The sequence below is a fragment of the Helicobacter sp. 'house sparrow 1' genome, assembly GCF_900199585.1.
Taxonomy (GTDB): domain Bacteria; phylum Campylobacterota; class Campylobacteria; order Campylobacterales; family Helicobacteraceae; genus Helicobacter_H.
Genome location: NZ_FZQY01000013.1, coordinates 1 through 57,671, shown reverse-complemented (window position 1 = coordinate 57,671; position 57,671 = coordinate 1). Strand labels below are relative to the sequence as shown.

Annotated in this window: 54 protein-coding genes (1 of these 54 running past the window's edge); 12 read left to right on the top strand and 42 right to left on the bottom strand. The window is 32.3% G+C overall.

Annotated features, from left to right (window positions below; genetic code table 11):
* The 11 genes in view from C6H31_RS06925 to C6H31_RS06875 are tightly spaced (at most 37 nt apart) and all read right to left on the bottom strand, a layout consistent with a single transcriptional unit that may run on beyond the window.
* Window positions 1–363, bottom strand: partial view of an extracellular solute-binding protein gene (locus C6H31_RS06925; protein ID WP_104698090.1) — the 5' portion only. Its footprint begins 1,428 nt before the window's first position; only the first 363 of its 1,791 coding nucleotides appear in the window; its start codon is at window positions 361–363; its stop codon lies off the left edge, out of view.
* Entirely contained in the window at window positions 348–1,130 is a 783-nt protein-coding gene (gene surE / locus C6H31_RS06920; RefSeq protein WP_104698089.1) for a 5'/3'-nucleotidase SurE, read from the bottom strand. The genes C6H31_RS06925 and surE overlap by 16 nt, the downstream gene beginning before the upstream one ends.
* The gene (locus tag C6H31_RS06915) at window positions 1,130–1,981 is read right to left on the bottom strand and encodes a polyprenyl synthetase family protein (RefSeq protein ID WP_104698088.1); all 852 of its coding nucleotides are present in this window, start codon (window positions 1,979–1,981) and stop codon (window positions 1,130–1,132) included. Before C6H31_RS06915 ends, surE begins: the two co-directional genes overlap by 1 nt.
* 7 nt (window positions 1,982–1,988) lie before the next feature.
* Complete coding sequence (locus tag C6H31_RS06910; RefSeq protein WP_104698087.1) at window positions 1,989–3,032, bottom strand: DUF7488 domain-containing protein; 1,044 nt, start codon at window positions 3,030–3,032, stop codon at window positions 1,989–1,991.
* Window positions 3,025–3,324, bottom strand: coding sequence for a YbaB/EbfC family nucleoid-associated protein (locus tag C6H31_RS06905; RefSeq protein WP_104698086.1), 300 nt, complete (start codon window positions 3,322–3,324; stop codon window positions 3,025–3,027). The genes C6H31_RS06910 and C6H31_RS06905 overlap by 8 nt, the downstream gene beginning before the upstream one ends.
* 3 nt (window positions 3,325–3,327) lie before the next feature.
* Entirely contained in the window at window positions 3,328–3,690 is a 363-nt protein-coding gene (gene panD, locus C6H31_RS06900; RefSeq protein ID WP_104698085.1) for an aspartate 1-decarboxylase, read from the bottom strand.
* A gap of 37 nt (window positions 3,691–3,727) precedes the next feature.
* Window positions 3,728–5,284, bottom strand: coding sequence for a hypothetical protein (locus C6H31_RS06895; protein ID WP_104698084.1), 1,557 nt, complete (start codon window positions 5,282–5,284; stop codon window positions 3,728–3,730).
* Window positions 5,274–5,819 (bottom strand): HyaD/HybD family hydrogenase maturation endopeptidase, encoded by a 546-nt coding sequence (locus C6H31_RS06890; protein WP_104698083.1) that lies wholly within the window; start codon window positions 5,817–5,819, stop codon window positions 5,274–5,276. Before C6H31_RS06890 ends, C6H31_RS06895 begins: the two co-directional genes overlap by 11 nt.
* Before the next feature lie 5 nt (window positions 5,820–5,824).
* Window positions 5,825–6,496, bottom strand: coding sequence for a Ni/Fe-hydrogenase, b-type cytochrome subunit (gene cybH / locus C6H31_RS06885; protein ID WP_104698082.1), 672 nt, complete (start codon window positions 6,494–6,496; stop codon window positions 5,825–5,827).
* Between the two features lie 15 nt (window positions 6,497–6,511).
* Window positions 6,512–8,248, bottom strand: coding sequence for a nickel-dependent hydrogenase large subunit (locus tag C6H31_RS06880; RefSeq protein ID WP_104698081.1), 1,737 nt, complete (start codon window positions 8,246–8,248; stop codon window positions 6,512–6,514).
* Between the two features lie 21 nt (window positions 8,249–8,269).
* Window positions 8,270–9,412: a hydrogenase small subunit gene (locus tag C6H31_RS06875; protein WP_104698080.1), complete on the bottom strand. Its 1,143-nt coding sequence runs from the start codon at window positions 9,410–9,412 to the stop codon at window positions 8,270–8,272.
* A 411-nt stretch (window positions 9,413–9,823) separates the two neighbouring features.
* Between C6H31_RS06875 and C6H31_RS06870 the strand changes: the two genes are divergently transcribed.
* Entirely contained in the window at window positions 9,824–11,485 is a 1,662-nt protein-coding gene (locus C6H31_RS06870) for an OmpP1/FadL family transporter (RefSeq protein ID WP_104698079.1), read from the top strand.
* Window positions 11,486–11,499: 14 nt separating this feature from the next.
* A complete protein-coding gene (gene pseB, locus C6H31_RS06865) occupies window positions 11,500–12,486 on the top strand; it encodes a UDP-N-acetylglucosamine 4,6-dehydratase (inverting) (protein ID WP_104698078.1) in 987 nt (328 codons plus the stop codon).
* A 515-nt stretch (window positions 12,487–13,001) separates the two neighbouring features.
* Here pseB and C6H31_RS06860 read toward each other — a convergent pair.
* The 30 genes from C6H31_RS06860 to tig all read right to left on the bottom strand — a co-directional run bounded on the left by C6H31_RS06860 (window position 13,002) and on the right by tig (window position 45,146).
* Window positions 13,002–13,268 carry a 4Fe-4S dicluster domain-containing protein gene (locus C6H31_RS06860; protein ID WP_104698077.1) on the bottom strand — a complete coding sequence of 89 codons (267 nt, stop codon included), beginning with the start codon at window positions 13,266–13,268 and terminating at the stop codon, window positions 13,002–13,004.
* Window positions 13,265–14,638: an oxygen-independent coproporphyrinogen III oxidase gene (hemN, locus tag C6H31_RS06855; RefSeq protein WP_104698076.1), complete on the bottom strand. Its 1,374-nt coding sequence runs from the start codon at window positions 14,636–14,638 to the stop codon at window positions 13,265–13,267. Before hemN ends, C6H31_RS06860 begins: the two co-directional genes overlap by 4 nt.
* An 8-nt stretch (window positions 14,639–14,646) precedes the next feature.
* Window positions 14,647–15,069: a DUF2603 domain-containing protein gene (locus tag C6H31_RS06850; protein ID WP_104698075.1), complete on the bottom strand. Its 423-nt coding sequence runs from the start codon at window positions 15,067–15,069 to the stop codon at window positions 14,647–14,649.
* The gene (gene argF, locus C6H31_RS06845; protein WP_104698101.1) at window positions 15,042–16,001 is read right to left on the bottom strand and encodes an ornithine carbamoyltransferase; all 960 of its coding nucleotides are present in this window, start codon (window positions 15,999–16,001) and stop codon (window positions 15,042–15,044) included. The genes C6H31_RS06850 and argF overlap by 28 nt, the downstream gene beginning before the upstream one ends.
* A 42-nt stretch (window positions 16,002–16,043) precedes the next feature.
* Entirely contained in the window at window positions 16,044–19,028 is a 2,985-nt protein-coding gene (gene mfd / locus C6H31_RS06840) for a transcription-repair coupling factor (protein ID WP_442778080.1), read from the bottom strand.
* Window positions 19,025–19,411: a bactofilin family protein gene (locus tag C6H31_RS06835; protein ID WP_104698074.1), complete on the bottom strand. Its 387-nt coding sequence runs from the start codon at window positions 19,409–19,411 to the stop codon at window positions 19,025–19,027. Before C6H31_RS06835 ends, mfd begins: the two co-directional genes overlap by 4 nt.
* The gene (locus C6H31_RS06830; RefSeq protein WP_104698099.1) at window positions 19,345–20,241 is read right to left on the bottom strand and encodes a M23 family metallopeptidase; all 897 of its coding nucleotides are present in this window, start codon (window positions 20,239–20,241) and stop codon (window positions 19,345–19,347) included. Before C6H31_RS06830 ends, C6H31_RS06835 begins: the two co-directional genes overlap by 67 nt.
* A 13-nt stretch (window positions 20,242–20,254) precedes the next feature.
* Window positions 20,255–21,181 (bottom strand): M23 family metallopeptidase, encoded by a 927-nt coding sequence (locus C6H31_RS06825; RefSeq protein ID WP_158654742.1) that lies wholly within the window; start codon window positions 21,179–21,181, stop codon window positions 20,255–20,257.
* Entirely contained in the window at window positions 21,171–22,298 is a 1,128-nt protein-coding gene (locus C6H31_RS06820) for a Mur ligase family protein (protein ID WP_104698072.1), read from the bottom strand. Before C6H31_RS06820 ends, C6H31_RS06825 begins: the two co-directional genes overlap by 11 nt.
* Window positions 22,289–23,683: a GGDEF domain-containing protein gene (locus C6H31_RS06815; protein WP_104698071.1), complete on the bottom strand. Its 1,395-nt coding sequence runs from the start codon at window positions 23,681–23,683 to the stop codon at window positions 22,289–22,291. The genes C6H31_RS06820 and C6H31_RS06815 overlap by 10 nt, the downstream gene beginning before the upstream one ends.
* A gap of 4 nt (window positions 23,684–23,687) precedes the next feature.
* Entirely contained in the window at window positions 23,688–24,182 is a 495-nt protein-coding gene (gene lptE, locus C6H31_RS06810) for an LPS assembly lipoprotein LptE (protein WP_104698070.1), read from the bottom strand.
* On the bottom strand, window positions 24,179–26,599 hold the full coding sequence (gene leuS / locus C6H31_RS06805) for a leucine--tRNA ligase (protein ID WP_104698069.1): 2,421 nt from the start codon (window positions 26,597–26,599) through the stop codon (window positions 24,179–24,181). Before leuS ends, lptE begins: the two co-directional genes overlap by 4 nt.
* A gap of 12 nt (window positions 26,600–26,611) precedes the next feature.
* On the bottom strand, window positions 26,612–27,583 hold the full coding sequence (gene secF, locus C6H31_RS06800) for a protein translocase subunit SecF (RefSeq protein WP_104698068.1): 972 nt from the start codon (window positions 27,581–27,583) through the stop codon (window positions 26,612–26,614).
* Window positions 27,584–27,585: 2 nt separating this feature from the next.
* The gene (secD, locus tag C6H31_RS06795) at window positions 27,586–29,169 is read right to left on the bottom strand and encodes a protein translocase subunit SecD (RefSeq protein ID WP_104698067.1); all 1,584 of its coding nucleotides are present in this window, start codon (window positions 29,167–29,169) and stop codon (window positions 27,586–27,588) included.
* Window positions 29,170–29,183: 14 nt separating this feature from the next.
* Window positions 29,184–29,462: a preprotein translocase subunit YajC gene (yajC, locus tag C6H31_RS06790; RefSeq protein ID WP_104698066.1), complete on the bottom strand. Its 279-nt coding sequence runs from the start codon at window positions 29,460–29,462 to the stop codon at window positions 29,184–29,186.
* Between the two features lie 43 nt (window positions 29,463–29,505).
* Complete coding sequence (nhaA, locus tag C6H31_RS06785) at window positions 29,506–30,819, bottom strand: sodium/proton antiporter NhaA (protein WP_104698065.1); 1,314 nt, start codon at window positions 30,817–30,819, stop codon at window positions 29,506–29,508.
* 9 nt (window positions 30,820–30,828) lie between these two features.
* Window positions 30,829–32,280: a Na+/H+ antiporter NhaA gene (gene nhaA / locus C6H31_RS06780; RefSeq protein WP_104698064.1), complete on the bottom strand. Its 1,452-nt coding sequence runs from the start codon at window positions 32,278–32,280 to the stop codon at window positions 30,829–30,831.
* Complete coding sequence (locus C6H31_RS06775) at window positions 32,280–32,822, bottom strand: DJ-1 family glyoxalase III (protein WP_104698063.1); 543 nt, start codon at window positions 32,820–32,822, stop codon at window positions 32,280–32,282. Before C6H31_RS06775 ends, nhaA (C6H31_RS06780) begins: the two co-directional genes overlap by 1 nt.
* Window positions 32,822–33,385, bottom strand: a complete 564-nt coding sequence (gene efp, locus C6H31_RS06770; protein WP_104698062.1) for an elongation factor P — start codon at window positions 33,383–33,385, stop codon at window positions 32,822–32,824. Before efp ends, C6H31_RS06775 begins: the two co-directional genes overlap by 1 nt.
* A gap of 9 nt (window positions 33,386–33,394) precedes the next feature.
* Window positions 33,395–34,318: a class II fructose-bisphosphate aldolase gene (locus C6H31_RS06765; protein WP_104698061.1), complete on the bottom strand. Its 924-nt coding sequence runs from the start codon at window positions 34,316–34,318 to the stop codon at window positions 33,395–33,397.
* Between the two features lie 24 nt (window positions 34,319–34,342).
* Window positions 34,343–35,176 (bottom strand): peptidylprolyl isomerase, encoded by an 834-nt coding sequence (locus C6H31_RS06760; RefSeq protein ID WP_158654741.1) that lies wholly within the window; start codon window positions 35,174–35,176, stop codon window positions 34,343–34,345.
* 151 nt (window positions 35,177–35,327) lie between these two features.
* Entirely contained in the window at window positions 35,328–36,005 is a 678-nt protein-coding gene (locus tag C6H31_RS06755; protein ID WP_104698059.1) for a uroporphyrinogen-III synthase, read from the bottom strand.
* Window positions 35,998–36,786 carry an undecaprenyl-diphosphate phosphatase gene (locus tag C6H31_RS06750; RefSeq protein WP_104698058.1) on the bottom strand — a complete coding sequence of 263 codons (789 nt, stop codon included), beginning with the start codon at window positions 36,784–36,786 and terminating at the stop codon, window positions 35,998–36,000. Before C6H31_RS06750 ends, C6H31_RS06755 begins: the two co-directional genes overlap by 8 nt.
* A 179-nt stretch (window positions 36,787–36,965) precedes the next feature.
* Window positions 36,966–37,928 carry a catalase gene (locus tag C6H31_RS06745; protein WP_104698057.1) on the bottom strand — a complete coding sequence of 321 codons (963 nt, stop codon included), beginning with the start codon at window positions 37,926–37,928 and terminating at the stop codon, window positions 36,966–36,968.
* Window positions 37,929–37,988: 60 nt separating this feature from the next.
* Complete coding sequence (locus C6H31_RS06740; protein WP_104698056.1) at window positions 37,989–39,992, bottom strand: heavy metal translocating P-type ATPase; 2,004 nt, start codon at window positions 39,990–39,992, stop codon at window positions 37,989–37,991.
* A gap of 35 nt (window positions 39,993–40,027) precedes the next feature.
* The gene (locus C6H31_RS06735) at window positions 40,028–41,539 is read right to left on the bottom strand and encodes a YifB family Mg chelatase-like AAA ATPase (RefSeq protein WP_104698055.1); all 1,512 of its coding nucleotides are present in this window, start codon (window positions 41,537–41,539) and stop codon (window positions 40,028–40,030) included.
* 3 nt (window positions 41,540–41,542) lie between these two features.
* Entirely contained in the window at window positions 41,543–42,055 is a 513-nt protein-coding gene (gene def, locus C6H31_RS06730) for a peptide deformylase (RefSeq protein WP_104698054.1), read from the bottom strand.
* On the bottom strand, window positions 42,055–43,137 hold the full coding sequence (locus C6H31_RS06725; RefSeq protein WP_104698053.1) for a GGDEF domain-containing protein: 1,083 nt from the start codon (window positions 43,135–43,137) through the stop codon (window positions 42,055–42,057). Before C6H31_RS06725 ends, def begins: the two co-directional genes overlap by 1 nt.
* A 27-nt stretch (window positions 43,138–43,164) precedes the next feature.
* Window positions 43,165–43,752 (bottom strand): ATP-dependent Clp endopeptidase proteolytic subunit ClpP, encoded by a 588-nt coding sequence (gene clpP, locus C6H31_RS06720; protein ID WP_104698052.1) that lies wholly within the window; start codon window positions 43,750–43,752, stop codon window positions 43,165–43,167.
* 5 nt (window positions 43,753–43,757) lie between these two features.
* A complete protein-coding gene (tig, locus tag C6H31_RS06715; protein ID WP_104698051.1) occupies window positions 43,758–45,146 on the bottom strand; it encodes a trigger factor in 1,389 nt (462 codons plus the stop codon).
* An 81-nt stretch (window positions 45,147–45,227) separates the two neighbouring features.
* On the opposite strand from tig, the gene fliI reads away from it, so the two are divergent.
* Window positions 45,228–46,532 carry a flagellar protein export ATPase FliI gene (fliI, locus tag C6H31_RS06710; protein ID WP_104698050.1) on the top strand — a complete coding sequence of 435 codons (1,305 nt, stop codon included), beginning with the start codon at window positions 45,228–45,230 and terminating at the stop codon, window positions 46,530–46,532.
* Here the strand turns inward: fliI and yaaA are convergent.
* Entirely contained in the window at window positions 46,522–47,274 is a 753-nt protein-coding gene (gene yaaA / locus C6H31_RS06705; protein ID WP_104698049.1) for a peroxide stress protein YaaA, read from the bottom strand. The genes fliI and yaaA overlap by 11 nt on opposite strands.
* Window positions 47,275–47,530: 256 nt before the next feature.
* Here yaaA and C6H31_RS06700 point away from each other — a divergent pair, with 256 nt between their 5' ends.
* The 9 genes from C6H31_RS06700 (at window position 47,531) to mnmH (ending at window position 57,279) form a co-directional block, all read left to right on the top strand.
* Window positions 47,531–48,043 (top strand): DUF4149 domain-containing protein, encoded by a 513-nt coding sequence (locus C6H31_RS06700; protein WP_233709961.1) that lies wholly within the window; start codon window positions 47,531–47,533, stop codon window positions 48,041–48,043.
* The gene (argC, locus tag C6H31_RS06695; protein ID WP_104698048.1) at window positions 48,040–49,044 is read left to right on the top strand and encodes an N-acetyl-gamma-glutamyl-phosphate reductase; all 1,005 of its coding nucleotides are present in this window, start codon (window positions 48,040–48,042) and stop codon (window positions 49,042–49,044) included. The genes C6H31_RS06700 and argC overlap by 4 nt, the downstream gene beginning before the upstream one ends.
* A 2-nt stretch (window positions 49,045–49,046) precedes the next feature.
* Entirely contained in the window at window positions 49,047–49,760 is a 714-nt protein-coding gene (locus tag C6H31_RS06690; protein ID WP_104698047.1) for a UDP-2,3-diacylglucosamine diphosphatase, read from the top strand.
* Window positions 49,761–49,821: 61 nt separating this feature from the next.
* Window positions 49,822–52,113 (top strand): hybrid sensor histidine kinase/response regulator, encoded by a 2,292-nt coding sequence (locus tag C6H31_RS06685; protein ID WP_104698046.1) that lies wholly within the window; start codon window positions 49,822–49,824, stop codon window positions 52,111–52,113.
* The gene (locus tag C6H31_RS06680) at window positions 52,106–52,606 is read left to right on the top strand and encodes a chemotaxis protein CheW (protein WP_442778079.1); all 501 of its coding nucleotides are present in this window, start codon (window positions 52,106–52,108) and stop codon (window positions 52,604–52,606) included. Before C6H31_RS06685 ends, C6H31_RS06680 begins: the two co-directional genes overlap by 8 nt.
* Window positions 52,607–52,610: 4 nt before the next feature.
* Window positions 52,611–53,762, top strand: coding sequence for a sialidase family protein (locus C6H31_RS06675; RefSeq protein ID WP_104698044.1), 1,152 nt, complete (start codon window positions 52,611–52,613; stop codon window positions 53,760–53,762).
* Window positions 53,759–54,316, top strand: a complete 558-nt coding sequence (locus C6H31_RS06670; RefSeq protein ID WP_104698043.1) for a hypothetical protein — start codon at window positions 53,759–53,761, stop codon at window positions 54,314–54,316. Before C6H31_RS06675 ends, C6H31_RS06670 begins: the two co-directional genes overlap by 4 nt.
* 1 nt (window position 54,317) lies before the next feature.
* Entirely contained in the window at window positions 54,318–56,270 is a 1,953-nt protein-coding gene (locus tag C6H31_RS06665; RefSeq protein WP_104698042.1) for an LTA synthase family protein, read from the top strand.
* Complete coding sequence (gene mnmH / locus C6H31_RS06660) at window positions 56,263–57,279, top strand: tRNA 2-selenouridine(34) synthase MnmH (RefSeq protein ID WP_104698041.1); 1,017 nt, start codon at window positions 56,263–56,265, stop codon at window positions 57,277–57,279. The genes C6H31_RS06665 and mnmH overlap by 8 nt, the downstream gene beginning before the upstream one ends.
* Window positions 57,280–57,671: the final 392 nt, after the last annotated feature.

Here is a 57,671-nt window from a genome sequence, read left to right as displayed (position 1 = left end):
AAATCTAGCTAAGGGATTAATGTGAAAAATTACTGAAAAATGATCATCAGCAACTTGGATATTATCAGCAATAAGTCCATATTGGCTATAAGGCTCATCAAGGCTTTGAACCATCAAAGTGTCATAAATTAACTCTAACCCTTGTGCTGGATTCCCTTTTAATATAAAGGGATTAAGACTATCAAAACTACCTATCTCATAATTCCTAAAAACTCCCCCTTGTTTTGCATTTATATTTACATAATCAAAATGTTTTAAATCCTTATATTTTACTTCTCCATCTAATGCAATAAAGGGCTTAGCAAAAACAATACAAAAGCAAAAAAAATAAAAATAGAAAAAAGGCTTTAATTTATCAACCATTTTTCTATTACATCCATATCTTCATAGCTTGTCATATTGATTGTAATAGGAGTAATTGAAACATAACCTTGCTTTGTAGCATTAAAATCAGAAACAATACCTTCTCTATCTTTCCAAGCAAGTGGCTGCAATCCAATCCAATAATACTCATTACCCCTGGGATCCCTGTTTAAATGTGCATTGTTTGCATAGAGACGGTAGCCTTTTTGAGTAACTTTATAACCCTTAAAATCTTTAATACTAATTTGTGGAACATTAATATTTAGGAATTTTCGATCACCTAGCGGGAACTTATTTTCAAAAATCTTTAAAACAATTTCCCTAATTACTTTTTTTGCAAGAGCAAAATCAAACTCTTGAGCTAAATTTTTATCTTTTAGTATTTGTGAAATTGCTAAAGATGGAATTCCTTGTATTACTCCCTCAATAGCTCCCGCAGCAGTTCCAGAGTATGTAACATCCTCTCCCATATTAGACCCTAAATTAATCCCTGAAATAATAAGATCAGGCTTTTGCCCATCTTTATAAATTGCATTCATTGCAAGATAAATACAGTCTGTGGGGCTTCCATCATCAAGCTTATAAAAATCATCATCTACCTTGACAAATTTTAAAGGCTTTGTGAGACAAAGACTATGGCCACAGGCAGATTTTTCGCTAGCAGGTGCCACAATTAAAACTTGTGCAATATCACTTAGCGCTTCTTTTAAACTTAATAAGCCCTTAGAATCAAAACCATCATCATTTGTTAATAAAATTTTTTTCATTATTTTTCCTCAAAATATTTACTCAACAAGATTAAAAGTTTTTCTTGCAACCTGATATCAAACTTTTCTAACATTGCCAAAATTTCTTCTTTAATTTTTTGAGCTTCTCTTCGCGCTCCATCAAGCCCTAGTAAATTCACATAGCTATTCTTATTACTATCATTTTGTGTAGTCTTACCCGCTTCTTGATCTGTAAGAGTGGAATCAATGATATCATCGCGTATCTGAAAATACACTCCCAATTTTAATCCAAAATCATAAAAATCTTGTATTTCCTTTTGGGATAAATCTGCAATAATTGCCCCCATTTTCAAACTTGTGGCAATGAGCTTTGCGGTTTTATTTAAGTGTATAAAACAAAGTTTATCTAATGAAAGTTGCTGATTTTCAAAGTAACAATCTAAAGCCTGTCCCAAAACCATGCCATTAATTCCACCATTATAAGCCAAAGCCTCTATCAAACAAATTTTTACTTTAGGATCTAATCTTGCTTGTGAGAGCAGATAAAAACTATAAGTATTTAATGCATCTCCTATTAAAATTGCTGTTGCTTCATCATAGCTTTTATGTAAAGTTGGATGCAACCTTCTTAAATCTGCATTATCCATACTAGGCAAATCATCATGAATTAAAGAATAAGTATGCAAACATTCTAAGGCCAAGGCAGGTAAAAAGGCATTTTTCATTAAAGTTGGAGTATATGCATCTACAACACTTAACAATAATGCTGGTCTAAATCTCTTACCTCCATTTAAAAGCATCTCCCAAAATGCTTTCTGTAGGTTAGGATGAAAACCCTCTAGCTTTGGTTCTTGTTGCCTTAAAAACTCCTCAAATTCTTGTAAAAACATTAAAACCTCAATTATTAGGATGAATTTTTAAACTAAATTGAAAGCCATTTCTACTGATAAGCATTTCAATAAAACCATATTCTGTATAAGTATCTGAAAGTACTTTTCTTAAATTTGAAAAAATTTCCCCTTCAAGCTTTCGTGGATCTTGTTTATGGATCCACAAGATCCTATCTCCTCTTTTGAGGTTTTCAAGTCCATTATTCAAATTTTTACTTAAACGCTTTATCACTAAATCTTTATCAATCTTTATTCCTTGACTTTCAAAAAAAGTATCTTGTAGTAAATAGCCACCAAAAAGCTTCTTTACAACTACTTTAAAAGTTTTTGTTACACTCTTCCCATTTTCCAGTCTTAAAACACTAACACTTGCTTTACTTTCATAGGCTAGGTTGGCAACAATCCATTCTACATTTGTTTTTTCTGTGATCTTATTATCATTGATTTGAATGATAATATCCCTAGGTTTAAAAGGATTGTTTTTAAAAAACGGATCAATCTCTCTAACCCTATTTTTATCTAACCTTATTCCTATATCCCCATAATAAGCCTCATCTTGAGATAAAAATCTTTCAAGATATTTTTTATCAATAAAACCATTATCTGCACCAATACCATAAATTTGATAGCATATATCTCCAAGTACTGCATTTGGCTCAATAATTTGATTTAGTTTTCCATATTTTAAAAAACCCTCTTGCATTTGCAAGACTTTAGCTTCTTTTGATCCCTTGCTTCCAATGATAGCAATCTGAATATCTTGAGGTTTTTTTTCTAAATCTCTTAGAACATAACCTTTGGGATTCTTTTTTGCATCAATTAGATAAAGTCCAATAAAAGGATCAGATCTTAATACATATTCACTAATCAAAGGTTTTTTAGAATAGGCAACATAATACACCTTATCCTGGTATAAAATTGGGACTGAATCTATGTCTTTTACTTTCCACACCACCTGCTGGTAGTGCTTCTGACAAAAAGAAAAATTCATCCCAAATAATAAAGAAAAAGGAAGAAAAATAATAAAAGAATAAAAAGGTATCTTAAGCAAAGGGTTTCATACCCCCTAAAAGATTCAGTGCCATATTTTTTTTATTTTCTTCAACACTTCTATAAGCATCATTTAAAGCACTCATCAATAAAATCTGCAAAGACTCTTTATCTTCTAGTAAACTATCATCTATACTCAAATCTATAAGCTCTCCAGCTCCATTGATGCTTACGCTAACTAAACCACCACCACTCTTTGCACTTAAAACTATACTCTTGGCCTTCTCTTGCAAATCTTCAACTTCTTTTTGCATTCCACCAAAAATATTTTTCAAACCCTCAACATCAAACATTATCTACACCTCATATTTTATTGCTTCAATTTTATTATCAGTATTTACTACCACAATTGTCGGCTTATAATCCTTTAATTCTTCTAAAGTATAGCTTGCATAAGCTGCTATAATCACAATATCATTGATTGCTACTTTTCTTGCCGCAGCACCATTGATACAAATTTCCCCCTCCTTATCACAAACAATTACATAAGTTGTGAAGCGCTCGCCATTATTAATGTTTAAAACATCTACTTTCATACCCTCTAAAAGTCCTGCTGACTTAGCCAAATCTCTACTAATTGTGATAGATCCAACATAATCAAGATTCGCATCTGTAACTCTTGCACGATGTATCTTACTATAAAGCATCTCTACTTGCATTTTAACCCCGTTTTTTTTCTGGATTGTATCAAAAATATTAATAATCCAAGAAACCTTTCTTTGGTAAAACCAAGTCAATATCTCTAGGCATATTGGACAAAATCTTATCTAATATTATTTTTTCTTCAAGTGCATTACCAAAAACCAAAACTTTTTTTAAGGAAAAATTAATATATAAGTCCTGTATAAAATTACAATAAAACTCACCCATAGAATCCAAAATACCATAACTCAAAGTTGCATCATCAACCCCAGCCAACCTAAAACTCATACAAGATCGTAAAATTCTTGGATAGTCCAATTTTATGATTCCATCATCAAGCTTTAAAAGTTTAAAATCAATACGCGGACCCTTATCTCTAAGATATTTTCTAGCATTCTGTAAAATGATTTGAGAATCTAGTGTATCAGCATAACCTAAAATAAATCCTATTACAGAAAACAATTCAAATATATTTTGCGTTTTTCTACTTCTATCATCAATTTTTTCTAATTTCTCATCCAAGAACAAAAAAGTCTTCTTGAAGTTTTCAATAAGTCTGTCTCCACTTTCATACTCTCGTATCATCATCAACAATAATCTTGGATTAAGCTCAAAATCTAGTTGAATTGTATTCTTATATCCATTCCTGTCTTTTATCCAAAAAAACAAAGGATTGTCTTTACTTATACAAACAATCAATCTTTGATTTTCTACACAATCTAATTCCTTACTATAAGTACTGATAAATTTAGGAAAACTCCCAACCTTTTTACCATCTCGAAATAAAATGGAACCATTTTTACTTACAGTAACTTGTTCCATTATAGGTACTTCTTGCTTGTATACAACACTTGTCTTAATATCAATATCTTCTTGAGCAAAACTAGTAAATACATAACTAATGTTATTTTGCAAGCATTTTTTACCCAAAACTCCTAAAAATAAATCATAGGGTAACATACACTCTAAAAACTCTGAATCAAACTCCTTGACAAAGACTTCTTTGGGGCAAAGCATCATACTTGGTTTTTCATAGCTTGCAAGTGCTTGTATCTGATAATCATCTACCCGTAAAAAAGTTTTTAGAGCATCAATATCCCAAAATATAGCTTGATTACTTATTTTTTCCAAAGAAATTAAAAGCTTGCCCCTAGAATTATTAATCAAAATTTTTTCTTTTTCTAAAAGTTTTTGAACAATAACTTCAAAAGATGAATCAAAGTCATCCAAAGCTCCTAGGTTATAAAATTTTGGGTCATGCAACCATTTTTTTACCTCATTAATATCTTGATTTTGAATAATGCTTCCAATCTTATAGGCATCAAGAATATCTCTTGAAGCTTCCAATGTCTCTTGAAATTCCTCTTCATCATCTTGAGATACTTCCAAACTTTTAAATTTAAAATTGATTGACAAGGGAATTTTTAGAGAAATTTTTTGTGCAAAGTCCTGCATCTCTTCTTCTGTAGCTTTAATAGAAAAAACATAAGAATTCTCTTCCTTAAATATTTTTTCTTTGAAGCAAATCTTAGAATCTATAGCTTGATATTTAAGAATATCCCTAAGAATGTTAAAATCATCAAGAAAAGAAAAGGTGAAATCAAAGATCATCTACACCTCTAAAAGAATGATTTGCCACAAATTGCAAATCAAGTTCTCTTACTTTTTTAGCCTCTATACCCCTATTTGCCAAAAATTCTAAAACAATCTTTTCCATAACCTTTGCACCTTCTAAAACAGATTGAGATAAATCAAAAGTGGTATCCTCTCCAATCACATAAGGAATCACACCAACGATACTCACAGGAGGCAAATCACCCATTGCTTGAATGAGTCGCAGTGTTTGTAACATTTCAACTTCATGAGCACTACCAGCCCAAGTGATAACATTTGGCACCTTATCAAATGGAAAAAAATAGACTGAGCCAACTTCAGCATCCTCTACATCTACACAATCTAATATTAAAACTTCATCATAAGAGGTAATAAGTGGAATAAGGGCTTGGGCTAATGTCCCACCATCAATAAAATCAACCTGATGAGAGGTTTCAAATTTGTAATTTATTTTTAAATAATTACAAAGATGAACACCAATACCCTCATCACCAAACAAAATATTCCCCACTCCTAAAACAAGTAACTTCATAAAAACTAATATTTTTGATAGCGAATACCGCTAACAATGCCATCTACACCACCATTTGGATACTTTATTGAATTCCAAACAGCTAAATAGATATGCACAGGGATAAAGATTATAAATGCCCAAGTTAATATGTGATGTATAACTCTAACATTTGCCAATCCACCACAAACAACTTCTACCCACTTAAAAAATGGCATCAACATCCCACCAAGGCCATCGTGATAAACATTTATATAAAGAGATATTCCTGTAATAGAAACAAGTAATACCAAAACTGCCAAAATAAAATATGTGGTAAATTGCAATGGATTATAAGCCCCTTTAATATGAGGATGCTTACTAATCCACAAATAAGAACCAATTACTGATAACCAGACTTTAGGCTCTTTTAGCTGAACAATAGAAGCCCTCTCAGGCGAACTCTTTTTGTCAAACAAAAAAAGATAAAGTCTAAAAAAAGAAACTCCAATCAACATAAAACCTACAATTAAGTGAATGCTTCTAATATAAGCTTGTAAAAAATTGGTAGGCTCTGGACTGACTTTAGGTTGCAAAAAAGGATAGGCAATATAAAACCCCGTTGCAATCAACGCAAAAATACAGAAAGCTCTAATCCAATGAAAAAGGCATACTAGAGTAGAAAACTCTCGCAATGCTCTATATTGCGTATTTTTCATTTTTTACCTCTTTTTTTATATTCTCGCAAAACTAGGTTCGACTTTATATTCACTCAACTTATTACCCTTAGTATCCATTACATGAACAGCACAAGCAATACAAGGATCAAAAGAATGTATGGTCCTAATGATTTCAAGTGGCTGTGTCAAATCTGCTATCTTAGTTCCAATAAGACTTGTTTCATAAGGACCTTTTTGTCCCCTATGATCTCTAGGTCCAGCATTCCAAGTAGATGGAACCACTGCTTGATAATTTTCCACAACACCATTTTTAATCTTTACCCAATGGCTGAGCATACCTCTAGGAACATTACCGATATATCTTCCTTGATATTCCTTATTTTTATCAATTACATAAGGTGCACAGACAGACTGATCAGTTTTTAAGTTCTCCACCAAAGCATCAAAGGCTTTTTTACCATGATCACAAATTACAACAGCTTCAATACATCTTGCAGCTGTTCTTCCCAATGTGCTAAATAATGCTTCAACAGGCAAACCACTATCTTTTAAAAATTTTGTAGCAACTGGGGTAATATATGGATTCTTTGCCGCCAGGCCTACAACTACTGATGCTAAAGGTCCAACTTCCATAGGCATACCATCATATCTTGGTGATTTTATCCAAGAATACTTACCATTGATATCAAGTAGCTTTGTATGTTCTTGCTTGCCACTTGCTCCGATACTTTCACCATCTATAAAACCTGTATACTCCGGATTTGTTTGCCCTTCATAAGGATGCAATGCTTTTTCTTGTGTATTTTCATACTTATACCAAGAATTTGTTACCTCCTCTTTAATTAAATTCTCATCAATTGGAAGAACTTTAGATAAATCGCCATTGACTACAATACCACTACTAAAGAGATACTCGTTTGCTCCTATTTGCATTTCAGCATGAGAAATGAAATTTTTAACACCACATCCCTTTAATACAGATGGTTCATTACCAAAAGCTTTTGCTGCCATCAAGACATCAGCATAATACGCACGATGGATAAAATCACTCACTAAATCAAATTTTGAAGACCACTCTCCAAGTCTTGAAGGATCTAAGATATCCATAATAGAAGTAACACCACCAACCGTAAGACTTTGAGGATGCGGTTGTTTGGCACCAAAAATTGCCATCATTTTTGCAATTTCTCTCTGAATCTCAAGAAGTTTTAGATAATGCGATAGAACAATTAGATTTTGTTCTGGGGTAAAACGATATGTTCTATGTCCCCAATATGCATTACTAAATGGCCCAAGAGCACCTTGTTTTACAAAATCAGCTACTCTTTTTTGAACTGCCTTAAGTTCATCTTCTCCAGCACAAATTGGGTATTGTGCATATTTAAACGCCTCTTTTGCAGCTTTTGCAGGATCTGCCTTAAGTGCTGATAATATATCACACCAATCAAGACCATGCAAAGTATAAAAATGCACAGCATGGTCGTGTAAAAACAATGAAATATTCATCAAACTTCTAACCATTTGTGCATTAAATGGAGGTACGATTCCCAATGCATTTTCTACTGCAAAAATCCCTGCCTTATAATGGCTATAAGTACACACACCACAAATCCTTTGGACAATAAAACCAACATCTCTAGGATCTCTACCTTTAACAATTGTCTCCAATCCTCTAAAAAGGGTGGATGAAGAAAATGCATCTGTAATTACATTATTTTCATCTACAATCACCTCTATCCTAAGATGTCCCTCAATTCTTGTAATAGGATCTACCACTATTCTCTTTGTCATTACTCTCTCCTTTTATTTTATTTACTCTTCTGTTTTATTTTTTGTGAAACTTGAAATTGTTGCATGTGCAGCTATACCAATTGCTGTAGCTGTTAGAATAACTCCACCTATTGTATCAGCAACTTTATCAGCACCCAATCCATTATAAGATGTAGCAAACAACCGATTTGCTAAAGGTTCCTCAAAAGGTTTCATTGTATCCCAAAAATTCGGCTCACTACAACCAATACATCCATGACCAGCTTGAATTGGCCAACTAGTATGGGAATTAAATCTAAGCTTTGAACAATTATTGAAGGTATATGGACCCTTACAACCTACCTTATAAAGACAATACCCTTTCTGTGCTCCCTCATCACCAAATTGTTGAACAAACTCTCCTGCATCAAATCTACCTCTTCTCTCACAGGTATCATGGATTCTAAGTCCATATGCCCATTTTGGTCTATCAAAAGCATCCAATGGAGGCAAACTACCAAACATTAAGAAATACAAAACATTGCCCACGATATTTTTTTCGCTTGGAGGGCAGCCTGGAACATTAATCACAGGTTTTTTGATTATTTTACTAAGCGAGGTTGCTGAAGTTGGATTGGGATATGCAGCTTGGACTCCTCCAAAAGAAGAACAAGTCCCAATGGCAAAAATTGCAGCAGCACCTTCGGCTGCTTCCCTGCATATTTGTGCTCCAGTTTTCCCATGCATCCCAATCGTGAGATAATGCTCAACTGTAGGAATACCACCCTCCACCATCAAAATATAATTCCCTTTATGTTTTTTTAGTGCATTCTCAAGATTCAACTCTGCCTGATATCCAGCAGCTGCCATAACAGTCTCATGATACTCAAGATTGATCATATCAAAGAGGATTGAATCAATACTAGGATCCTCTGTCCTCAAAAGACTCTCACTACATCCTGTACATTCGGCCATATGAAGCCAAATCACTGGTAAGCGATTAGCAACCTCGGCTGCTTTTGCAACAAGGGGTGTAAAGCTTGCAGGTAGAGAGAGAACACCTGCCATCATTCCCGCCCATTTAACAAAATCCCTCCTTTCAAAACCTTTCTTGCTCAATTCTTCTTGCAAACTTTCACTCTTCTTACAAGTAGGTAATTCCATCAAACTATCTAATCTCTTAGAAATTTTATCAAATAACTGCATTCGTTTTTTTATCCTCCCTCGCAATATTTCTGTAGATACTATGATTTCTTCAAGTCTTATCCAAAGGACACGACAAGACTATTCTAGCACTTTTTTCAAAAAAAAGATACAAAACCTATCTTCCCACACCCCCTTTTTTCATTTCTTAATACACAATTATTCTCACGCTTCCTATCCATTGAATCATCTCTGCTTTTATAACATTAAAGTAAAACTTATATTATTCCTTGGTTAAAACCATAGCCAAAAACTCAATGAACAATTCAACAAAAGAAAATAAAAAGTCCTCATTTCTAAAAAACACTAAAAATTAGATAAACTACACTGATTTGAATAATCAAAATGAATAAATTTAGAAATTGATTCCATGATTTTGTAGTCAATAAAAAGTTGGAAGTTAATATAGTTTTTATGAAGTCTTATATCAGTATTTTATTTTTTTCTTTATTTCCCTTAAGCATCTGTTATTCTGGGGGATTTAAGGTTCAAGAACAATCTCTTAATGGTACTGCCTTAAACTCTGCCTATGTAGCTGGTTCTAGAGGTGCTGATGCAAGTTATTATAATCCTGCCAATATGGGGTTTAGTAATGATTGGAATGAAAATAAAAGCGAGTTTGAGTTTGCAACTTCTCTTATACAGATTCCTGGGTTTAATTTTCAAGTACCTACCACAAATCAAGGATTAAGATCTCATACAACAATTGCATATGACAGTTTTTTGCAGTCTGTTGCTAATCTCTTACCCTCAGTCATTCCAGCAGATATTGATATTTTACACTCCCAAGCAGATTCTCAAATTATTAATGGTTCCACAGGGACGACAAATTTTATACTTCCTAAGTTTTTTTACAAAACAAGAACCAAAAATGGCTTTACCTTTGGAGCAAGCTTTGTGGCTTCTTCTGGTCTTGCAATGCAATGGAAAGACAAAGGTGGGGAATTTTTACAAGATGTATTTATTATGATGGTAGAACTCTCACCTTCTATCAGCTATACTTTCAATGATAGAATTTCATTTGGGTTTGGACCTAGAATCATGTATGCAATGGGAAGCTTCAATAATGTTGTTTATGTTCCTATGAAATGGAAGGATGGGCAAAATTTAGGGGGTCCTACTTGCATAGATCCTAATAACTCTTGTATCACACTCACAGGGGCAGACTTAGATGCAATCGGAATTGATAATATTCCAAATGAATTAATGAGTCAAAGTCAAAAAGATATGCTCAAACAACTCATTACCCCTGGAACATTTTTGCATACCATAACCCTTGGAAAATACAATAGCATCGCTGATATTGTAAAAACTTCTACTACTACAATGTATGGAACCACAAAGGTGTATCAAAAATCCGAAGGAAAGGATTTGTCTGCAGGATATCGCTTGAGTGCAAGTTTGAGGGTTTTTGATAATGGAATGTTTTCTGTAGTTTATAACTCTAGCGTACCCTTTCATATGAAAGGCAGTCTTGAAGCCACAAGCTATGTAGGTGGTGCAATGGGAAATGTTCTAACACAAACTAGTCTTGATATTGCAGTAAATATGCCTGAAATACTTACTCTAGCATATGCACACGAGTTTTTTGATAAAAAACTACGGATTGAAGGAGTTTATGAGAGAACTTTTTGGGCTAAGGGTCCTAATTTTTCTGTGACTCCTGATTTTGATAATGCTATCTATACTGGTTTAAGTGGTATGGTGACACACTTTTCTTCTGATAAGTTAAAAAGTATGGTAGGGCTTGCTGATTTTTCTCAAGTAAGCAACATGGGTGCTGGATGGAGAGATACCAATACTTTTAGACTTGGTATAACTTATAGTAATCATAAAAACTTAAGATTAATGGGAAGCATTGCTTATGATGAAGCCCCAAGCCCCCAAAATAAAATAGGAATTCCAGATTCTAATGGCTATATGTTCTCTTTAGGTGGAAAATATAAGTTTAGGGATTTTATTTTAGGAGTTGCATATTCTTTAACTCTCAAGGATAATAGAGAAAGTCTTTATCAACAACTCTTAAATCTAGGACAACTTAGAATCTTAACTGCAAGCTTGGAATATCATTGGTAGAGTAAGGAGCAAGGATGTTTAATCAAAAAAGTATATTAATTACTGGGGGAACAGGTAGCTTTGGTAAGAAGTTTGTTGAAATCATTTTACAAAGGTATCAGCCTAAAAAAATTATTGTATATAGTCGCGATGAACTGAAGCAATATGAAATGGCACAAATCTTTAATCACAAGTGTATGCGGTATTTTATTGGAGATATAAGAGATAAGGAACGCTTGAAATTTGCACTAAATGGAGTAGATATTTGCATTCATGCAGCAGCACTTAAACAGGTTCCTACTGCAGAATATAATCCAATGGAGTGTATCAAAACAAACATTCAAGGAGCGAGTAACCTTATTGATGCAGCACTTTTTAATAATGTAGAACATATCATTGCTCTTAGCACCGATAAAGCAGCAAATCCTATTAACCTTTATGGAGCAACTAAACTTTGTAGCGATAAGCTTTTTATCGCTGCAAATAATATGAAGGGAGGCCATCAATCCAAATTTAGTGTGGTTAGATATGGCAATGTTGTTGGGAGTCGTGGAAGTGTTGTTCCATTGTTTAAGAAATTGATTAAAGAAGGTGCAAAAGAACTTCCAATCACAGATGAAAAAATGACAAGATTTTGGATCACTTTAGAACAAGGAGTGGATTTTGTAATAAAAAGTCTTCAAAGAATGCATGGGGGAGAGATCTTTATCCCTAAAATACCTAGTATGAAAATCTTAGATATCGCAAAGACTTTAGCCCCCCACCTTCCCATCAAGATAATAGGAATTAGACCCGGAGAAAAACTCCATGAAATAATGATTCCAAGAGACGATAGCCATCTTTGTTTAGAATTTCAAGACTTTTTTATCCTAATGCCAACAATCCAATTTCAAACTCCAATTAACTACAAGCTCACCTTATTAAACGAAAAAGGGAAAAAAGTAGCAGAGGGATTTGAATACAGTAGCGATACTAATTCACAATGGCTTGATACACAATCTTTAAAAGAGATGATTGACTAATGTTTGTGTTTTAAACTATAGGTGGAAATAACCCACAGAATCCTATCTTCATAAGGTTTATTTGTAATCTATATATTACATTCTGCAAACATTGTAGATGGGCTTGATTAAAAAACATCAAGAATTTTTTAAATAAAGGAGTTGCTTTCTTGCATTCTTGATGTTTTAAATCACTAATCATTCAAAGTATTTTATTAAGTTAAAAATCTTTTTTATAATCTTTTACTGATATTGCTAAATATCTTTATACTTTTAGCCAAACTGGTATTCATATTAAATAAAGCCCTAACCAGTATTTTATATTTTCTAGATAATTATGGTTTTTAAAATAAAAAGAATGGCTCCTTTGTATCTAATTTTTATCTATTTTTAAATCAAAATCTCATAAAAACTAATTTTAAAAAAATTTGGGATTATAAAAAAGCAGTTTTTTAGAAAGGCATCAAAAAAATATATTTAAAAAATAAATTCTCCTAATTTTTTATGCTTTAAAAGAAACTTTTTAAAATGACTTTTTACCCTGCTCTCAATAATCTTATAGCTTCATCAATTGGAAGATCAATAGGACACTTTTTTACACAATCACCACATAAAGAACAGGAATTTAAGATAGCTTGCAGGTCTTGATTAAGCTCTAGGTTTCCTTGATAATACTGCCTAATTAACTCTAAAAACCCTCTTGGGGAGTGTATTTCATCTCTATAAACCTCATAGCTAGGACAAATTGGGATACACTTGGCACACTTTATACAAGCATTTGAGACTTCCTTAGATAGACTCATATCGTTTTACTGAAACGCCTTTGTTCTAGAGGTATTTTTTCTAAATATGCATCAAAGCACATTGCAATGTTCCTAATCAACATTCCACCAGTAGAATTGACAAAGATGCCATCCTTTCTTATCTCTAAAAGCAAATCTTTTTCAAAATTCCTAAGCACCTCTAATTCTTTGGAAAAATATTCTTTAAAATTTATATTATATTTTTTTTCAATCTTGTGAAATAATAATCTTGCATTATTCATTAATTGCATAATCACTTCTTTGCGCAATATATCATCAAAGCTAAGATCAATCCCTCTTTCAATAGGTAAAATTCCTCTATCAATAGCATCTTCATATTGTTGCATATCTTTAAAATTCTGAGCATAATAATCTATGCCTTCTCCAATTGAAGTTAATCCTATGCCTATGGTTTGAGAAAATCCTTTGGTAGTATAACCCTGAAAGTTTCTCCTGAGCTCTCCTTTTTGACTTGCAATATAGAGCTCATCATCCTCCTTTGCAAAATGATCCATTCCTATCATCTTATAACCACAAGATGATAAAAACTCGATTGTGTATTTTAAAATCTCTAGCTTTTCTTCAGGTGTTGGCAAATCTTTCTCATTAATATTTCCCATTGTTTTTTTTATCCAAGGAACATGTGCATAGTTAAAAATTGCAAATCTATCTGGCATTAAATCAACAGATTTTTTTAAGGTTTCTTTAAAACTTTGAAGTGTCTGAAGAGGGAGTCCATAAATTAAATCAAAATTTATTGAAAAAATATTATAGTCCCTTGCAATCTTAACTACTTGTTGCATCAATTCAATACTTTGAAAGCGATTGATCGCCTTTTGAACTCTTTCATCAAAATCCTGAACTCCAAAACTTATCCGATTAAAACCTCCATTTTTTAGAACCCTCATATGATCTTCATTAAAAAATCTTGGATCAATCTCACAACTTACCTCAGCATTTGATGCAAAATTATCAAAAGTATTATGAACCAACTTAATTACTCTATCCAACTGGTGAGCACTAAAATATGTGGGTGTTCCCCCTCCAAAATGCAACTGCACAACTTCACGATGTGTATTCATTGATTTTTTTAGCAATGAAAACTCTTTTTCTAAAAACTGGAGATAACGCTCCTTTTTATCTTCACTCTTTGTATAAATCACGCTACAAGCGCAAAAATAACAAGCACTGCTACAAAATGGTAGATGCACATAAAGAGAAAGAGGAGTGTTTTTATTTTCATCATTTCTTACCAAAGCTTGCTTAAATTTCTGATTATCAAATCCACTGTGAAACTCAACAGCCGTAGGATAGCTTGTATAGCGAGGTCCTGATTTAGAATATTCTGAGATTTTTTTAAAATCAATCATAAAAAACCCTAATAAATATGAAATTCCAAAAATAAGTTTGGATGTTCTTTTTTTATTTGTTTTATAAGCTGTATCGTATTAATATTTGGCAAACTACCATCCTGTTGTCTTAACTCTTCAATTTTTTTAACAGCAACACTCATTACATCATCAAAATCAATGGGTGTAAAACTAATGATATCTCTCTCAAGTTCAACTTTTAAGCGGTCTTCTTGTGCCTTTCTAATCAAGCTAATAATATTTTGCAAAACCTTTTGAGGCAATACTACATACTCTCTATTTTTATCATCTTTTAAAAAGCAAGGTTCAAGATTAGAAAATTCACCACTTTGTAACTGAATTTCTAATAAATCATCACTAATTTTTTGTATCTTCCCGTGGTTGTTTGCCTGTAATATTTCCATCATCTTTTGCTGTTTTGATAAAGCCATACCATTATCCCCTTTTGTGCATGCAACCTATTTTCTGCCTCTTGAAAGACTCTGCTTTGCTCTCCATCAATTACCTCGCTACTTACTTCTTGCCCTCTATATGCAGGCAAACAATGTAAAAAGATAGCTTGAGAATCTGCATATTGCATCATCTTATTATCAATCTTATATCTATGAAAAATTTCTTGTTTTTTTTCCTTTTGATCCTCTTGCCCCATAGAAACCCAAGTATCTGTTACCACTACATTACATTGACTAATTGCTTCTATTGGATCTTCACATAAAAATAAATTCGAGCCGCTCTTCTTGGCAATCTTTTGTGCTTCTTGTACAACCTCCTTGTTTGGTGCATATTCTCTAGGGGTTGCAATACTGATATCAAATCCCATCTTTGCTGCCAACATCATCCAAGAATGTGTCATATTATTACCATCTCCAATATAAGCAACTTTTGGTTTTGCCTTATAAGAATATTCTTTAAAATCATCCTCTATAAAAAAACCATTCTCAATCATGGTCAAATAATCTGCCATTACTTGGGTAGGATGATACAAATCACTTAATCCATTAATAACTGGAACCTTGCAGTGTTTTGCAAATTCTTCTAACCTGCTATGTTCAAAGGTTCTAATCATTACCATATCCACCATAGAACCAATCACCCTTGCTGTATCAGCAATGCTCTCTCCGCGACTAAGCTGTATCTCTTTATTTGATAGAAAAATTCCAGTTCCTCCAAGTTGATAGATCCCAGCTTCAAAGCTTACTCTTGTCCTTGTTGAGTTCTTTTCAAAAATCATACCTAAAATTTTTCTATGCATTAAGTTGCAATCTTTCTTGTTTAAAAAATCTTTCTTAATTTGAATTGCAACCTGCAACATTTCTACAATTTCTTCTTTGGAAAAATCTCCAAGTGTTAAAAAGTGCCTCATATCCATCCTAATTTTATTTCCTAGATTCTATAATAAAAACCTTTAAAACTCGTGCTTTTTGTGTAAAAAATTCAGAATATTTGTAAGGATTTCATCTTCATCTTTTGCTTTGATAAACTCCTTGGTTTGATCTACAAAAACTATAGTAATGTCTTCTTTGAAATTAGAAATGCTAACAATTTTTACCTCTCGTGCTAGAATTTTAATAAGAATTAGAGATAAAAATCTTTTTGTATAAACATCGAGTTTTCCAAATCTATCTTGAATTTCATTTTCAATTTCATATACCCCATTAATGTCAGTGCAAAGAGATAGCCTCCGATAAAGTTCTAATCTCAAAGTATCGCTATTAATTAAACTCGGATTTAAATAAGCAGAAACCTGTAACTTCAAATCTACATCATTTTCTATTTCATTATTTTGTTTTCCACTTAACTGATAAATTGCATCCTCTAGCATTTTAAGATAAAGACTATAGCCAATATTTTTTATATGCCCACTTTGAGCCTCTCCTAATAAATTTCCCCCACCCCTTATTTCTAAATCTTGATAAGCAATCATTGCCCCACTGCCAAGGAATGAATTTTTTTCTAATGCTAAAAGTCTCTTTGTTGCTTCTTGTGTAATCTTTTGTTTATCTTCAATTAAATAATAACAAAAGCCCTCTTTATCCCCTCTACCAACTCTTCCTCTTAATTGATGCAAGTCTGCCAATCCAAAATGATCTGCCCCATCAATGATAATTGTATTTGCATTTGGCAGATGGATTCCTGATTCTACAATTGAAGTGCATAGCAAAAGATGGTATTTATTTTGTGCAAAATCAAGCATTATCTCCTCTGCCTCTTTAGAATCCACTTGAGAGTGTAAAATTGCAATTTTAAGCTGTGGTAATAAAGAATTAATCTCATTTTTAATAATTGGAATACTTGCAATATTATTATGGATATAAAATACCTGTCCATTGCGTCTTAACTCTCTTAAAATCACTTCTTTGATTAAAGAATCGCTTTTTTCTTTTACAAAAGTCTTTGTACAAAGACGCTCACTTGGAGGAGTTAATAATTGACTCATCCCTTTAATGTGTGAAAGTGCCATATTTAAAGTTCTTGGTATTGGAGTAGCAGACATACTAAGTAAATGCACATCCTTACTTAATTCTTTTATCGCTTCCTTTTGTTTCACACCAAATTTATGTTCTTCATCAATAACAACAAGTCCAAGTTTTTTAAACTTTGCCTGCAATAGACTATGAGTGCCTATAACCACATCTATACTTCCATCCATCAAACCCTGTAAAATTCTCTTTTTATCTACGGGTTTTACAAAACGATCAAGCTTTTCAACCCTAAGATCTGTTAATCTTGATCTTAGAGTATTGAAATGTTGCATTGCTAGTAAAGTTGTTGGGACAATCATCAGTGCTTGAAGATTATTTTTACAAACTGCAAAAATAGCATTTAATGCAACTTCTGTTTTTCCAAATCCTACATCACCACTTAAAAGCCTGTCCATAACTCTACCACTAGCCAAATCAGCAAAAATTTCTTTGATAGATTTTTCCTGATCTTGGGTCAATTCAAAACCAGATTTTTTTTGAAAGATTTCTATTTCTGGTAAAGCAGTATCAATCTTGTATCCTTCTATAAGATTACGCTTAGCTGCAAGAGCAATAATAGAATCTGCGATTTCAAATAATTTGGTTTTGATCTTTTCTTTCAGTCGTAAAAAATTTCCCTTTCCTAATTTATCCACCAAAGGAAGGGTATTAGATCCTGCGATATAGCGATCAATGTAATTTAAGTTTTCAACAGGGAGCAATAAAGAATCCTCTCCTTGATAATCAATGCGTATAAAATCCCTCACAAATCCTAATATTTTTACTTGCTCTATACCCCTAAAAATACCTATACCATAGTCTTTATGAACAATATACTCACCTATATTTAGTTCATCAATTGCAATTTTAGGTTTTTGTCTTTGCCTTTGTTTAGGATAGGAATTCAAAGAAATGATAAAAGAATCTGGCAAAGAAATATTTACAACAAGATTTGAAACAATTGTATCTAAACCTTTTATTTTAAATTGCTCTTGCAATAATTCAGTTGGAACTAAAACTGTAATCTTTTTATCCTGATTTAAATCTAAAAAATAATCTATTGTCTTAGAATCCACCTGTATGTCTGCATAGTCTTTAATCTCACTTAATATAGGCAATTGCATAAAAAAGTCTAAGCCATATGCATCTTGGAGATCAAATTCATAGATCTCCTGTGCGTATTCTTTGGCATTTCTTGTAATCAATGAAGGAAACTCTTCTAAAATTTTGATTCCTAAATCATCTAAAAACCAAAAGCCAAGAGAAAGTAAATCTTTTGAAAAAACATCAAAATCACATTCAAGAATTTTTTGAGACAATTGTTCATACTCAAAATCTTTCAAATTAAATAAGGCTGGAGGAATAAAAATTTTATCAATCTCTTGAGGTTTGCTTTTTTGTGTTTTTACGTCAAATTCTCTAATACTTTCACACTCAATATCAAAAAAACTTAAACGATAGTTTGAGCCCCTTGGTATACTAATATCGATGATGTCTCCCCTAAAACTTACTTCTCCTTCCATTTCAATTACATCAACAACCTCATAGCCAAAGCATATGAGTTTTTCCTTTAACTCATTTAAATCAAAAAGTTCTTCTTTAGAGAGATAAAATCCTTCTAAAATCTCTTTTTTTGGTAGTTTATAAATTACACTAGAAAGCGGTGCTATTAAAAAACTTTTAGAATCTTCATAAAACATTCTTAAAGAATGCAATAAATGCAAAAATTCTTCTAGAAAAGATCGGATATCATCACCCATTCTAGCTCTAAAATCGGGTAAGATAATTGGTTTTTTTTCTATAATTTTCTGCTCATAGCAAAATTGGGCAAGATGAAAAGCTATTTGCGCTTCTTTATCATTTTCAACTATTAAGATTCTAGCTTGATTGTTATGCAAAAAATATGCATAAAGACTAGATTGAATCACTTTTTTTCTACTTGATTATTTTTTTGCATAATTTTACTCTCGCCCACAAAAATCCCTTTTCTTTCAATTACAAACTCAGGAGTAACCACCTTTCCTTCGATCTTACCCATTGGTTGTATTTCTACAACACTGCTCTCTGTATTCCCCTGAAAAACACCACTTACAATAAGCTTTTGAGCATAAATATCACCCTTTACAAAACCACTTTTACCAATCACCACAGTGCTTTTAGAAAAGATATTTCCCTCAAACTCACCATCAATATGCAAATGACAGGTTATATGCACTTCACCTTTTACTTTTGTCCCCTGTGCAATTATTGTTGCTGCACCTCCTTTAATGGGAACATTAGATTGTTGATCAGAGCTAGTAAAGATTGCCATGCTATTGTCCTTTCTTTTTCGAAAATGATATCAAAGTTTTTCATACTCCACTTTGTAAAATTATAGGGATTGATCGGACTATTTAAAAAACGAACCTCATAATGCAAATGAGGTCCTGTAGAAACTCCAGTATTGCCACTATAGGCAATAATTTGCCCTTTTTTTACAAACTGTCCATTACCCACTACAAGAGAATTTAAATGAGCATAATAAGTCTTAAAACCAAAAGAATGCATAATTTTAATCAACCCACCATACCCACCATTCCACCCCATACTTGCGTATTCTACAACCCCATCAGCTGTAGCGTAAATAGGGGTATTTAAACTTACACTAAAATCAATGCCTGTATGCTTATGAGTAATATGTAAAACTGGATGAATCCTTGTACCAAAACCTGCAGAGATTCTTAGGTATTTATCTAGAGGAAGTCCATTGGGAATAAACTTCATAATAAAGGCTTTTTGAGTACCTGTAATGTTTGCAATATCAATCCTGCTTAAAAGATTACCTTGAACTAGGAGCTTATCATCCTTTGAAACTCCTATAATATCTTCTAAATCATCCACCCTATCACCTACTACATTCATTTCAGATATTCTTTGATTAATCTCATTTGTAAGAAAATTATTAATCTTTAATGTTTTTTTAAATTCTTGTTGTAGCAGATCCTTTTTAGCATCAATATTACCAATTTCGCTGCGTATCACTCCAATGGAAAAGATAACAAAAGTAATAAATGCGCAAATCATAACCAATACATAAGCCACAATCTGCTTAAAAAACATACTAACATTGTAGAAAGATGTCTTTTTTGAGTCTGTAATCATAATTACAAGCCTTTTATTCCTCACTCTTCCTACCCTTAAAATTATTTTGGAAATTTTTTAGTCGCACAACATCCTGTATTGTCCAAACTAAGTTTTTCCAATCTATTACACTATCATGAAGCAATAAATCATTAAAATTTTTAATGTTCCAGTCTATATAGCGTTGTGTTGGGAGTGTTTTATTTAAAAACAAAACCTCATAATATAAAAGCGGTTGCTTAACACTACCACTACTGCCTGTATAGCCAATCAACTCTCCTTTTTTAACAAAATCACCCTTTTTTAATACAATGGTATTTAAATGAGCATATAAAGAACTAAAGCCAAAAGAGTGATTGATTACAACAAAATTCCCATAACCTTTTTTATATTTTGTTCTGATTGTATCAATAACTCCATCAGATGTAGCATAAACTGGAGTATTATTTTTTACAATAAAATCAACCCCCAAAGCTTCCTTTTTTCTTCTACTAGAGTTTTCTCTTGAAAAAGCATTCTCTAGTACGCTATATTCTTTCACAGGAAAGCCATTGGGTATGAGATTTAAAATCACCTCTTTGTGTTCATTATTAAGCGTTTCTAGATCAATTTCTTTAACTTTATCATGGCTTCTTTGATTATTTTTTTGAGTTCCAATAATGCTTTCTAAATCATCGATTTTCTGATGAATTACACTCAATTCATAGTTTTTTTGTTGTATTTGATTTTTTAATATCTCATTTTGTTGATAGATATAACGATACTCTGAAATTGCCACATTCTGCTCCAATGCAACAGAATCTATTGTATGCATCAAAAATTTCATTGTAAAAAAAATTGCTACTATAAAAGCACAAAATGCTATCAAACCCCAAAAAATAATCTTTTTTATATGTTTATGGACCTGGAATTGTTTCAAACCCTTTTCATCTGCAATTGTAACTACGAGTTTATCTTGCATCATACCTCTTTAAAAAAGCTTCAACAACACTAAAAGATCCAAAAACCAAATATTCCTTTTGTCTTTCTAAAGTCGCAAAATCATCATACTTAATTTTTAAACTTTCTAAAATTTCACACAAAGTTTTTTTAGGCATAATTCTTGTGTTTTTAACATCAAAAATATACACTTGATGAAGATTTGGTTTTAATATTTTTAAAACCTCTTGGGGATTTTTATCTTGATACATATTAAAAATAAGATTTACCTTTTTCTTTCCTAAAATTTTTCTTATTTCTCGTGCGCTATCAATATTATGTCCTACATCCACAATGATATTAGGTGCAATTTTTTCAAACCTTCCTCTTAAGTTTAGTGGATACATTTCTTTTGGTAATTGCATTTTTAAAAAATCTAAAACTTTTAAAGAAGTTAAAGCATTTTGTCTTAAAAAGTCTACAGAAATATTTTTTAAAATTTTTTCATATTTTTTTATATCTTCTTGAGTTATTGCCAGAATCCTACTCTTCTTTTTGGAGGCAATATTTCTTGCTATTTCCTCTATTAGCGGATATTTTTGCATTCCCAAAAAACACAGTTGAGACATTGCTTGTAATTTTGTTGTAGCAATTTCTTCAATACTATTACCTAAAAAATCCTGATGATCTAACCCTATCATGGTAAAAACACTAAGATCAGATTGGATACAACTAGTAGAATCAAATTCCCCACCAAGACCTGCTTCCAAAACCAAATATTCCACATCTTGTGCCAAAACAAAAGCTAAAAAAGTAGCATATTCAAAATAACTGCACTCTTGTATAAAATCAAAAGATTGTAAAAATTGATGAGCTTGTTCTAGCTCTTCTTGTGTAACCTTCTCTCCATTTTTATAATATCTCTCTTTAAAATCAAAAAGATGGGGAGAAGTAAAATGCAATACTTTTTTTTGATTCTCTAATAGGCCTAGAGTAATATATCTCCCTGTACTCCCCTTCCCATTTGTCCCCACAATATGTATTTTATAGCAAGGAAGTTTTAAAATCTTCTTTAGTTTAGAAGCAATTTGCAAGACTCTATTTGGATCAAATCTAGCATACTCTTGTCCTTTTGCCTCTAAAAAATCTACTACTCCCATTGCACCTGATTTCTACCCCCTTTTTTTGCCTTATAAAGTAAAATATCTGCTTTTTTAAGTAATTCTTCTCTACTCTCACAATCCTTTCGATGCGAAACCCCAATTGAAGTTGTGATTTTAAATTCCTTGCCCTCAATTACTATTTTTTCTTTTGCAACAGCCTTGCAAATCCTTATTGCAACATCCTTAGCAAGTTCTACGCTAGTATTTGGCATCAGAATTAAAAACTCATCTCCACCATATCTTCCGATAATATCAGAACTCCTAGAGTTTTGTCGTAGAATCTGAGAAAATCCTTCTAATAATTTATCTCCGACTAAATGTCCATATTGATCATTGATAGCCTTAAAGCCATCAATATCAAAAAATAAAATTGAATAATTTAAATGATTATGAACAAACTCTGTCTCATAAAATTTAATTACTCTATCAATATGGAAGCGATTATAAAGGTTTGTAAGACTATCTTTTTGAGATCTCTCCTCCATTATCTTTAGCGCATTAGTTAATTCTTGTAATTTATGATTTAATTCCTTGATGCTTTTTTCTTTTTTCTTCAATGAATGATCTAAAAAAACTATCTTATCACGAATAGCACAATTTGTATCCAACCCCATTTCGCCACTTTTACTTAACTCTTTAGTCGCATTCTCAATTGTCCCTTTAATCTCATAAAGTTGCTCTATCTCTTTAATATTAACTTTTACAGTATTTTGCAATTCTTTTAAGACCTTATCAACACGATCAATCTCTATTTTGCAATCAGACTTTTGCATCCCTTCACTGATTGTACATATAATCTCTAATTGCTCTAAAATATCTGCATCAGTAATTGCCTCTGGAATTTCTAACAAAACATCTGCAAGCTTCTGGATTAAATCTTTATCATAGAAATTAGCAATAAAAGTCAAGCGAACTATTATAGAAACAATGCGTTTCTGCGTAAGAATATGGCCTTGAGATTTGACGATAAATTCCCACTTTTCTTTTAATTCTGATAGTTTTTTTGAATCTTCTGTAGCTTCAAAATCAAATAATTGTGGATAATTTTTTCTTACTCTTTTTGAAGTTGTTTCTTTTAAAACCGTAAGAAGAGATATAACTAGCCTTTGCATATCACTTAGCGATTGGACACTTTCTTGCTTCATCTTATGAATTAAAGAGGCAAGCTTTTGAAATACTTCATTGAAATCTTTTGCCTTTAAAAGACTATTTTGTATTTCAAAGTCAAATCCCTTATTATTCTCTTTAAGTATCTCCTTATCATACAAAATAAGATTTTTCTCTTCTAAAAGAGAAAAAAACTTTTTTGCTTTTGTCTTTTTATCTCCAGCGGTTTCTTTATCTAAAAGATCAAAAATTTCTAGTATTTTCTTTTGCAACATTGTCCTATTTCCCTTGATATGCAATCTGAGTCAAAAACTTATCAATACACTGATTTGAAGCATCTCTAATTGCTTCTAGTTTATTATTATAAGTAATCAAAGGATCTTCTAGTGATACTGCATAATCTTGATATGCAGTATTGTAAAATACCTTGCTTTGATCCACTCTATTATCATATTCAAACCTTACTCTCACAGTCACTCTATAAAAGGTTGTAAAGCCATCTGTATTTGTAGCAATTGAATTATCCGTCACTTCCATAATTTCAAGGTTAATAATTGTATCCGCATCTTTTTTATCAACAAGTTTTCTTTGAAACCTTGTAACAACTAATTGATTAAGTAAATCTTTGATCTCAACCGAACTCTCTGTATTTGCCACATTTACCTTTAAGGACACATAGATTCCATCCCCTAATGCCTTTTTAGAAAAATGTGCTACAGGTTTATAGCCACAACCTGTAAATAACAACATAAAAATTAAAGTAAGTATTCTCATTTTATAACAAAATTAACAAGTTTATTGGGAACTACAATCTCTTTTACTATCGTGGTATTCTCAAGCCATTTCCAAACTTGTTCTTTTGCAAGCAATAATATTTCTTCTTGTTGCATTTGCTTCTTAACCCTTAAATCTGCGCGCTTTTTTCCATTTATGGTAACTACCATCACTATTTCATCTTCCTCTAAGGCATTAAAATCAACTTCTAAAGAAGCAAAGTTGCTAAAATTAAAAAATCTTTCTGATATCTCCCAGCAGGTATGTGGAATAATAGGCTCCAAGATATTACTCAATATAAAATACCCCTCAGTCCAAATCTGATCATTTTCTTGTGACATCAAGGCATTAAAAGCTTCCATAGAAGATGCAATCAATGTATTAAAGGCATATCCTGATTGCTTTTTTTCAAAGATTTCATTTGACTTTATCAAGGCCTCATATACTTTCTTTCTAGCATATTTCTCTTGGGCATTTAAAGAGTTAGAATCTATCAAAGGTTTTTGACTTGTTTTTAAAACCTTTGTAGTTTTTTCATAAAAACGGCGGATAAATCTATATGCACCATCAACCCCAGAATCTATCCATTCCAACTCTTTAGCTGGAGGAGCAGCAAATAATACAAACAATCTTGCAGTATCAGCGCCATATTTTTGAATAATATTACTAGGTTCAACAATATTTCCAACAGACTTACTCATCTTAGCACCATCTTTTAACACCATTCCCTGTGTTAAAAGATTGGCAAAAGGTTCAGAAAAATCAATATACCCTAAATCTCTTAAGACCTTTGTAAAAAATCTCGCATACAACAGATGCAAGATTGCATGCTCTATTCCTCCGATATACTCATCTACAGGTAGCCAATAATTTACATCATTTTGATCAAATGGAAGCTTACTCCATAAATCATTAGAAGTTGCATAGCGTAAAAAATACCAACTTGATTGAAAAAAAGTATCCATTGTGTCTGTTTCTTTATAGGCTATTCCTCCACACTTTGGACATTTATCCCTCTTCCACTCTTCATTTTTATCTAAAGGATTCCCTTCTCCTGTAATAACAACATCTTGAGGTAAAACAACAGGAAGTCTTTTTTCTTCTTGAGGTAAAATGCCACATTGACTACAATGGATAAGAGGTATTGGAGCCCCCCAATACCTCTGTCTTGAGATCCCCCAATCTTTGAGTCGAAATTGAGTTGTTTTTTTTCCAATTTGACATTGCTCAAAAAAAGCAACAATCTTTTCTTTTGCTTCTATCGTATGAAGTCCATCAAAATCACCACTATTACATAATATTCCATCTTCTGTGAAAGGTAATTGCTGTGCCTTGATTACTTGCTTTATTTCAATACCAAATTCTTTAGCAAACAAAAAATCTCTTTCATCATGTGCAGGAACCCCCATAACAGCACCACAACCATAATCCATTAACACAAAATTTGCCACCCAAAGTGGAATTTTTTGCTTTGTTAGTGGATGTATTACAAAAACTCCAAGATCTACACCATCCTTCTTCCCAGTAGCCCTCCCTCTTAATGGAGTATTTTGTATTTGTAATATTTTTTCTCTTTTTTGATCATTTAATGTAGGTAAAATCTCTTTAACAAGAGGATGCTCTGGTGCTAAGGCGCAATAAGTTACCCCAAAAATAGTATCAGGCCTTGTAGTAAAAACCTTAAGTGTATCAATTCCTCCAATCCCTTTTTCCAAAGACAAGCTAAATTCAAGTCCTATAGATTTTCCAATCCAGTTTTCTTGCATTGTTAAAACAGCCTGTGGCCATTTATCTTGCAAAATCTTTAAATCATCTAAGAGTTCTTGTGCATAATCTGTAATCTTGATGTAATACTGATACATCTCTTTTTGGATAATACTTGTACCACAGCGCCAACATTTTCCATCACTCACCTGCTCATTTGCAAGAACTGTTTGATCATTAGGGCACCAGTTTAAAAAAGCTTTTTTTCGATATACTAGCCCCTTTTTCCACATATCTAAGAAAAATTTTTGCTCCCATCTTGTGTAGTCTTCATCACAAGTTGCAAATCTTCTTTTTTTTGAAAAGGAAAGTCCTAGAGAATCTAGTTCTTTATTCATCGTATCAATATTTTTATAAGTCCAATCTTTTGGATGCACACCATTTTTTATTGCCGCATTTTCCGCAGGCATTCCAAAGGCATCAAAACCAATTGGATGCAAAACATTAAATCCTTGTTTGCGATAGTATCTCGCCATAGCATCACCAATACAATAGTTACGAACATGCCCCATATGGATCGCACCACTTGGATAAGGAAACATGCTTAGAATATACTTTTTCTTTAAACTTAAATCCAAAGAAGGTTCATGCGAATTATTTTCCAACCAGTATTTCTGCCATTTTTCCTCAATTATTTTTGCTTGGTACTCCATTATAAAAACTCCTTATACAACACCATTTTCATACATTTTTCTTAGACGCTCTTTCTCTTGTGCCCTCTTTTGTCTTCTAATCTCTTTTTGATGATACTCTTGTATATTAAAACCAAATAGGATTGCTAGCTTTGGAGCCACGAACATAGAACTATAAGTCCCAAAAATTACTCCTATCAACATTGGTAGAGAAAAACCAATAATATTTTCTCCTCCAAATAAGTAAAGTGTTAAAACTACAAAAAATACAGTTAGAGATGTAAGAAGTGTTCTTGTAAGGGTATTAGATATAGCCTCATTTATTACTTCAGAAATATTATTTGTTCGATCTATTAACATCTTCTCTCTAATACGGTCAAAAACAATAATTGTGTCATTAATAGAATATCCTATCAGTGTAAGAAGAGCTGCTATAACCTCTAAATTTAAATCTATATTAAATACAATAATAGAGGCTGCGGTGATAATAACATCATGCACCAAAGCAATAATACTAGCAAGTGCAAACCTCCATTCATAACGAAAGCTTACATATACCATTATTGCTAATGTAGCTAGAAGAAGAGATAAAAATCCTTTCTTTTTTAATTCATCTCCAACTTTTGGCCCTACCATATCTACTTTTCTAATTTCAAAATCACCTGTAACTGATAATTTATCCTCTAAAATCTCTGATAATTCTTTATTAATAAAAGCATCTGTGTAGGGAATTTTTATCAACACTTCCTCTTTTGAGCCATATTCACTAACTTGGCTTCCTTTAAAGCCCTCTAAACCATCAAGTATGGATCTAATTTGCGACAAGGGGGCTTCTTTTTGATATTTTAGCTGCACACTACTTCCACCAGCAAAGTCAATACCTAAACTAAAACCTTTGGTAAAGAATAAAACAAATGCCCCTATTGTTAAAAAAATAGAAATAGCTAAACCATACTTTGAATAAGAGACAAAATCAATAATTTTTACTTTTCTTAAAATCTCCATTCTTAGTCCTTTTTATTAACCCCAAACCAAAAATACAATGACTTTGTATGCATTATTTTTGGCAGTATTGCATTATAAAAACCATGTGTTCCTATAATTGCAGTAATGATAGATGCAATAATTCCCACACCTGTAGTAATTGCAAAGCCTTTAATAGCTCCTGTACCATATACATATAATAAAACAGAAGCAATCAAAGAGGTGATATTAGAATCAAAAATTGCTCTTGAAGCATTAATATAGCCAAGTTGTATTGCTCTTTGCACACTCTCTCCCATACGCAGAGCTTCCCTAATTCTTTCATTAATAATGATATTTGCATCAACTGCAACCCCAACAGTTAGAACAATTCCAGCCATTCCTGGCAAGGTTAAGGTAGCACCAAAGACAGCCATAATTGCAAGAATTAAAAATAAATTAGCAATAAGTGCAACACTTGCAATCACTCCAGCCATTGAATAATACACAATCATAAATGCCACTACCAAAACAAAACCACTTATCAAAGCAAACATAGATGATTTTATACTATCTTGTCCCAAGCTTGGCCCAACACTTCTTTTCTCTAAAATTTCTAAAGGGGCTGGCAATGCACCACTTCTTAAAGTAATAGCCAAATCACTTGCTTGCTCTTTTGTAAAACCTCCACTTATTTGACCACTACCTCCCCCTATTCTTTGTCTTATCACAGGAGCAGAATAAACTTTACCATCTAGCACAATTGCCATACGCTTACCAATATTAGAACCCGAAAAATCTCCAAAAATCTTAGCACCTACAGAATCAAGACTAAAGCTTACAACTGGTTGATGATTCTCATCATATGCTACACGAGCATCTGTAATTCTATCTCCATCTAAAATAGGAATTTCTTTTAAAAGGATTTTTCCTATTTTCTGACCATCATTATCTACAAATGGAAGAATAACATCTCCATACTTTTTAGCTTCAATATCACTCATTGTATCCACACGGGGATTTCTTTCTTCATCAACTGCCATCATTTGCAAATGAGCTGATTTAGAAATTAAACTCTTTGCTCTATTTTCTTCTTCAGAAGTTTGTATCCCTGGCAATCCAACTAAAATATTATCTTGCCCCTGCTGAGTGATACTAGGTTCAGATAATCCAAACTGATCCAACCTATTTCGTATCGTTGCTATTGCTTGATCTACAGCATTTTTGCGAATATTCTGTAATTCTTGAACACTAAAAGTAACCACATAGCTTGTTCCATTTTCCGCTATCGTCAATCCACTTATTTTTTTTAAAATAGAATCAAGCACGGCTTTATCATCACTATCAAATAATCCAACCTCTACCCCTTCATCACTAACTTTTAAATAATCCACAAGTATCTTTTTTTGTTTCAATTCAAAACTAATAGATGAAGCCAAGGAGGAATATTTAGCCTTGATTGCCTCTTCAGTCTTAACTCCAAGAAGTAGATTCAAACCACCCTGTAAATCCAACCCTAAACTAATTTTTGGACCCTTAGTATGAAACAAGGAGGGAATTGAAAAACCAATACCAAATACTAAAGCCAATAAAAAGAATATTAGCTTAAAATTTTTATTACGTTCCATTGATCTATTTTTACTTAATTATTATCATCCATCTTATAAGCAATATATTCTTTAACTACCCTTGCTGTAGTATCATCGCTAAGCTTTACTGTGAAAAATTTCTCTTCTGCTTTTACTACCTCACAAATAAAACCACCAGTAGTAACAATCTTATCGCCTTTGGTTAGACTATCAATCATTTCTTTATGTTTTTTTTGCTGATTTCTCTGTGGTCTAATAATAAAAAAATAAAAAATCAGAATTAATACTACAAATGGTAAAAAAGCTGAAACAACGTTTTGTATATTTTGCATTCTCTATCCTTTTATAAAAATTAGGCGTAATGATAGCCAGTTTTTACTTAGTTTTTAATTTATTAAATAAAATTAACAATGAAGAACCAACTATGGCAGATAAAAGCGAAGCCAACAAAACAGCTATCTTTGCTATTTCTACAGATTGTTGATTATCAAATGCCAAATTAGACACAAAAATAGACATAGTAAAACCAATACCAGAAAGAATACCTGCACCTAAAATATGCGTCCAAGATAACTCACTTGGCTTAGTTGCAATTTTTAATTTTGAGCAAATATAAGTGGCAAACAAAATACCCATTGGCTTTCCTAAAAATAAACCTAGCAAAACACCAAGGAAAATATGATCAATGCCAAAATTTATACTATTACTGATATTTACACCAGCATTTGCAAAGGCAAATAAAGGCATAATAAAATAAGCACTCCAAGGATGCAATTTATGCTCTAAAACCTCAAGAGGGCTCTGAAAATCTTTTGACTGTTTGTATAATGTTTTTAATGCCTTCTTTGGTTTATCACCCCATTGATCACCAGAATATTTTTGATAAATTTTATCCATACCATCTCTCAAAAATGCGAGAAGATCAACCTTGCTTCCTCTAGCCTTTAGCGGAATACAAAAAGCTAGAATAACTGCTGAAACTGTAGAATGCACTCCACTTTTATGCACAAAAATCCAAAGTACAACTCCTAAAAGTAGATAAGGAACTAGATTTTTTACACCCATTTTATTGAGCAAAATCAATAAAGCAACAATTCCTAGTGATAGGGCTAAATAGCTCCAAAAGATCTCATTAGTATAAAAGATTGCAATCACAATTACTGCACCAAGATCATCAACAACTGCCAAAGTAACCAAGAAAACCTTTAGTGATGAGGGAATTTTTTTACCAAGCATTAAGATAATACCTAGTGCAAATGCAATATCTGTAGCCATTGGGATTCCAAAACCATGGATGGAATTTGTCCCAACATTCAAAGAAATATAAATCAAAGCAGGAACAATCATACCCCCAATCGCAGCAACAACAGGAAAAATAGCTTTTTGTAAGCCTGAAAGTTCTCCGATCAAAAATTCTCTTTTGATCTCTAATCCAACCATTAAAAAGAAAAAAGACATCAATACATCATTCACCCAATGCTGTATGTCAAAGCCAATAAAATAATCATTAAAAGTAAAGCCAAAATCATAATGCCAAAAACTAAAGTATTGTTCTGCAAAACTAGAATTAGCAGTCAAAAGCGCTAATACCATGCTAATAAATAAAAAAATACCACTAAAAGTTTCACTTCGTATAAAACTTAATAGCATACTCCCTAAACTTTTTCTTGTCTTATAATTATTTTTCATTCTCTACCCTTAGATTTTTTTTGTGCTAAAAAACAATGTAATCATTCCAGAAATCATAGCTAGAAATGAAGCAAACAAAACAGATAATTTTGATACATCAATCAAATTCTGTCCCTCATAAGCAAGAGTTGCCACAAACATCGACATTGTAAAACCTATACCCGCTAAAAAACCCACAGCAATAACATGCCCATAGGTCAATCCTTTTGGCTTAATTGAGATATTAAGTTTTTCGCTTAGATATGCAAAAAGTGCTATTCCTATAGGTTTACCTAAAACTAAACCAAAAGCAGTACCCCAAAAAATTTCATTAGAAAATAGCTTTAATCCATCATTAATTAGCACTCCCCCATTAGCAAATGCAAATAAAGGCACGATGAAATAAGCACAAATTGGTTGTAATGCATGTTCCATTCTCAACAGGGGATTTCTAGCGTGATGGGAGTAGTGACTAATACTATCTAAAAGATGAACATAGTAACTCACTCTCTCCATATCTATTCTCTTTTCACTTGTTGGTTGCATAAAACCTTTGATTCCATCTTTAAAAGCCTTAAAAAAATTTTTATGCTTTTTTATAGGAGATACTTTTTTCATTCTCTCAATTTCTTCAAAGTCTATCTTGGCCCATTCTTGTGTCATCTTTTCAAAATAGACACTGGATGCTTTTGTTCTTCCTGGAATACAAAAAGCAAGTAAAACAGCTGCTATTGTTGGGTGAATACCACTTTTATAAAAAGTAATCCATAAAGCAATCCCTAGCAGTAAATATAAATAAGTAAATTTTGTATCTCTGTAATTTAAATAAATTAAAGCAATAATTACCATCAAAGCAATACATAACCAAAGATTATTTAAATCTTGAGTATAAAAAATTGCAATCACAGCTACTGCACCAAGATCATCTGCTACAGCTAGAGTTACTAGGAATATTTTTATTACAGAGGGGATTCTTTTACCCATTAATAAGATTACACCTAGGGCAAAGGCTGTATCAGTACTCATTGCAACACCAAAACCATCCGCACCAAGACTATTATGGTTAAAATAAAGGTAGATTACAATTGGAACACAAATACCACCAATAGCTGCAAATACAGAAAAGCTTACCTTTTTAAATCCTGCAAGATCCCCATATAAGACCTCTCTTTTCATCTCCAATCCAACCATTAAAAAGAATAATGACATCAAAACATCATTAATAATGTGCAAGAGACTGATGTCTTTTATTTCAGAATTAAGAGAAAAGCCTATCTTCATTTCCCAGAGAGAAAAATAATGTTGGGATAAAGAAGGTGTATTAGCAATAACCATAGCCACTGCAACACAAAAAAAGAGTAAGATTCCACCAAAAGACTCATGGCTTATAAAGCTATAAAGCCCTCTTTGGAGCTTATTTTTTATATAAAGGGAATCTTCCTGCTTTACATCAGGAACAACTATTTCAATGATGTCCTTCATTACAACAACAATTCTTTCTTTAATTGATTTAAAATTTCAGTGCCACATAAATATTGTACAATGGCTAAGGCAAACTCTATGGCAAAAGCAGGACCACTACCTGTAATAATATTATCACTTATCACAATATTTTCCTGCTTTCTTTCTTTTTGAATTAAAGTTTCACATTGTGGATAACAAGTAAAATCTTCCAAAGGAATTCCAGCACGATATAAGACAACTGGAGAAGCACAAATTGCAGCAACCAACTTTTTTTCTTGAAAAAAATTAAAGATAACTTTTAAAAGCTTCTCTGAAGCACAAAAGTTCTGCATTCCATCCCAACCTCCAGCTAATACTACAGAATCAAAACTAGAAAAATCAATATCCATCAAGCAATCATCACTTGCAATACTAATATGATGAGCCCCTTTATAATACTGCTTCTTATCAAGTCCTGCTATGATTACATCAATACCTGCTCGGCGCAAAATATCTACTATCCCAACTAGCTCAATCTCTTCAAAACCATCGGCAATTGGAACTAGAACTTTTTTTTGCATTATTTTACTTTCTCTACATATTCTGCTGTCTCAGTATTTACACGAATAACCTCACCCTCTAAAACATGGAATGGAATCTGTACAACAGCTCCTGTTTCTAGAGTAGCAGGTTTTTTACCTCCACTTGAAGTGTCTCCTTTAAAATTAGGAGCAGTCTCAACTATTTTTAGCTCAACAATCTGGGGGACATCTACAGATATGGCCTTGTTATTATGGAATAAAATCTGCACATTTGTTCCATCTAACATCCATTTAGAAACCTCACCAACTTGCTCATCAGTCAATGCAATCTGCTCATAAGTTTCTGTATCCATAAATTGAAACATCTCTCCATCGTGATAAAGATACTGCATTGTCTTTTCTACAAGATTTGGCTCCTCACACTTATCTCCTGCATGAAAAGTCTTTTCAATAACCTTGCCATCCAAAAAAGACTTAATTTTTGCACGCACAAATGCAGCACCTTTTCCAGGTTTTACATGTTGATACTCTACGATTCTATAAGGAACCCCATCAATCTCTATTTTTAAACCTTTTTTCAATTCACTCATACCAATAGCCATACACTCTCCTTAAATTTTATTTGCTGAACCCAAAATATGCATACGCTCAACAATTACCTTTTTCATTGCATCCATAGCAGGCGTAAAAAACTTTCTAAGATCAAATTGTGTTGGCTGATCATTTGCAACCTTTCTAACCTCTGCCATAAATGCAATTCGTAAATCTGTATCTGTATTTACTTTATTAATTCCACCTAAAACTGCTTCTTGCAAAAACTCAAAAGGAACCCCTTTGCTCCCTTTTAAATCCCCACCTGTTGATAAAAATGCCTCTCTTACATAATCAGGTATTGCACTTGCACCATGTAGAACTAGGGGAATATTAGTGAGTTTCTTTACTTCTTGAAGTCGCTTAAAATCTAATTTAGGCTCCCCTTTGAATTTAAAAGCACCATGACTTGTTCCAATTGCTGGGGCAAGAAAATCAACTTGAGTTTCTTTAACAAAAACCTCAGCTTCTTGAGGATTTACCAAAACCGCATCCTTCTCATCTACAGAAATATTATCCTCAATCCCCATCAATCTACCAAGCTCTGCTTCAACACTCACATTATGTCTGTGAGCAAAATCCACAACTTGTTTTGTTGTTGATAAATTTTCTTCAAAAGGATGATGTGATGCATCAATCATTACCGAAGTAAAACCAGCCTCTATTGCCATCTTACAACTTTCAAAAGTTGTTCCGTGATCTAGATGTAAAGCAACGGGTATATGGCTATAACGCTTTGCCATTACATTTACCATACCCACAGCCATATCAATCCCCATATATTTGATTGCACCTTCACTTGCTTGAACAATTACTGGAGAATTAGCCTCATTTGCCGCTTCAAATATTGTTTGGAGCATTTCAAAATTTACAAAATTGAATGCACCTACACCATAAAATTCTTTATGAGCCTTTTGTAAAATCTCACTTCCACTAACTAGCATTTATTTCCCTTGTTTTAATCATAATTACTGGTTAATTGTAATTTTTGCTTTGCTTCTAAGATCTTGGATCTTTTGTTGAATCAATTCTTGAAATTTTCTTTCTTTAAACATATTCTCAATTCCAGACTTAGCTTCTGCAAAGCTAACATTTTTTGCCTCGCCTTTTTTGATGAGATAGATTACATGATAACCATATTCTGTTTTTACAGGCTCTAGCGTAAAGCTTCCTTCTTTTAACTTAAACACAGCATCCCCAAATTCAGGAACCATTTGATTTTTTTGAAAAGTTCCTAAATCACCACCATTTTGGGATTTTTGTGCATTAGGATCAATTGTATTTTTATTTGCAAGTTCTATAAATTTCTGCTCAATTCTTGATTTAGGAGCTTTCTTTAGATCTGCAATAATCTTTTCAGCTTCTTCTTTTGTTTTTACCAAAATATGTCTTGCTTGACCCTCTTGTTGAACAAATTGGCGAGGATTTTTTTCATAATATTCTTTCAATTCAGATTCTGGTATTTTCATACTATTTACTTCTTGTGCAATCTTTTGTTGCCAGCCATTAATTAAGAGTTGTTTTTTAATATTGTTTAAAGCCTCTTTATATTCTTTTGTGTCCTCAATTTTTTCTTTTTTAGCTGCACCTTCAATTAAAATCTCATTAATTTTTTGATTGATTAAATTTGTCTTTTGCTCTGATGTTAATTTATCAAAATCAAAATTTGGGATTTGTTGTTTTAACATATCAAAATCTTTTTCAGTAATCACTACTCCATTCACATCTGCAAGATTCTTTGCATAAAGACTTCCCGTCAAAATCAATCCAGCCACAGCAATGCTAACCACTTTATTGCGCATCATTTCTCCCTTAAAATATAATTCTTATCACCTCTCTAGGATGATTCAAGCTATTATTTTACAATGAAAACTTAAATCACATAAAAATGTGCGATCTTTTCATACTTCTTTTAAGATTTTTTTATTTACCTGTTTGTGGGATTTTTTAGATTTAAGCTAAGCGCATTGCAATTTCATTTGCAAAATCTATACAGCTTTGTATATCTTGTCTTGGGCTTACAAAAGCCTCGATACTTGTATCAAAAACACCAAAAGTAGTCATTCCAATAGCAATTGCAATATAACTTCCATCCCAAGAAAAATTCTGTATAAAAGAAAGATAATGACTTGGGGATGTAAAAATTAGGATTGATTTTGGTGGTGGTTTTAGGGTTCTATCTACACTACTTCTTTTATTCTCATAAGCAATAATTTGTTTTAATTTGACACCGGAATTTAAAAGAATTTCATCAAGGCCTGATACAATCTTTTTTGCCCTAAAATAGAGTACTCTTTTTTTCTTTAGAGCAGGTATAATCTCATTAGCAAAACCAAAACCATGAGAATCTTGCCCTACATACTCTACACTAAAATTATATTTTTCTAAAGCTTTTGCACTACTTTGTCCAATAACATAACAAGGAATTTTTTTAAGAAATGCAAACTGCGGGTATTTTTGAATATTTCTTTCTAAAGATTCAATGGCATTTTTTGAAGTAAAAACTAAAGCCTGAAACCCTCCCTTAATTTCTCTTAAAGAATCAAACATATCCACAAAAGCAATTTCACTCACTATAAGTGTCTTTACTTCTGTATGCTTTCTTGAATTAACTAGAATAATCTCACGCATTAAGTTTCCAAAAATATAGTAGCATTAAAGCCCCAATTAATATTCTATAAATTCCAAAAGGTATATAACTAAATCTACTTACAAATCCTAAAAAGAGCTTAATGCTAACAAGCGCTGTAAAAAAAGCAACTAGAGCCCCTATGAACAATAAAAATAAATTATGAGAATACATAATATGCATATTTTTATAGATATCATAAGTGGTTGCTGCAAACATAGTTGGAATTGCAAGCATAAAAGAAAACTCAGCTGCTAAAGTTCTTGAAAAACCTACTAGAAGGCCTGCAACTATAGTAGCACCACTCCTTGAAGTTCCTGGTATCATTGCTAAGCTTTGACACAGACCCACAACAAAAGCTTGTTTATAACTCACCTCATCTAAACTATTTTTTAGGGTTACTTCTTTAGGAAGTCTTTTATTCCTCCACTCAACCCACAAAAATACAATCCCCCCAATTATCAACATATAAGCTACCGTCTGGGGAACAAATAAGTTCTTTATGTATTTATAGGCAAAAAAACCAATCAAACCCGTTGGCACAAAACCAACAAGAAGCTTTAGCCAAACACTAATGCCCTTCAAAAACCTCTGATATAAAACAAAGACAACAGCCAGAATAGATCCAAGTTGTATTGCAATCTCAAAAGTCTTAGTAAAGTCGCTCTCTTGATCAACTCCTAAAAAATGTCCAGCCAATATCATATGTCCAGTAGAAGAGACTGGCAAAAATTCTGTCAATCCCTCCACAATTCCCATAACAATTGCTTGAATTACATCCATATAACCTCTCTATTAACCCAACAAAAAAATCCCAGACAAGACAACTTTAAAAAATTATTACAACTCAAATACTTAAAACCTCCAGTCTAAACTAATTAATGTTCTTCAAAACCTTAAAAACTATCAGTGATAAGCATCCCTATTACTAGCCAAACTAGATGACTAAGAGCTCTAATAAATTATTGTCTTCTCCCAAAAGTAACCCCATAAGTCTCATTGCGCACTTTAAATAAAGGATCTTTTGGCTCCCCTACTCCACTTGGCAGTTCAGATGGAAAATACACATCATTGTTACAACCTTCACCCTCATACTTCTCAACTTTAAGGGTTCCTACTAACAATTCTTTATGTTCTCCTTTCCAAAGTGCAGTTGTATCATCAATAATATCTCCCTTGTTTGCAAGAACCAAATACATCTGATACTCAACAGGCTTCTTAGCAACCTCTTTTTGAAACTTTTGTGCTAAGAATTTATCTCCTAATTGTTTCAATTCTTCTTTACTTAAATATTTTATCCCATTCAATGGAACAAATTTCCATCTTGCAGGAATCATCTCTCCGCTCTTTTTATCCTTAAACATAAAAGTATGTATACTATAGTAAGCTGTGTTAGAAACACTTGAACTAATACCTACTTTTTCCATATACGCCTCAAAGTTACGATAAGAATCCACCTCTTGTGTAAGCTTTTTTATTTTTTGCGTATCTACCTTTCCATTCACAGGTATTTTCATCTGAAAAAACTCAGCAAATTCCTTGGGATTTTTTGCAAAATTAATCTCAGAGTTTAGCATCACCATTGTCCAAGTTTCATTATTACCCATCATGTGCAAAGCAAGACCTCTAGGCTTACTTTTATCACTCTTTATAGCACCACCTAATGAATAGCGAACTTGAGTTGGAATGTGATTTTGACCCAGAAATGGCAAATCAATATCCTGCATAATCTCTTTTGAAGGTTCAAAGGTGCCAGCTGCGCAAAATCCATGTAAATGATTAATCTTCTTTTCTTTTGAAGTCAAAGCCTTCCCATTTAAACTGTAAAAAATATCAGCTATCTGATTAGAATCATAGGTTTCATCTGCATTTAAGAAACCTCCTATAGACATAATTAAACATAGTTTCAATATTTTATTTCTCATTTTAACTCCAAAAGTATTTTTGTTCACTAAGAACTATCGATTGTAACACAACAAAGTAACTTAATTAACTTTAAAAATTCTAAATGTATTTAATAGCGCAAGCAAACTGACACCAACATCTCCAAAAACAGCTTCCCATATACTTGCTATTCCAAAGATGCCCAATATAATAAAGACCAATTTAATCCCTAATGCTAGAATAACATTCTGCCAAAGAATCGCTTTTGTCTTCCTTGCAATCTTAAAAATTTTTGGAATCCCCATCAAATCATCTTGCAATAATAAAATATCAGATCCCTGCTTACTCATATCACTTCCCCTTATTCCCATACTTACACCTATATCTGCAAGTGCTAAGGAAGGTGCATCATTAATCCCATCTCCCACAAACATTGTTGGGTTTTTCTTTTGATAGGACTGCAATATCTGGTATTTATCCTCTGGTAAAGCTTGTGCATAATATTTAATGCCTAATTGCGTTGCTATTTCTTGAACATTTTTGATAGTATCTCCACTAACAATAATTATCTCCTTTTGCAATGCTTTAAGAAATTCTACAGCCTTTGATGTCTCTTGCCTCATTTCCTCTTTCAAAAGAATATATCCAAGATATTTTTGATTTCTTGCAATATGGACTACAATTCCCGTATCTCGAGGTTCTTGATAAGAAATACCCTGCTCTTTCATCAATTTTGCATTGCCTGCAAAAATGATTGCATCTTTTATTTTTACCATTACACCCTTACCAGCAAATTCTCTGCTATCAAGTATTTCTTCTTTTTTTTCTCTTTTAAAGCTTGATGCGATAAGATGATTAGAATTTTGCATTCCAATATAAGCACTTTCTAATAGCTCATCTTGGGAAGTCTCAAAAGGATACAGTGATTTTATCTCTAATTTTCCTGTAGTTAAAGTTCCTGTTTTATCAAAAATAATCAAACTAATTTCATTAAGCTTTTCTAAAAACTCTGCACTCTTAATCAAGATTCCATTCTTACTTGCACAACCAATTGCACTAAAATATCCAAGAGGAATAGCTAAAACAAGGGCACAAGGACAACTCACCATCAAAACAACTAGAGCACGATAAAGCCATTCTCTAAAATCTCCATACCCAAGAAAAGGAGGTATAATGCTTACTAAAACAGCAAAGATAAAAACAATAGGAGTGTAAAATCTCGCAAATTTTGTAATAAAACTTTGCGCTCTTGTTTTTTTATCAATTGCCTGCTCAAGCATTGTTTTCATTTTTAGCATAAAACTATTTTCATAAGTTTGTGTAATTAGTATTTTTAAACTTGTATCTAAAACTACACTTCCACTCAAAACCCTATCCCCTTTAGTCACAGCAACTGGAAGACTCTCTCCTGTAATTGCTTGAACATCAAGACTGCCTTCTCCACTAAGAACTTCACCATCTAAAGCTATTAACTCCCCTGCATTAAATATTGCAACCTCACCCAATTGCACTTCAGTTATATTTTTAATTTCTCTAATACCATCTTTTTCAACACTAATTTGATCTGGCATAGTGTTTATTAACATCTTGAAAGACTTTTTTGATCTATAAATTGCAAAAGACTGCAAGTGCTCTCCTAAAGAATAAAACACCATAATAGCCACCGCTTCTGTAAAAGCTTGAATAAAAAAAGCAGCAATACTTGCACTTAGCATCAATGTATTTTCGTCAAAAAAAACTCTATTTTTAAGGCTTGATATTGATCCCAAAATTACAGGTTTGACAGCAAATACATAGCTAAAAATCAAAAAGAAATAAGATAGTTTATCAAGGTCATTCCATTGGAGTATCAAAGCGATTGCAAAACCAATTAGTACAAGAAAGATTTTCTGATGAGAAAAAGTTTCTTCTAACCCCTCATCAATTTCTACTTTTGGTTCAATTCTCTTTATAATCTTATAAACTGCATCTAGATCATCTGTATGAATAGATAAAACACAAGATGGAAAACTTAAAGATACTTGTGCATCAATTTTTCTTAATGCATCCTCTATTTTACTCGCACAACTAGGACAATCAACATTTTTTAAATAAATTTTTTTCAAAATAAACCCTTTTTTTTATATCTTAAAACAAACTTTTAAATACGACGATAACTTAATGCTTCAAGAATATGTGTTTTTTCAATTTTTTCTTTAGAGTCTAAGTCTGCAATTGTTCGTGCAACCTTTTTGATTTTATTTACAGATCGCTCAGATATACCAAACCTCTGTATCGCCCTTATTAACAATTCTTCCGTTGCCTTATCTAAAATACAAAATTTTCTAATTTCCATCTCATTCATTTTTGCATTAAAGCTTTTTTGTCCTCTCTGCTTTTGCATCATAAAAGCACTAAAAACTTGTTGTTGCATTTGATAAGAATCTACATCTCTGCTTTGATCCTCATCTAATTCCTTCATCTGCACAAATAAATCGATTCTATCCAAGAAGGGCTGACTTAGTTTATTTTTATATCCCTTAATCTCTTTATCAAGGCATCTACATTCTTTAATAGGGCTAAGCAAATTACCACAAGGACAAGGATTTTGAGCTGCTGCAAAAAGAAAAAGAGTGTCATATTTTATCTTTGAGTGCATTCGAGAAACCACCAAACAATCATTTTCCAATGGTTCTCTTAAGGCTTCTAGAATTTCTCTCTTAAAATATGGCAACTCATCAAAAAATAAAATTCCTTGATGTGCTAGGGCAATTTCTCCAGGCTTTGGCTCTTTATTTGAGGCTGATCCAATTATACTTGCCTTTGAAGCACTCTGATGAGGGAATCTAAAGTTTCTTAAAGGAATGAAAGAAATCTCTTGATGGCTTAAAGCATTTAACTTTGCATTATGGATTATTTCTTCCAAAGTCATCGGTGGTAAAATTTCTTGTAATCTCTTAATAATCATACTTTTACCACATCCTGGACTCCCCTCTAGGATGATATTATGAAATCCTGTTGCTGCAATTAAAGCAGCTCTCTTGGCAATTCTTTGTCCTTTTACATCTTTAAAATCATTTTTAAAATCTTGCAAATAAAAAAATCTTTGATTGGCAACTTCAAAAAATGAAAAGGGAAGATCTTGTGTATTCTTAGCAGGTGGAACATCTTGCAGTAACTTTTCTAAAGCTTCCTGTAAATTCTTAACATAAACACATTTTAGATGGGGGACAAAAGAAAAATATTTTTCACTATCTTGGGGAAGAATAATGCAAGCATCCTTGTATTTAAGCATAATATCAAGAACTAATACAAAAATATCATTGCTGTGCTTTATTGCACCATCTAACCCAAGTTCTCCAAAAGCAAACCAACGATTTTGCAATACTTTTTCTTGTTTTTGTAATGCGATTAAAAGTGCGATAGGCAAATCAAAATGACTCCCATACTTTGGTAAATCTGCTGGTGAAAGATTAATTGTAATTTTCAAAGGTGGAAAAACAAATCCACTTATACTTAGTGCAGAATGAACTCTTTGCTTAGATTCTTGAATTGCATTTGTAGCAAGTCCTGAGATCAAAAATGCTGGCAACCCTTTTGTAAATGAAACTTCTACTACTACAACCTCTGTATGAATTCCAAATCTTGTAGCACAAAAAATTTTATTTATCATTACCTAGCCTCTTTGATTCTTCTTAAGCTCCTTTTGAAACTTTTTGCGCTTTAAAATAGAAAGTCTATCAATAAATAAAATTCCATTTAAGTGATCAATTTCATGTTGCAATGCAACCGCTAAAAAACCTTCAGCTTGCAACACCTTCTCATTACCAAACCTATCTTGATATCCTAAAGTCAAACTATTATAGCGTTTTACCTCTTCATAAAAATTAGGGACAGAAAGGCAGCCTTCATTCCATAGAATCTCACCCTCTTGTTTGAGTATCACAGGATTGATTATCTCTAGCAAATCCTCATCATATTGTTGATTGTCCTCTCTTGGAAGATTAATAACCAAAATACGCTGTAAGACACCTACTTGAATAGCTGCAAGCCCCACCCCATCCCTACTTCTCATAGTCTCAAACATATCATCTAAGAGGCGATGAAGATTCTCATCAAAATGAGTAACCTCTCTAGACTTCTGCTTAAGAATAGGATCAGGATAACTAATAACTTTTAAAATTGCCATTATTCTTCATCTTGTGGATAAACTTTAAATTCTATCTTCTCCTCCAATGCCATATTTAAAGCAGATAAAGAAGATTGGATAATATTCTCTACACTTTTGCTTGGCACAACACGAGCAATACCTACTGCCAAACTTAGTGCTATATCCTTACCATCTGAAAATATGTTTGTTGCTTTTGCTGCATCAAGCAATCTTTCTGTGGCTTTTTTAGCACTTGCTAGATCAGAATTTTTCAGAGCTATTGCAAAAATCCCATCACCAAGATAAGCCAAAATATCACTGCGCCTTGAAGTTTTTAGTAGTAACTTTGCAATACTTTTTAATAGCACAAGAACCATTGCTTTATCATGAGAATCCAGCACAATGTCCCTTGAAAGAGTAAGAGTTAAGATTGTTGTTTCGTGTTTAAGTTCTTCAATTAATTCCCTTTCTTTATCTACCAAAGAAATAAAATAGCGTTTGTTATAAACACCAAACTTAGAATCATAAATTGTCTCCTCATTAATACTATTCATAATTTGAACTGTATTTTGATAGACAGCTTTAATTTGAAGAAGTTGTTTGTCTGCTTTTTCTCTCACTTGATATAAATCTTTCAAAAAGAGTTTCATTGTATTATCAAAAACTAGCTTATTATCAATTTTTACTAACTCTTTTGCATATTTTTCCGAAATACCTTGTGTAATTTGCATATTTTTATACAGCATAGAGACAAGCTCTAAAATCTTTTTGACATTCTTAAAACCATCTTTTACACTTTTCTCAAAGACTATGACCCTATCTTCACTGATGGCTTGCAAGTTCATTACTGCTTGAATCTTTTGCCTTAAAACAACATCTTCTTTTTCAAGAAGTCGTTCAAAATACATCTGATAGTTTGCTGGCAATGGAGGTAAGGATTCATCAGTTAATTTTCTTACAGTATCTTCTGCTAATTTTTCTACTTTTTCTGCTATTTGTCCCTCAATATACTCTTTGTGTGTATCAAAATCTTCACGGATATCCAAAACATCAGAACTAATATCTCCAAAATACGGATTACTGCTAAAATCCAAATCATCTTTTGTATTATTACTAGGCATTTCTTGCTTTCTCTCTTTATCTCTTGTCTATTTTAGACTCTTTTGTAAAATCTTATCAATTAAGCCATATTGCAGTGCTTCCTGCGCACTCATGAAAAAATCTCTCTCTGTATCTTGCATAATTTTTTTGACACTCTGGCTTGTATTTTTGGCCATAATCTCATTTAAGATTTTTTTTAGTCTTAAGATCTCATTTGCTTGAATCTCAATATCAGTTGCCTGCCCTTGTGCCCCACCTAAAGGCTGGTGAATCATTATGCGAGAATGAGGAAGAGAGTAGCGTTTATTTTTGGCACCTGAGCTTAATAAGAAGGCTCCTGCAGAAGCAGCCTGTCCGATACATATAGTAGCAACATCTGGGCGAATATAATTCATCGTGTCAAAAATGCTAAATGCGCTAGTAATCACCCCTCCAGGAGAATTAATATATAGATAAATATCCTTTTCCGCATCCTCAGCTTCTAAAAATAAAAGCTGAGCTACAACCGAAGAAGCAACAGTGTCATTAATTTCTCCACTTAATAGAATAATTCTATCCTTTAAAAGCCGAGAATAAATATCATAGCTTCTCTCACCTCTACCTGTCTTTTCAATCACATAAGGAATATAATTCATTTTGTCTATTTTTCCTTTTTCTTTGTTGAGCTCTTGGCATCTTTTTTATCTTTAGTTGCTTTAGAAGCTCCTGCTTCCTTTGCCTCTGATGTCTCTTTTTTGCTTATTTTACTATCCAAGAGATAATGCAATACCCTATCTTCAATCATAGCCATTTTAATAGCAGGCAAAAGATTATTATCTTTATAATGTTGCACCACTTCATTTGGATTTTGTCCCATCATCATCGCTTCATAATAAAGTGTCTGAAGAACCTCGTTATCATTTACTACGATATTTTCTTTCTTTGCAAGTGTATCCACAATAAAAGTTATTTTAACGCTCTTTTGTGCATCACTTCTAAAGCTCTCTCTTTTTTCTCGTGCTTTATCTACACTACCTTGCAATTCCTTTAGTTCCTCTGGTTGGATTGAAGCAAGAGAATTCCTAAACAATATATCCATCTCTTGTTCTACAATTAAATCAGGTAAATCAAATTTAACAGTATCTAATAAATTATTAACCAATTTCTCTTTCAATTCTTCATTATAAAGCTTTGTTTTTGCCTCTAATTCAAGTTGGCTTTTAATCTGATTTTTTAGATCCTCAAGAGTTGCATCTTCCTTATGTGCTAAAACTTTCTTAGCAAAGCTATCATCAATCTTAATTTTATCCTTAACTTTAATCTTGTGAAGCTTAATTTTAAACATTGCATCCTTGCCAGCTAGATTCTCAGCTTGGTAATCCTTAGGAAAAGTCACATTAATATCCTTCTCTTCTCCTGCAACCATACCAATCATAGAATCTTCAAAACCTGCTATAAAACGATTGCTACCTATTACCAATTCAAAGTTCTTTGCCTCTCCGCCATCAAAAGGCTTTCCATCTACAAACCCCTCAAAGTCAAATACCGCACAATCATCCTTCTCAAGCTTCTTATTTTTTGTATCATCTATGTAAGGCGTTTCTCTCTTTGCAATTTCATCAAGTCTCTCTTTAACCGCCTTATCTTGGATATTTGGAATTTTAACTTCAGGGATACACTTCTCAACACCACTTAAATCAATTTCTGGAGTGAGCGAGATTTTAATCTCAACATCAATATCTTCACCCTTTTCATCAAATTTTGTAATGATTGGATCCCCAATTACTTGTTTTATATCAACCCCTAAATCCTTGATAGCTTGTTGAAGCATTTCTTGCACTGCCTCTTTTTGTGCATCCTGCTTAATAGCATCCTTATAGCGACTCTTCACCAAACTTAAAGGAACCTTTCCTTTTCTAAAACCATCAACCTTGATTGTTTGAGCCAACCTTGTTGCAACTTTTGTTAATTTATTCTCTAAATCTTTGGCTGCAATCACTCCATTTGCAATTGCATTTGCGCTATTTAACTTGCTTGTAGATAAATTCATAACCTTCCTCTTAGAAAAAATAAAGTATAATTCAAAGATTATAACAAAATAATGCTTCAATCCAACTTTAAAGGCACTAAAATGTCCCTAGAGAACTTGAAAACAAAGCTTAAATATAACTTTCAGCTTTCCCCAAAATATGGTGCCATTATAAGAATTACACCTACTATCATTTATGCAAGCGGTCTTTCACCTTCTCTTGGAGACATCATAAAAATTCAAAAAGAAAGTGGAGAATATGCACTTGGAATGGTTACTATCATCCAAGGCAATGAATTTGGTTTTGCACCTTTTTCTTTTATGGAAGGGTTTAGGATAAATGATAAGGTTTTTTTAGAAAAAGAAGGACTATTATTTCCTGTTGGAGATGCACTACTTGGAAGAGTTTTAGACCCTCTAGGGAATCCAATTGATAACCAAGGTCTTTTAAATACAACACAAACTACCCCAATTATTACCCATCCCATAAAGGCAATGCAAAGAGGGGTTATTCATGAAGTTTTTCCTGTAGGAATTAAGGCTATAGATGGACTCCTAACTTGTGGTAAAGGACAAAAACTTGGTATTTTTGCAGGGTCTGGTGTAGGAAAATCCACCTTAATGGGGATGATCGTAAAGGGATCTAAAGCTCCAATTAAAGTCATCGCACTGATTGGGGAAAGGGGTAGAGAGGTTCCAGAATTTATCCATAAAAATTTAAATGGGAATCTTGAAAATACCGTCATTATAGTCGCTACAAGCGATGATTCTGCATTGATGAGAAAATATGGTGCATTCTCAGCAATGGCAGTGGCTGAGTATTTTAAAAATACAGGTAGAGATGTTTTATTTATAATGGATTCTGTTACTCGCTTTGCAATGGCACAAAGAGAGATTGGCTTAGCACTTGGGGAACCTCCTACAAGCAAAGGATATCCCCCCTCTGTACTTTCGCTACTTCCACAATTAATGGAAAGAGCAGGAAAAGAAGAAGGTAAAGGTTCTATTACGGCTTTTTTCACGGTTTTAGTTGAAGGAGATGACCTTAGTGATCCAATAGCTGATCAAAGCAGAAGTATTTTAGATGGGCATATAGTCTTAAACAGAGAACTCACAGAATCTGGAATTTATCCACCCATTAATATCTTAAACTCTGCTTCAAGAGTAAGTGGTGATATCATCTCTCCTCAACACAAAAATGCAGTAAGAAAATTTAAACGCCTCTACTCCCTATTAAAGGAAAATGAAATACTCATTCGTATTGGTTCTTATCAAAAGGGCAATGATATGGAGCTTGATGAAGCAATTGAAAAAAAATCAAAAATGGAAGAATTTATCAAACAAAGCGAAGAAGAGTTTTTTCATTTTGATGAGACAATTCAAAAATTATTGGAAATTAGTCTTTGATCTCATAAATCAGTCTTGTAATCATCTCATCCTCAACAATATCTTTTAATTCTAATGTATCAAAAGACAATCCCCTTATAGTATCAAAAGATGAAATCTCATATTCTGATAGCTTCCTCAGAAAAATACCACGATAATACTTTGCATAATGGCTTACTTTTTTATTTTGTCTAAGAAAATCTACAACATAATGAGGTTTTTTGATCTTATAGGCCTTAATATAAACCTCCGCTCTTAAATCCAAGATTTCTTCTGAAGAATCAAAAAAAGCATCTAGTGCTATTTTCATCATCTGATATAATTTTTTAATCCCTAAGTCGGAGTTATGATATGCTTGATTGAATTTATAAAAAGGAAGTCTCTCAAGGGCTCTTACAACACCAAATAAATTACTAAAAATAAAAACATTTTGCAAAATATAATCTTGTTGAGATAGCTTTAAAGAATCAAAGTCTAAAGCCTTGTATGCCACTCCATTATAGAGTTTAATGGCTTCTATTCTAGGTGCTGTTAATAATTGATTACAAAGTGCAAGATCATCTAAATATTTTTGCAAACTTTTTACACCAAATAAGTTACATATTTCCTCATCACTTCCTTTCTGCAATATGTCTAAATAAGAAGAGACAAACTCTTTTCTTGCTTCAAATGGAATCAAAAATTCCCTCAAAAGATTCTCATCTGTTTGATGATTTTCAAAATATTTTTTCTTTTCCTCACTTGGACTAAAAAGTATTTTCACTAAACAACCCCTAAGCTAAAAGATTGTGAGATTTTACACAAGATCTCTTAATTTCAATCCCTCACATACATAAATTATTAATAAAGGCCTTATCATCTTTATCTCTTGGTGGTAGATAGTTGGTTATGAGTATTCCGACTCATTTCCATCAGATATTTTTCAAAAACATTTTTGGTATCATTATAAAATTTAAAAAGACTTAAGAATAAAAGTAATTTCAAGCAAACAAGTTATATCTTTAAACAAGGAGTATTAATTGAATAAAGAAGCTTTTAAACTTTTTTTACAGACTGCTTATTTATGGATTTTAGGGATTAGTATGGGGTCAATTATAGCTTGTGGAATGTTTGTTGCCCCCGTGATTTTTAATGCCTATAGTTTTTTGCCAGATCTTGGAATCACACAATATGACTCTGGTATTTTAATGACACAGGTTTTTTTAAAACTCAATACCCTGCTAAATTTCACAGCAATCATCATCTTAGTTTATGAACTACTTGCTTTCAATCTTTCTAAAAGAACAAGCTTCTTTCCACTTGGTATCAATATAATCAATGTAATTTTAATTTTTCTCTTTAGTTTCTATTTCACCCCAAAAATCATAGAAGCACAAAAACAAGGTGCAGCAGCAACTGCCACTCCTGAATTTGCAACAATCCACATCCAAAGTGAATATACTTTTAAAATTCTTTTAGTAATGCTTACTATAGGGTTTTTTGCTAGGGTCTTTTTGCTTGCAAAATCTCCTGTAGCTAAGGCAAAAAAATGAGCAAAGTTAATGTTGGTATTGTAGGGATTAGTGGATACACTGGTTATGAATTATTTAAGATTTTAAGAAATCATCCAAAATTTAATATTGCCTACCTTGCAAACTCAAGTGGAAAAAATACTCTAGATGAGATCCATCCAAGTTTATTTCAGGTGGCAAGCTGTCTGATACAAAAGGCTGATGCTACAGAAGTTGCTAAAAATACCCAACTTGTTTTTTTAGCACTGCCCCATCAAGAATCTATGCAATTTTGCAAAGAACTTTTTGAACAAAATCCAAATATTAAAGTAGTGGATCTATCTGCAGATTATCGCTTAACTCAAGAAAATTATGAGGCAAATTATTGTCCTCACTTAGATTCTAAAAACCTAAAACACTCAGTTTATGGTCTCGTAGAATATCAAAGAGAAAAAATAAAACAAGCTAAATTAATAGCCAATCCTGGATGCTATCCTACTGCTACCCTGCTTGGTCTTTTGCCCTTTTTACCTTATATCCAATCAAGTGTTTTTATTGATGCAAAAAGCGGGGTGAGTGGTGCTGGAAAAAAATTAAGCTCTAATACCCACTACCCCTTTATTAATGAAAATATTTTTGCCTACAACCCATTAAAACATCGCCATCAGATTGAAATTTCTGAAAAATGTGAGACTCTGGGAAAAATAAAAACAAAGATCAATTTTATCCCCTATCTTACTCCAATCACAACAGGTATGGTTGTGAGTATTTTTGCTTCACTCAAAGGATCTATTGAACCTTTAAAAATTTTAGAACAACACTACAAAAATGAAAATTTTATCCGTATCCGTAAAGAACCTGTGAATGCTCTCAATACCAAGGGGACAAATTTTTGTGATATTTTTGCTCAATGTAATGGTAAGGATTTATTTATCAATACAAGCATTGATAATTTAATGAGGGGTGCAAGCTCTCAAGCTGTTGTAAATGCAAATTTGATGTTTGGTTTTGAAGAAACTTTAGGGATTCCAACTATAGGGTAGCGATGCAAAATCAAATTATAAAAGAAGGTGCGCTTTTTATTGCAGATGCCCACTTTTTAGACAGTGATAAAAAGGCTTTTGATTTTTTTGATAGTTTGATACAAAGTCCACCTGTCCAAGTATTTTTTATGGGAGATATTTTTCACTTTCTGATTGGCCATATTCCTACTAGCTTGAAAGAACATCTCCCTTTGTTGCAAAAAATCAATCAACTAAGCCAAAAGACTGAAGTATTTTATTTTGAAGGCAACCATGACTTTGCAATTCCCTTTTCCATCTTCCCTAAAGTAAAAATCTATACAAGAAAGCTACAACCTGCACTCTTTTATTTTGAAGATAAAAAGATACTTTTAGCGCATGGGGATCTTTTTATCTCTTTTTTATACTCCTTTTATATTAGTTCTATGAATACTCCCTTGATCCTAGCATTACTGAAAATTATTGACAAAATAAGCTTTGGTTTTATCTACCGCATAGCTAAAAAAATGGTAATAAAAAAGCAAATTTCGTTTTTGAAAAATACAAATAACTTCATCCAAAAGAGATTGCAGGCATACAACAACTTCTCAAAGCAAAAACACCTAGATTTTGATGCAGTAATTGAAGGACATTTTCATACAACCCTAAAACAATATAATTATCTTGCAATTCCCTCATTTTACTGCCATAAAAAAACCTTGTGGATTACTAAAAAAACTTTTTGTAGTTTAAATTAAAGATTAACATTGTAAAATTAGCGGATCAATTGGCTTAAATGTTTTAGTAAATGAGGTTAATATGGATGAAATGCAAGAAATAATAGAGGATTTTTTAGTTGAGGCTTTTGAGTTAGTAGAACAACTTGATCAAGATTTAATAGAATTAGAACATAATCCAAAAGATCCTGATCTGTTAAATCGTATTTTTAGAGTTGCTCATACCATAAAAGGCTCAAGCTCTTTTTTAGGTTTTAATATCCTTACAAATCTTACACACAATATGGAAGATGTTCTTAACAAGGCTAGAAAAGAAGAGCTTATAATCACTCCTAGCATTATGGATGTAGTATTAGAATCCATTGATCTGATGAAAGCTCTCTTGCAAAGTATCCGAGAAAATAAAGATGATTCAAACTCAGGCATTGATATCACAGAATGTGTTAAAAATCTTCAAGATATTTCAAATAATACTTTTGAGCCCAAAAAAGAATCTAAGAAAAAAAAGCAAGTTAAAAAAATAGTTTTGGAAGAATCAAAGGAAACAAAAGAAGAAAATTATAGTTCAATGAGTGATGATGAAATAGAAGCAGAAATACAAAGACTTTTAAATCAAAGACAGGCTGAAGATAAAGCAAAAAGAGCGCAGAAAAAACAAAATAGTATAAAACAACCCGATATGATTGTAGAGGCAAAATCTCCAAAAAACACAAAAAATGCCGAAGAGAAGCATTCCATTGAACAAACAGTTCGTGTAGATGTAAAGCGTCTTGATAACTTAATGAATCTTATTGGGGAGCTTGTTTTAGGTAAAAACAGGTTGCTACGCATTTATAGCGATGCAGAACAACGATATGATGGAGAAAACTTTTTAGAAGAATTTAATCAGGTTGTCTCTTCTATTTCTACTGTCACTACGGATTTACAATTAGCAGTGATGAAGACAAGGATGTTGCCAATTAGCAAGGTATTTAATAAATTTCCTAGAATGATTAGAGATCTCTCTAGAGAATTAGATAAAAATATTGAGCTTGTAATTAGCGGGGAAGAAACAGAGTTAGATAAATCTATTGTGGAGGAAATAGGAGATCCTCTTGTGCATATTATTAGAAATTCCTGTGATCATGGGATTGAAGACATTGAAACAAGAAAAAAACTTAATAAAAATGAAACAGGAACTATCAGTCTTAGTGCTTATAATGAGGGTAATCATATTGTTATTAAAATTAGCGATGATGGAAAAGGACTTGATGCACAACAACTCAAACAAAAAGCATTAGAAAAACAACTTATTACGCCTATTGAAGCCGAAAATATGGGAGATAAAGAAGCGTATTCTCTTATCTTTAAGCCTGGTTTTTCAACAGCTAGTTCTATTACCAATATTTCTGGTCGTGGTGTAGGAATGGATGTTGTTAAAACAAACATTGAAAAGTTAAATGGATTTATTGAGATAGAATCTGAAAAAGGAGTAGGAACTACTCTTAAATTAAAAATACCCCTAACTCTTGCAATTATACAAGCTCTACTTGTTGCAATTCAAGAGGAGTACTATGCAATCCCCCTTTCTTCGGTACTAGAAACTGTAAGAATTAGTCATGATGAAATTTATAGTGTAGATGGAAGAAGCGTTTTAAGACTGCGTAATGAGGTTTTATCTTTGGTGCGTCTTGCTGACATCTTTGATATCCAAACTACAATTGATAATTCTAATGAAGTTTATGTTGTCATTGTGGGCTTAGCAGAACAAAAAATTGGAATTATTGTAGATTACCTTATTGGGCAAGAAGAGATTGTGATTAAATCTCTTGGATATTATCTTAAGGGAACCTTAGGTATTGCTGGTGCCACTGTTAGGGGTGATGGAAAAATAACTTTGATTGTTGATGTTCCTGCAATGGTCGAAATGGCAAAAGAGGTTAAAATCAATATTACAGAAGAACACAATACAAGTCAATCAAAGACAAAAAGACAATCAAATGATTATAAGATTTTGATGATTGATGATAGCATTACTGATAGAAATATTTTCAAAAAGTTCCTAAGTCCTTTGGGCATTACAATTATTGAGGCAACCAATGGATTAGAAGGGATTGAGATCTTAAAAAATACTGACAAAAATTTTGATGCTGTTCTTGTGGATATTGAGATGCCAAAAATGGATGGATATACTTTTGCATCAGAGATTAGAAAATACAATCGCTTTAGAAATCTTCCCATAATAGCCCTTACAAGCAAAAGAGAAAAGACAGATAGAATGAGGGGTATAGAATCTGGTATGACTGAATATATCACAAAACCCTGCACTCAAGATTATCTCATCAATATAATCAGAAGAAACATTAATCTTAATATAGGAATTGATGATGAATAAAGAAATGTTAAAAGAAATTTTTGATCAACAAAAGCAAAACTATTCTAAAATTAAAAAAGAAGATATCGAAGAAGTGACACAGGTCATAGGTTTTATTGTGGGTAATGAAGAATTTGCTGTTCCAATTTTAAATGTCCTTGAAATTGTTAAGCCTATTGATTTTACAAGAGTTCCAAAAACTCCTGATTATGTTTTGGGAGTTTTTAATCTTAGAGGAAATGTTTTTCCACTTATTGATTTAAGACGAAAGTTTGGCCTCCCTCCTATAAAACACACAAAAGACACTTGCTATCTTGTAATAAAACACGAAGATAAAATTGCAGGCTTTGTAATTGATAGACTTACAGAAGCCTTGAGGTTAAAACAAAGCCAAATTGATCCTATACCTGAAACCATAAATGAAAAGGCTGATCTTATTTTTGGTGTTGGCAAACAAGATGATAAATTAATCACAATTTTAAAGATTGAAAATTTATTAAAAAAGACTTTTTAGGGATATGAGGCACTTTTTTACATTTCTTTTTGCCCTAGTCTTATTGGGAAGCATTGCTTATTATAATCTTTCTAAACATCAAGAGTTTGAGTTTGTTACCCCCTCTGCTACAGCAACAAATTCCCCAATAAGTGTTTATAAACAAGAAGATATTCCTATGCCAAAGGGTGTTCAATCTGCACACTCAAGCACTATAACCTTCATAGACAAAAACCATCTCTTAAGCGCTTACTTTGCAGGAAGCAGAGAAGGTGCTAAAGATGTTGCTATCTATGGCAATATCTATACTAATTACCAATGGAGTGATGCCTTTGTTATTCTAACTCCTAAGCAATTAATGGAAGATAGCAAGGAATATATCAGCAAACTTGGCAATCCTGTGCTTTATAACCTTGATGATACTTTACATCTTTTTGTAGTGGGAGTAAGTATTGGAGGCTGGGCCACTAGTAAAATCTATCACTATACTTCAAAAAATAATCCCAGGTCTATCCATTTCACCTTTCAAAAAGCTTTGCATCTTAGCCCCTTTTTAAATCTTAGCAATCTTGTTAGAACCGCACCCATTGAAATTATCTTTAATACCAAACAAAAAGGCGTAGTTCTTCCTATCTATCATGAACTTGCAAATAAATACCCCTTATTGGCTGTGTTAGATTCAAAAGGAAAAATTTTAGAAATATCAAAGCCAAATAATGCCTATGGCTTATTACAGCCCAGTATTACAACCCTAGATTCCACACATTGTCTTTTAGCTTTTAGAGCACACAAAAAAGCAAACTCTATCCTCTATACACAAGAATGCGATACGCAATTGCATTACAAACCTCTTATAAAAACAAATTTAGTCAATGAGGATAATTCCTTGGCACTTTTTACACTCAATCATCAAACCTATTTACTCCACAATTCAAGAAATGAAAATTTAACTCGTGGAAAGCTTACCTTATCAGAACTTACTTCTTTAGATTATTTTGAAAAACTTCTTGACATAGATAGCACAAGTACCAAAGATGGAGAAGTGAGTTATCCTTTTATCCTACTAAATGGAGATCTTTTACATCTTACTTATACTGTAGATAGAAAATTTATCAGGCATTTGTATTTCAATGCAACATACCTAGACAATCTTACAAAAAGGGAGAAATATAAATGATAAATCATTATCTTTTAACAATCCCTTACATTGCACTAGTTTTTCTCATTCTTACCTACTTTAGGGCAAAAACAATTAATTATTATTTTGGCATCATTGCAGTAATTCTAGTGTGCAATATCCCCTTTTATCATACTCTAAGTCTTAATGACCTTACTTTTAGTGTTGTGGGGAGTTTGAGTGTTTTCTCATTGATATTTTATACCTTAATTTGTCTCGAAACCTTTCAGTTTAAAAAGAAAAAAATCTTTTTAATCTCAAAAAAAGGTTTTATTTATATTGCCCTTACTCATTTAATTTTTTATCTTTGTTTCTTAAATGTAATTCCACTAAATATCTATTATCTTGATGAAAGAAATACTCTACTTATAGGCTGTGGTGTGATTTTATTTTCTTTCTTCTTTGATAAAATCCTAAGCATTATTTATCTCATTTGCCTTTTTGCCTATGCCTTAAAGATTCTTGAGTACAATAATATCTTTGACTATCTCTTTGATGTGGTATTTTTTATCATCTCAATCTTAACTCTCATTTTTAAGCTTTTAAAGAAATAAGATGTTACTCAAAAATATTTTAAAAACTTTTAGTTTTATCCTTGTTTTAGTCATACTTTTTATTGTTTTACGCATTATATTTATTATTTATGTTGGCATCTATCATTCTCAAATTGGCGATGCTACATCTTATTCTTTGGAAGATATTTTTCCTTGTCTCTTTAATGGAATGCAATATGATAACCGCATTATTGCCATTTTTGGAATCTTATATTTTGTTTTGAGCTTCATTTTTAAGGACAAAGGATTAAAGGTATTTGCCAGCCTTGTTATTTCACTTTGTAGTTTTTTAAGCATCGCTCATATGCTATTTTTCATCATCTATCATGATGTGTTTAATAGTAATCTTTTAGGATTTATTTTTGATGATCAAATTGCAATCTTAAAAACAGGTTTTAGTGGAGAATATAATCTTTTAGTCAAAGTTTTTATGTGGCTTGTAATTAATTTTGCTTTTATTTTCTTTTATAAAAAAAATATTTCATTTATTCATACAATAAAAACATCAAAAAACTATTTTTTATCCCTAATTGCTTTTATCTCACTTGCCCTACTTCTGATGTTTTTTATAAACTCTGCTTTTAGCTTTAAGGGCAAGTCTTTAGATCAGCAAATTGTTCCATCAAAAAATATTTTTCTAAAAAAAATTACTACAGATAACTTTAGGGCATTGTATTTTGTCTATAAGGGTTATAAAGTTGTTTCAAAATCTTCACTAAAAGATTTTTATCCTAAAGATATTGTTACTACTACTCAAGAATTTTTTAATACCAAAGAAGCGCCACCCTATGATCTCTATGAGCTTTTAAAACAAGAAGTAAAAAACACTTCTACAACCCCAATTCATCACATTTTTTATATTGTTTCAGAAAGTTTAAGTAAGTGGCATTTTGAAGAAAGATTTGATTCTATTGGTTTATTAAGTCAAACTAAAAAACTTATAAAAGACAAAAAAGCGCTTGATATTGACTTTTTTCTAGAAAATGCCCCCTCTACTGCAAAAAGTTTAGATTCTCAAATTACAGGATTGTTACAACTTGATATTCCTATGCATACACTTATTGGAAAATCCCCTACTTTCCAAACCTCAATTGCAAGTATTTTAAAACAATTAAATTATCACAGCTATTTTTATTATGGCGGATCTGGAAACTGGCAAAAATTAGATAGTTTTACACATTCTCAAGGCTTTGACAAACTCTTTGATGAATCCTATCTGCTTACTTTTGCAAAAGATAAAAACTACCCAACCCCTTATAAAAATATTTGGGGAGTGAGTGATAATGTTCTTTTTGATTTTATTTTACAAAACACAAACAACACCCCTAGTTTTAATATGATTATGACAACTTCCAACCATCCACCCTATGATCTTCCTTTGGAAAAATATGATGTTCCAATGAAAGAAATTGAAGATTTTGTTGAGAAAAACCATCTTAATATTTCTCCAAAAATCCTTGCACATATCTATTGGTATGACAAAGTATTAATGGATTTTATTTCTAAGATGTCAAAAAAATACCCCAATTCTCTTTTTATTATTACAGGGGATCATTATGATAGATATTACCCAGGCAACGCTAGTGTTGCAATTACAAAACAAGTTCCTTGTATCATCTACTCGCCTGTCCTAAACCCTTATAAAACCACCACTATAGGCTCTCATCTTGATATTGCTCCTACAATCATTGAACTTGTGGGAAAAAAAGGGTTTCAATATCCTAGCTTTGGTGCCCCTCTAGCAAGCAATAACCCTAATTTTAAAATACACAATAAACTTGCTCTAGGATATTTTGTCATTGGTGATAAAAATATGATCTATGAACCAAAACAAGAACCCCTTATCATCCACCCAACAAACAAGACACTTGCAGATTCTTATGAAAGACTAAATCAAGCGCGTGCCCTAAGTTGGTATCTTATTTTTAAAGGTGAAAAAATAAGTAATGATTAATTATGCTTTGGATTATAGAAATTTTGATGTGGTGATTGATGTTAGAAGTCCAAATGAATATGAGCATTCTCATATTCCCAATGCACTAAATTTTCCTGTATTAAATAATCTAGAATTTAAGCAAATTGGAACCCTTTATCATCAAGATTCTATCAAAGCAAAAATACTTGGAGCCAGTCTTGTATGTAAAAATATCTCTTTATTATTGGAACAAATATCCAATGAAAAATCCCTAAGGCAAATTTTCTCTTATAAAAATAAGATTTTAATTTACTGTGCTAGGGGCGGTCAAAGAAGTCAAGCACTCTATGAAGTTTTAAAAAATCTAGGATTGCAAGTATTTAAGCTAAAGGGTGGTTATAAATCCTATAGACAAAATGTTTTAATCAATCTTAAAAACCCCTATAAATTTATTACCCTTTGCGGACCAACTGGTTGTGGCAAAAGTGAGATTATACAATCTTATTCAACCTTTAGTTTGGATTTGGAAGGTATTGCTCATCACTATGGTTCAAGCTTTGGTTCTTTGGCAACACTTAAACTTGGAAAACAACCTACTCAAAAAATGTTTGAAAATATCATTGAATTTGAACTTATAAAAAAACAAGATAAACAACCTCTAATCATTGAAGCAGAATCAAAAAAACTTGGCAACTTAGTTATACCTAAGGATCTCTTCTATCATTATCATAATGGAATTTTTATTTTAATTACTGCTCCAATAGAAGATAGAATCAAAAGAATTGTTAAACTTTATCAACACATTAATCACGCTCTTTTTTCTTCTGCAATGCAAAAAATAAAACCCTATTTAAGCAATGCTATATTTAATGAAATATTGCAGTTATGGGATAAAAAAGAAATTGAAAAAATTGCTGAAGTATTAATTGAAAAATACTACGACAAGGTTTATAAAATCAACCATTATAACTTCCACATCCATCACACAAGTTTGGAAAATACATTACAAATATTAGACGAAATCAGATCTAGCTCTCTTAAACTTTAATTTTTCATCAAAGCAATACTACCTTTCCCTCTCTTACCACCACTTAATCGGAGTTTATTATGAATATGCTCAACTTTCAAAGCATATTGTCGCATTGTTTGTCATGTTAAGTTGTTAAAGATTTGTTTTATAAAAAAATCTTTGAAAAAAAGAGAAATTAAGTGGTGGCAAGAGAAAGAAAGATTTCTCTTTATTTTAAAGAACATTGATGCATTGCATCTTTTAGTTTTTTCCCTCCTTGATTGATTGTTTGAGTTTAATTATTTCTACCCTAACTCTTATTTTTAGAGTTAGGGTTTAAAACTTATTCCACTACAATCACATTAGCATTTGAATTTAATTCTTTTAATATGCCTTGCATGTAATCTTGTTGTTTTGATGTCTCCTACTAT

What these genes read in the sequence shown, in the direction of transcription:
- C6H31_RS06850 (WP_104698075.1), bottom strand. Translation starts at nt 15,069, where the DNA reads ATGGCTTTATCAAAACAGCAAAAGATGATGGAAATATTACAGGCAAAC.
- C6H31_RS06750 (WP_104698058.1), bottom strand. Translation starts at nt 36,786, where the DNA reads ATGGATGTAATTCAAGCAATTGTTATGGGAATTGTGGAGGGATTGACA.
- argC (WP_104698048.1), top strand. Translation starts at nt 48,040, where the DNA reads ATGAGCAAAGTTAATGTTGGTATTGTAGGGATTAGTGGATACACTGGT.
- tig (WP_104698051.1), bottom strand. Translation starts at nt 45,146, where the DNA reads ATGAATTTATCTACAAGCAAGTTAAATAGCGCAAATGCAATTGCAAAT.
- cybH (WP_104698082.1), bottom strand. Translation starts at nt 6,496, where the DNA reads ATGAAAAATACGCAATATAGAGCATTGCGAGAGTTTTCTACTCTAGTA.
- C6H31_RS06905 (WP_104698086.1), bottom strand. Translation starts at nt 3,324, where the DNA reads ATGTTTGATGTTGAGGGTTTGAAAAATATTTTTGGTGGAATGCAAAAA.
- pseB (WP_104698078.1), top strand. Translation starts at nt 11,500, where the DNA reads ATGTTTAATCAAAAAAGTATATTAATTACTGGGGGAACAGGTAGCTTT.
- fliI (WP_104698050.1), top strand. Translation starts at nt 45,228, where the DNA reads ATGTCCCTAGAGAACTTGAAAACAAAGCTTAAATATAACTTTCAGCTT.
- C6H31_RS06760 (WP_158654741.1), bottom strand. Translation starts at nt 35,176, where the DNA reads ATGCGCAATAAAGTGGTTAGCATTGCTGTGGCTGGATTGATTTTGACG.
- mnmH (WP_104698041.1), top strand. Translation starts at nt 56,263, where the DNA reads ATGATTAATTATGCTTTGGATTATAGAAATTTTGATGTGGTGATTGAT.
- C6H31_RS06875 (WP_104698080.1), bottom strand. Translation starts at nt 9,412, where the DNA reads ATGCAGTTATTTGATAAAATTTCTAAGAGATTAGATAGTTTGATGGAA.
- C6H31_RS06915 (WP_104698088.1), bottom strand. Translation starts at nt 1,981, where the DNA reads ATGTTTTTACAAGAATTTGAGGAGTTTTTAAGGCAACAAGAACCAAAG.
- C6H31_RS06890 (WP_104698083.1), bottom strand. Translation starts at nt 5,819, where the DNA reads ATGAAGTTACTTGTTTTAGGAGTGGGGAATATTTTGTTTGGTGATGAG.
- C6H31_RS06860 (WP_104698077.1), bottom strand. Translation starts at nt 13,268, where the DNA reads ATGAGTCTATCTAAGGAAGTCTCAAATGCTTGTATAAAGTGTGCCAAG.
- lptE (WP_104698070.1), bottom strand. Translation starts at nt 24,182, where the DNA reads ATGAGAATACTTACTTTAATTTTTATGTTGTTATTTACAGGTTGTGGC.
- C6H31_RS06665 (WP_104698042.1), top strand. Translation starts at nt 54,318, where the DNA reads ATGTTACTCAAAAATATTTTAAAAACTTTTAGTTTTATCCTTGTTTTA.
- leuS (WP_104698069.1), bottom strand. Translation starts at nt 26,599, where the DNA reads ATGGAGTACCAAGCAAAAATAATTGAGGAAAAATGGCAGAAATACTGG.
- C6H31_RS06735 (WP_104698055.1), bottom strand. Translation starts at nt 41,539, where the DNA reads ATGATAAATAAAATTTTTTGTGCTACAAGATTTGGAATTCATACAGAG.
- C6H31_RS06825 (WP_158654742.1), bottom strand. Translation starts at nt 21,181, where the DNA reads ATGCAAGATAAACTCGTAGTTACAATTGCAGATGAAAAGGGTTTGAAA.
- hemN (WP_104698076.1), bottom strand. Translation starts at nt 14,638, where the DNA reads ATGATTGATTTTAAAAAAATCTCAGAATATTCTAAATCAGGACCTCGC.
- C6H31_RS06675 (WP_104698044.1), top strand. Translation starts at nt 52,611, where the DNA reads ATGAGGCACTTTTTTACATTTCTTTTTGCCCTAGTCTTATTGGGAAGC.
- secD (WP_104698067.1), bottom strand. Translation starts at nt 29,169, where the DNA reads ATGGAACGTAATAAAAATTTTAAGCTAATATTCTTTTTATTGGCTTTA.
- C6H31_RS06775 (WP_104698063.1), bottom strand. Translation starts at nt 32,822, where the DNA reads ATGCAAAAAAAAGTTCTAGTTCCAATTGCCGATGGTTTTGAAGAGATT.
- C6H31_RS06880 (WP_104698081.1), bottom strand. Translation starts at nt 8,248, where the DNA reads ATGACAAAGAGAATAGTGGTAGATCCTATTACAAGAATTGAGGGACAT.
- C6H31_RS06685 (WP_104698046.1), top strand. Translation starts at nt 49,822, where the DNA reads ATGGATGAAATGCAAGAAATAATAGAGGATTTTTTAGTTGAGGCTTTT.
- secF (WP_104698068.1), bottom strand. Translation starts at nt 27,583, where the DNA reads ATGGAGATTTTAAGAAAAGTAAAAATTATTGATTTTGTCTCTTATTCA.
- C6H31_RS06870 (WP_104698079.1), top strand. Translation starts at nt 9,824, where the DNA reads ATGAAGTCTTATATCAGTATTTTATTTTTTTCTTTATTTCCCTTAAGC.
- surE (WP_104698089.1), bottom strand. Translation starts at nt 1,130, where the DNA reads ATGAAAAAAATTTTATTAACAAATGATGATGGTTTTGATTCTAAGGGC.
- C6H31_RS06670 (WP_104698043.1), top strand. Translation starts at nt 53,759, where the DNA reads ATGATAAATCATTATCTTTTAACAATCCCTTACATTGCACTAGTTTTT.
- panD (WP_104698085.1), bottom strand. Translation starts at nt 3,690, where the DNA reads ATGCAAGTAGAGATGCTTTATAGTAAGATACATCGTGCAAGAGTTACA.
- C6H31_RS06725 (WP_104698053.1), bottom strand. Translation starts at nt 43,137, where the DNA reads ATGCCTAGTAATAATACAAAAGATGATTTGGATTTTAGCAGTAATCCG.
- argF (WP_104698101.1), bottom strand. Translation starts at nt 16,001, where the DNA reads ATGAGGCACTTTTTAACACTTGGAGATTTTTCCAAAGAAGAAATTGTA.
- nhaA (WP_104698064.1), bottom strand. Translation starts at nt 32,280, where the DNA reads ATGAAGGACATCATTGAAATAGTTGTTCCTGATGTAAAGCAGGAAGAT.
- yajC (WP_104698066.1), bottom strand. Translation starts at nt 29,462, where the DNA reads ATGCAAAATATACAAAACGTTGTTTCAGCTTTTTTACCATTTGTAGTA.
- C6H31_RS06755 (WP_104698059.1), bottom strand. Translation starts at nt 36,005, where the DNA reads ATGCGTGAGATTATTCTAGTTAATTCAAGAAAGCATACAGAAGTAAAG.
- def (WP_104698054.1), bottom strand. Translation starts at nt 42,055, where the DNA reads ATGGCAATTTTAAAAGTTATTAGTTATCCTGATCCTATTCTTAAGCAG.
- C6H31_RS06690 (WP_104698047.1), top strand. Translation starts at nt 49,047, where the DNA reads ATGCAAAATCAAATTATAAAAGAAGGTGCGCTTTTTATTGCAGATGCC.
- nhaA (WP_104698065.1), bottom strand. Translation starts at nt 30,819, where the DNA reads ATGAAAAATAATTATAAGACAAGAAAAAGTTTAGGGAGTATGCTATTA.
- C6H31_RS06835 (WP_104698074.1), bottom strand. Translation starts at nt 19,411, where the DNA reads ATGGCAATCTTTACTAGCTCTGATCAACAATCTAATGTTCCCATTAAA.
- C6H31_RS06745 (WP_104698057.1), bottom strand. Translation starts at nt 37,928, where the DNA reads ATGAGAAATAAAATATTGAAACTATGTTTAATTATGTCTATAGGAGGT.
- C6H31_RS06680 (WP_442778079.1), top strand. Translation starts at nt 52,106, where the DNA reads ATGAATAAAGAAATGTTAAAAGAAATTTTTGATCAACAAAAGCAAAAC.
- C6H31_RS06765 (WP_104698061.1), bottom strand. Translation starts at nt 34,318, where the DNA reads ATGCTAGTTAGTGGAAGTGAGATTTTACAAAAGGCTCATAAAGAATTT.
- efp (WP_104698062.1), bottom strand. Translation starts at nt 33,385, where the DNA reads ATGGCTATTGGTATGAGTGAATTGAAAAAAGGTTTAAAAATAGAGATT.
- C6H31_RS06820 (WP_104698072.1), bottom strand. Translation starts at nt 22,298, where the DNA reads ATGGGAGTAGTAGATTTTTTAGAGGCAAAAGGACAAGAGTATGCTAGA.
- clpP (WP_104698052.1), bottom strand. Translation starts at nt 43,752, where the DNA reads ATGAATTATATTCCTTATGTGATTGAAAAGACAGGTAGAGGTGAGAGA.
- C6H31_RS06815 (WP_104698071.1), bottom strand. Translation starts at nt 23,683, where the DNA reads ATGTTGCAAAAGAAAATACTAGAAATTTTTGATCTTTTAGATAAAGAA.
- C6H31_RS06830 (WP_104698099.1), bottom strand. Translation starts at nt 20,241, where the DNA reads ATGATTACAGACTCAAAAAAGACATCTTTCTACAATGTTAGTATGTTT.
- C6H31_RS06895 (WP_104698084.1), bottom strand. Translation starts at nt 5,284, where the DNA reads ATGATCTTTGATTTCACCTTTTCTTTTCTTGATGATTTTAACATTCTT.